At 39.2% G+C, this 57,671-nt stretch carries 52 protein-coding genes and 1 pseudogene (1 of these 53 running past the window's edge); 5 read left to right on the forward strand and 48 right to left on the reverse strand.

Features of this window, described 5'->3' with window-relative positions; translation table 11 throughout:
* The 10 genes and pseudogenes from HMPREF1040_RS07940 to HMPREF1040_RS06230 all read right to left on the reverse strand — a co-directional run.
* A pseudogene (locus HMPREF1040_RS07940) lies at positions 1-210 on the reverse strand (IS3 family transposase); the annotation flags it as partial.
* Between the two features lie 372 nt (positions 211-582).
* The gene (gene rlmD, locus HMPREF1040_RS06190; protein ID WP_007393085.1) at positions 583-2,058 is read right to left on the reverse strand and encodes a 23S rRNA (uracil(1939)-C(5))-methyltransferase RlmD; all 1,476 of its coding nucleotides are present in this window, start codon (positions 2,056-2,058) and stop codon (positions 583-585) included.
* On the reverse strand, positions 2,013-2,237 hold the full coding sequence (locus tag HMPREF1040_RS08325; protein ID WP_007393092.1) for a TRAM domain-containing protein: 225 nt from the start codon (positions 2,235-2,237) through the stop codon (positions 2,013-2,015). The genes rlmD and HMPREF1040_RS08325 overlap by 46 nt, the downstream gene beginning before the upstream one ends.
* A 36-nt stretch (positions 2,238-2,273) precedes the next feature.
* Positions 2,274-3,587, reverse strand: coding sequence for a thymidine phosphorylase (locus tag HMPREF1040_RS06200; protein ID WP_007393105.1), 1,314 nt, complete (start codon positions 3,585-3,587; stop codon positions 2,274-2,276).
* 9 nt (positions 3,588-3,596) lie between these two features.
* Complete coding sequence (locus tag HMPREF1040_RS06205; protein ID WP_007393110.1) at positions 3,597-4,778, reverse strand: phosphopentomutase; 1,182 nt, start codon at positions 4,776-4,778, stop codon at positions 3,597-3,599.
* 21 nt (positions 4,779-4,799) lie between these two features.
* Complete coding sequence (locus HMPREF1040_RS06210; protein ID WP_007393107.1) at positions 4,800-5,339, reverse strand: NUDIX hydrolase; 540 nt, start codon at positions 5,337-5,339, stop codon at positions 4,800-4,802.
* A 55-nt stretch (positions 5,340-5,394) separates the two neighbouring features.
* Complete coding sequence (dut, locus tag HMPREF1040_RS06215) at positions 5,395-5,841, reverse strand: dUTP diphosphatase (protein ID WP_007393106.1); 447 nt, start codon at positions 5,839-5,841, stop codon at positions 5,395-5,397.
* A gap of 2 nt (positions 5,842-5,843) precedes the next feature.
* Entirely contained in the window at positions 5,844-7,991 is a 2,148-nt protein-coding gene (locus HMPREF1040_RS06220) for a polyribonucleotide nucleotidyltransferase (RefSeq protein ID WP_007393123.1), read from the reverse strand.
* Between the two features lie 142 nt (positions 7,992-8,133).
* Positions 8,134-8,400, reverse strand: a complete 267-nt coding sequence (rpsO, locus tag HMPREF1040_RS06225; RefSeq protein ID WP_007393100.1) for a 30S ribosomal protein S15 — start codon at positions 8,398-8,400, stop codon at positions 8,134-8,136.
* A gap of 148 nt (positions 8,401-8,548) precedes the next feature.
* Positions 8,549-10,855, reverse strand: a complete 2,307-nt coding sequence (locus tag HMPREF1040_RS06230) for a TonB-dependent siderophore receptor (protein ID WP_007393102.1) — start codon at positions 10,853-10,855, stop codon at positions 8,549-8,551.
* Between the two features lie 235 nt (positions 10,856-11,090).
* Between HMPREF1040_RS06230 and HMPREF1040_RS06235 the strand changes: the two genes are divergently transcribed.
* A complete protein-coding gene (locus HMPREF1040_RS06235; protein WP_007393121.1) occupies positions 11,091-12,602 on the forward strand; it encodes an NAD(P)/FAD-dependent oxidoreductase in 1,512 nt (503 codons plus the stop codon).
* Positions 12,603-12,643: 41 nt separating this feature from the next.
* Here the strand turns inward: HMPREF1040_RS06235 and HMPREF1040_RS06240 are convergent, their stop codons facing one another.
* The 31 genes from HMPREF1040_RS06240 to hrcA all read right to left on the reverse strand — a co-directional run bounded on the left by HMPREF1040_RS06240 (position 12,644) and on the right by hrcA (position 48,849).
* Positions 12,644-13,453 (reverse strand): tetratricopeptide repeat protein, encoded by an 810-nt coding sequence (locus HMPREF1040_RS06240; protein ID WP_007393120.1) that lies wholly within the window; start codon positions 13,451-13,453, stop codon positions 12,644-12,646.
* A gap of 214 nt (positions 13,454-13,667) precedes the next feature.
* A complete protein-coding gene (gene queF, locus HMPREF1040_RS06245; RefSeq protein WP_007393129.1) occupies positions 13,668-14,162 on the reverse strand; it encodes a preQ(1) synthase in 495 nt (164 codons plus the stop codon).
* Entirely contained in the window at positions 14,159-14,656 is a 498-nt protein-coding gene (locus HMPREF1040_RS06250) for a QueT transporter family protein (protein ID WP_007393125.1), read from the reverse strand. Before HMPREF1040_RS06250 ends, queF begins: the two co-directional genes overlap by 4 nt.
* A gap of 124 nt (positions 14,657-14,780) precedes the next feature.
* Positions 14,781-15,341, reverse strand: coding sequence for a signal peptidase I (lepB, locus tag HMPREF1040_RS06255; RefSeq protein ID WP_007393082.1), 561 nt, complete (start codon positions 15,339-15,341; stop codon positions 14,781-14,783).
* Between the two features lie 62 nt (positions 15,342-15,403).
* Complete coding sequence (gene aspS, locus HMPREF1040_RS06260; RefSeq protein WP_007393111.1) at positions 15,404-17,197, reverse strand: aspartate--tRNA ligase; 1,794 nt, start codon at positions 17,195-17,197, stop codon at positions 15,404-15,406.
* The gene (hisS, locus tag HMPREF1040_RS06265) at positions 17,197-18,471 is read right to left on the reverse strand and encodes a histidine--tRNA ligase (RefSeq protein ID WP_007393097.1); all 1,275 of its coding nucleotides are present in this window, start codon (positions 18,469-18,471) and stop codon (positions 17,197-17,199) included. Before hisS ends, aspS begins: the two co-directional genes overlap by 1 nt.
* Before the next feature lie 3 nt (positions 18,472-18,474).
* Entirely contained in the window at positions 18,475-19,914 is a 1,440-nt protein-coding gene (gene hemZ, locus HMPREF1040_RS06270) for a coproporphyrinogen dehydrogenase HemZ (protein WP_007393087.1), read from the reverse strand.
* The gene (locus tag HMPREF1040_RS06275) at positions 19,911-20,423 is read right to left on the reverse strand and encodes a Fur family transcriptional regulator (RefSeq protein WP_007393089.1); all 513 of its coding nucleotides are present in this window, start codon (positions 20,421-20,423) and stop codon (positions 19,911-19,913) included. Before HMPREF1040_RS06275 ends, hemZ begins: the two co-directional genes overlap by 4 nt.
* The gene (locus HMPREF1040_RS06280) at positions 20,410-21,489 is read right to left on the reverse strand and encodes an AI-2E family transporter (protein ID WP_007393108.1); all 1,080 of its coding nucleotides are present in this window, start codon (positions 21,487-21,489) and stop codon (positions 20,410-20,412) included. Before HMPREF1040_RS06280 ends, HMPREF1040_RS06275 begins: the two co-directional genes overlap by 14 nt.
* 3 nt (positions 21,490-21,492) lie before the next feature.
* On the reverse strand, positions 21,493-22,122 hold the full coding sequence (locus tag HMPREF1040_RS06285; RefSeq protein WP_235808639.1) for an MBL fold metallo-hydrolase: 630 nt from the start codon (positions 22,120-22,122) through the stop codon (positions 21,493-21,495).
* 31 nt (positions 22,123-22,153) lie between these two features.
* A complete protein-coding gene (dtd, locus tag HMPREF1040_RS06290) occupies positions 22,154-22,603 on the reverse strand; it encodes a D-aminoacyl-tRNA deacylase (RefSeq protein WP_007393101.1) in 450 nt (149 codons plus the stop codon).
* Positions 22,600-24,759, reverse strand: a complete 2,160-nt coding sequence (locus HMPREF1040_RS06295; RefSeq protein WP_235808643.1) for a bifunctional (p)ppGpp synthetase/guanosine-3',5'-bis(diphosphate) 3'-pyrophosphohydrolase — start codon at positions 24,757-24,759, stop codon at positions 22,600-22,602. The genes dtd and HMPREF1040_RS06295 overlap by 4 nt, the downstream gene beginning before the upstream one ends.
* Positions 24,760-24,814: 55 nt before the next feature.
* The gene (gene recJ, locus HMPREF1040_RS06300; RefSeq protein ID WP_007393135.1) at positions 24,815-26,833 is read right to left on the reverse strand and encodes a single-stranded-DNA-specific exonuclease RecJ; all 2,019 of its coding nucleotides are present in this window, start codon (positions 26,831-26,833) and stop codon (positions 24,815-24,817) included.
* Positions 26,834-26,968: 135 nt separating this feature from the next.
* On the reverse strand, positions 26,969-28,006 hold the full coding sequence (locus tag HMPREF1040_RS06305; RefSeq protein WP_007393118.1) for an alpha-hydroxy-acid oxidizing protein: 1,038 nt from the start codon (positions 28,004-28,006) through the stop codon (positions 26,969-26,971).
* Between the two features lie 154 nt (positions 28,007-28,160).
* Complete coding sequence (locus tag HMPREF1040_RS06310; RefSeq protein ID WP_007393083.1) at positions 28,161-28,322, reverse strand: rubredoxin; 162 nt, start codon at positions 28,320-28,322, stop codon at positions 28,161-28,163.
* Positions 28,323-28,652: 330 nt separating this feature from the next.
* On the reverse strand, positions 28,653-30,488 hold the full coding sequence (uvrC, locus tag HMPREF1040_RS06315) for an excinuclease ABC subunit UvrC (RefSeq protein WP_007393112.1): 1,836 nt from the start codon (positions 30,486-30,488) through the stop codon (positions 28,653-28,655).
* The gene (uvrA, locus tag HMPREF1040_RS06320; protein WP_007393090.1) at positions 30,478-33,339 is read right to left on the reverse strand and encodes an excinuclease ABC subunit UvrA; all 2,862 of its coding nucleotides are present in this window, start codon (positions 33,337-33,339) and stop codon (positions 30,478-30,480) included. The genes uvrC and uvrA overlap by 11 nt, the downstream gene beginning before the upstream one ends.
* A 28-nt stretch (positions 33,340-33,367) precedes the next feature.
* On the reverse strand, positions 33,368-35,482 hold the full coding sequence (uvrB, locus tag HMPREF1040_RS06325; protein ID WP_007393133.1) for an excinuclease ABC subunit UvrB: 2,115 nt from the start codon (positions 35,480-35,482) through the stop codon (positions 33,368-33,370).
* Positions 35,483-35,592: 110 nt separating this feature from the next.
* Positions 35,593-36,417, reverse strand: coding sequence for an Asp23/Gls24 family envelope stress response protein (locus tag HMPREF1040_RS06330; RefSeq protein ID WP_007393086.1), 825 nt, complete (start codon positions 36,415-36,417; stop codon positions 35,593-35,595).
* A 20-nt stretch (positions 36,418-36,437) separates the two neighbouring features.
* Complete coding sequence (locus HMPREF1040_RS06335) at positions 36,438-37,904, reverse strand: M17 family metallopeptidase (RefSeq protein WP_007393080.1); 1,467 nt, start codon at positions 37,902-37,904, stop codon at positions 36,438-36,440.
* A 241-nt stretch (positions 37,905-38,145) separates the two neighbouring features.
* Entirely contained in the window at positions 38,146-38,487 is a 342-nt protein-coding gene (rplS, locus tag HMPREF1040_RS06340; protein WP_007393115.1) for a 50S ribosomal protein L19, read from the reverse strand.
* 542 nt (positions 38,488-39,029) lie between these two features.
* Positions 39,030-39,821, reverse strand: coding sequence for a ribonuclease HII (locus HMPREF1040_RS06345; protein WP_007393119.1), 792 nt, complete (start codon positions 39,819-39,821; stop codon positions 39,030-39,032).
* A gap of 7 nt (positions 39,822-39,828) precedes the next feature.
* On the reverse strand, positions 39,829-40,680 hold the full coding sequence (gene ylqF / locus HMPREF1040_RS06350) for a ribosome biogenesis GTPase YlqF (protein ID WP_007393098.1): 852 nt from the start codon (positions 40,678-40,680) through the stop codon (positions 39,829-39,831).
* A 111-nt stretch (positions 40,681-40,791) separates the two neighbouring features.
* On the reverse strand, positions 40,792-41,136 hold the full coding sequence (locus HMPREF1040_RS06355; RefSeq protein ID WP_007393137.1) for a histidine triad nucleotide-binding protein: 345 nt from the start codon (positions 41,134-41,136) through the stop codon (positions 40,792-40,794).
* Between the two features lies 1 nt (position 41,137).
* Positions 41,138-42,460, reverse strand: coding sequence for a tRNA (N(6)-L-threonylcarbamoyladenosine(37)-C(2))-methylthiotransferase MtaB (gene mtaB / locus HMPREF1040_RS06360; protein ID WP_007393132.1), 1,323 nt, complete (start codon positions 42,458-42,460; stop codon positions 41,138-41,140).
* Between the two features lies 1 nt (position 42,461).
* Positions 42,462-43,187 carry a 16S rRNA (uracil(1498)-N(3))-methyltransferase gene (locus tag HMPREF1040_RS06365; protein WP_007393116.1) on the reverse strand — a complete coding sequence of 242 codons (726 nt, stop codon included), beginning with the start codon at positions 43,185-43,187 and terminating at the stop codon, positions 42,462-42,464.
* A complete protein-coding gene (locus HMPREF1040_RS06370; protein WP_007393078.1) occupies positions 43,188-44,069 on the reverse strand; it encodes a 50S ribosomal protein L11 methyltransferase in 882 nt (293 codons plus the stop codon). It abuts the gene before it with no gap.
* A 38-nt stretch (positions 44,070-44,107) separates the two neighbouring features.
* Positions 44,108-45,301, reverse strand: a complete 1,194-nt coding sequence (dnaJ, locus tag HMPREF1040_RS06375; RefSeq protein WP_007393136.1) for a molecular chaperone DnaJ — start codon at positions 45,299-45,301, stop codon at positions 44,108-44,110.
* A 26-nt stretch (positions 45,302-45,327) separates the two neighbouring features.
* Positions 45,328-47,172 carry a molecular chaperone DnaK gene (gene dnaK / locus HMPREF1040_RS06380; RefSeq protein WP_007393084.1) on the reverse strand — a complete coding sequence of 615 codons (1,845 nt, stop codon included), beginning with the start codon at positions 47,170-47,172 and terminating at the stop codon, positions 45,328-45,330.
* A 27-nt stretch (positions 47,173-47,199) separates the two neighbouring features.
* Positions 47,200-47,796 (reverse strand): nucleotide exchange factor GrpE, encoded by a 597-nt coding sequence (gene grpE, locus HMPREF1040_RS06385; RefSeq protein WP_007393079.1) that lies wholly within the window; start codon positions 47,794-47,796, stop codon positions 47,200-47,202.
* Positions 47,797-47,811: 15 nt separating this feature from the next.
* Positions 47,812-48,849, reverse strand: coding sequence for a heat-inducible transcriptional repressor HrcA (gene hrcA / locus HMPREF1040_RS06390; RefSeq protein WP_007393134.1), 1,038 nt, complete (start codon positions 48,847-48,849; stop codon positions 47,812-47,814).
* Positions 48,850-49,088: 239 nt separating this feature from the next.
* On the opposite strand from hrcA, the gene HMPREF1040_RS06395 reads away from it, so the two are divergent.
* The 3 genes from HMPREF1040_RS06395 (at position 49,089) to HMPREF1040_RS06405 (ending at position 51,566) form a co-directional block, all read left to right on the forward strand.
* Positions 49,089-50,366: a M18 family aminopeptidase gene (locus HMPREF1040_RS06395; RefSeq protein WP_007393076.1), complete on the forward strand. Its 1,278-nt coding sequence runs from the start codon at positions 49,089-49,091 to the stop codon at positions 50,364-50,366.
* A gap of 171 nt (positions 50,367-50,537) precedes the next feature.
* Positions 50,538-50,909: a helix-turn-helix transcriptional regulator gene (locus tag HMPREF1040_RS06400; RefSeq protein ID WP_007393099.1), complete on the forward strand. Its 372-nt coding sequence runs from the start codon at positions 50,538-50,540 to the stop codon at positions 50,907-50,909.
* Positions 50,910-50,918: 9 nt separating this feature from the next.
* Positions 50,919-51,566: a YigZ family protein gene (locus HMPREF1040_RS06405; protein ID WP_007393104.1), complete on the forward strand. Its 648-nt coding sequence runs from the start codon at positions 50,919-50,921 to the stop codon at positions 51,564-51,566.
* Positions 51,567-51,638: 72 nt separating this feature from the next.
* On the opposite strand, the gene HMPREF1040_RS08330 is transcribed toward HMPREF1040_RS06405, so the two are convergent.
* From HMPREF1040_RS08330 to HMPREF1040_RS06415, 3 genes are all read right to left on the reverse strand, one after another.
* Positions 51,639-51,827 (reverse strand): hypothetical protein, encoded by a 189-nt coding sequence (locus tag HMPREF1040_RS08330; RefSeq protein WP_007393117.1) that lies wholly within the window; start codon positions 51,825-51,827, stop codon positions 51,639-51,641.
* Complete coding sequence (locus HMPREF1040_RS06410; protein WP_007393124.1) at positions 51,787-53,220, reverse strand: CoA-transferase; 1,434 nt, start codon at positions 53,218-53,220, stop codon at positions 51,787-51,789. The genes HMPREF1040_RS08330 and HMPREF1040_RS06410 overlap by 41 nt, the downstream gene beginning before the upstream one ends.
* A gap of 218 nt (positions 53,221-53,438) precedes the next feature.
* Positions 53,439-53,855: an Rrf2 family transcriptional regulator gene (locus HMPREF1040_RS06415; RefSeq protein WP_007393109.1), complete on the reverse strand. Its 417-nt coding sequence runs from the start codon at positions 53,853-53,855 to the stop codon at positions 53,439-53,441.
* 209 nt (positions 53,856-54,064) lie between these two features.
* Here HMPREF1040_RS06415 and HMPREF1040_RS06420 point away from each other — a divergent pair, with 209 nt between their 5' ends.
* Positions 54,065-55,660 (forward strand): peptide chain release factor 3, encoded by a 1,596-nt coding sequence (locus HMPREF1040_RS06420; protein WP_007393093.1) that lies wholly within the window; start codon positions 54,065-54,067, stop codon positions 55,658-55,660.
* A gap of 161 nt (positions 55,661-55,821) precedes the next feature.
* Here HMPREF1040_RS06420 and HMPREF1040_RS06425 read toward each other — a convergent pair whose 3' ends face one another.
* From HMPREF1040_RS06425 to atpD, 4 genes are all read right to left on the reverse strand, one after another.
* Positions 55,822-56,100 carry a hypothetical protein gene (locus tag HMPREF1040_RS06425; protein WP_007393088.1) on the reverse strand — a complete coding sequence of 93 codons (279 nt, stop codon included), beginning with the start codon at positions 56,098-56,100 and terminating at the stop codon, positions 55,822-55,824.
* Between the two features lie 78 nt (positions 56,101-56,178).
* A complete protein-coding gene (locus HMPREF1040_RS06430; RefSeq protein ID WP_007393094.1) occupies positions 56,179-56,484 on the reverse strand; it encodes a hypothetical protein in 306 nt (101 codons plus the stop codon).
* A gap of 307 nt (positions 56,485-56,791) precedes the next feature.
* Positions 56,792-57,217, reverse strand: coding sequence for a F0F1 ATP synthase subunit epsilon (locus HMPREF1040_RS06435; RefSeq protein WP_007393114.1), 426 nt, complete (start codon positions 57,215-57,217; stop codon positions 56,792-56,794).
* Positions 57,218-57,220: 3 nt separating this feature from the next.
* A protein-coding gene (gene atpD, locus HMPREF1040_RS06440) for a F0F1 ATP synthase subunit beta (RefSeq protein ID WP_007393130.1) crosses the window boundary here: on the reverse strand, positions 57,221-57,671 show its end. 968 nt of this gene lie beyond the right edge of the window; the window shows 451 of its 1,419 coding nt (coding positions 969-1,419); its start codon lies off the right edge, out of view — the gene reads right to left on this strand; it ends in the stop codon at positions 57,221-57,223.

A 57,671-nucleotide genomic window follows, 5' to 3' on the forward strand; every position in this document is an offset into this window, starting at 1 on the left:
GATTCACTTCTTTTTCTTTGTTCAAATGATAATAGACTAAACTTCTTGTGACCCCAAGTAGTCTACACATTGCACTAATGCTATATTTATCTCGGTTCGAGATAATGAGGTCTATTTTTTGCCTAACAGTAGTGCAGCTTGCTTTAAAATATCATTCTCCATTTCAACCTGTTTCAATTTTTTACGAAGTCTGATTATCTCTTTTTGTTTCGCATCCACATTATCAAAATGGTTACTCTAAGCAGCACACCAACTATTTATTTTTTGAGTTTTAAACTTTGGTAGAAGTCTTGAACTCTTTATATTTACATAACTATTTGCCTCTATCACTATTATGACACGAAACCCTGCACAATGATCTAAAATTTTCAATTCTAACAAGTCTTTTTCAGTATTTTTAACTTCATAAAAACCTCTTTGGCAATAATGCCTAATTCTTCTTTAGTTGTTAAAATTTTTTATTTTACCATCATCGTTCCCCTGATTTTCAATTAATCTTCTTAGGTTATATAAGAAGTACATATCTTTTTAATCTTAAAGTTTTTAAGTCTTAATTTTAAAATTTTCAATCTTAGATATTATTTAAATCATTCCAAAATGCTCTAAAGCATCTTCGATTGCTTTTTCTTTTTCTTCTGGGCAATTTGGCACTCTTTGATTTTCTTTCTTACTAAAATTATAATTTTCTCTCTCTATTAGACCATGTTTCCTTTTTATTTGTGCAATATATAGGCTTGAAACTTTTAGTCCGTATTTATCTAACACATACTTTTTAATTTCTCCATAAGTTGCGTCTTTTGAAAAGTCAATTTCAGATAATTCATCTTCCCCTATTTCTATATCTAAATGATGTTCTGTATTTAGTTTGGACAACAGAGCTACTGTCTCGACGTGATGCGTACGACTGAACATATCTACCGGTTGCACGCGTTCGGTTTTATAACCGTAGGTTTGTAAACAGGCCAAATCTCGTGCTAAGGTTGCGGGATTACAAGAAACGTACACGACCCGTTCCGGTTGACTGCGACCAATCGCGCGTAATACCGGTTCGCCGCACCCTGCACGCGGCGGGTCTAAAACAATAACTTGCGGTCGCACGCCGTTTTTAATAAGTTCCGGCAATTTGTATACGGCATCGCCTAAAATAAATTCCGCATTTTTAACATGGTTATCCCGTGCATTCCGGATAGCATCTTTTATGGCGGAAGGAACAATTTCAATACCATACACTTGTTTTGCTTTTTGTGCTAAAAATAAGGTTATCGTCCCCGTGCCGCAATAAACATCGGCGACAATTTCATTTCCTTTTAAATCGGCAAATTCCAGCGCCTTTTCGTACAGCCGTTGTGCTTGTTCGCTGTTAACTTGAAAAAACGATTGTGCCGAAATATGAAACCGCAAATTTCCTATGGCATCGTGTATCGTATCCTGTCCATATAGTGTTCGCGTTTTTCTTCCTAAAATGACATTAGTATGTCCGGTGTTAATATTTTGTATGACGCTGGTTAGACTGGGAATCTCCTGTCGCAAGCGGCGAATCAACTCTTTTATATGAGGGATACACTCGCAAGCGGTCACAATACAGACCATAATTTCGCCGGTTTTCACCCCCACCCGTCCCATAATATGACGAATCATACCGGTACATTTATCTTCATCATAGGCGGGAATTTTAAAATCCTTCATCCATTGCCGTACAACACGCACAATTTGGTTATTTTCTTCTTTTTGAATGGCACAATTTTCCACATTGATGACATTATGTGTAGCCGCCGCAAAACAACCGATAGACAGTGTATTTTTTTTATCTTCGCCTACGGGAAATTGCATTTTATTGCGATAGTTCCACGGGGTTGCCGCACCTAACGTAGGCAGTACGGGTACATTCGTTATGTGTCCGATACGCGTTAACGCATCTTGTACTTGTCGTTGTTTTTCTTGTAATTCACCGTCATATGAAAAATGTTGCAATTGACAGGCCCCGCACCGATAATATACTGCACAGGTAGGGGCTACTCGTGCCGGCGAAGCACATAATACTTGCCGCAGTTTTCCCACAGCATATTTTTTTTTACCGTCGTAATGACGGCCACAATCCGCTCTCCCGGCAGTGCATAGGGGATAAACACGGTAAAATCCTGATATTTTCCCACGCCTTCCCCGTTCGTTCCCAGTCGTATAATCTCTATTTCATATGTCTTTCCCTTGGTTACAGGAATCGTACGTTGTTCTTTCATGTATGGTTTCTGTTCCTTCCTTATGTATCGCTTATTTTATATGGTTGCTTCTATACTGCCGCCTATAACGGAGGCGGGGTTATTCGGTAATTGTGCGTCAACGGTAATGGCCGCCGCCACTTGTAACGCCAGTTGCGGCAGGTTATCTTCCGTCATGCTGTACAACGTGAATAACGGTTCCCCCGGTCGTACGGAATCATATAGTTCTTTAAACAAACGAATCCCCACCATCGGTTGTACGGCATCTTCTTTTTTAGCTCGACCGGCACCCATACGCATGGCAATTTCTCCCAATGTTTTAGCTTTAATAGCAGTAATATAACCGCCTTCCGTGGAAACCGCCGTATACACAAAAGGGGCTTGCGTTAAGGCGTGTTTTCCTATCCAGTCGGTTTCGCCCCCTTGTGCGCGAATAAGTTCTTTAAATTTTTTTAACCCTGCACCGCTTTTCCAAACGGCTTGCAATTTTTCTCTTCCGGCCGCCACAGTATCCGTACAATGTGCCATGTACAACATGCGACTGCCAATTTCTTCCACCACTGCCGCCAATCGTGAATTCCCTTTTCCCGCCAACGTTTCCACGGCTTCATCAATTTCCAAGCTGTTCCCGATAGCCGTTCCCAACGGAGCCTCCATGGACGTAAGCACGGCACAAGTAGGCAAGCCAGCCAGCGTGCCGATATCCACCATTTGTTGTGCTAATTGCCGGGCCTGTGCCGGCGTTTTCATAAACGCACCGTCACCGTACTTCACGTCCAATACTACCGCATCCGCGCCGGCGGCAATTTTTTTACTCATAATCGAAGCGGCAATCAACGGCAAACTTTCTACTGTTCCGGTAGCATCCCGCAATGCATATAATAGTTTATCGGCAGGTGCCAAGTCGGTTGTCTGTCCCATAACAGCCGCACCATGTTGTCGAATCTGTTGTAAAAATCGGTTCGGTGTCAATTGCGTGGAAAAACCGGGAATAGCTTCCAATTTATCTAAGGTGCCCCCAGTAAAGCCAAGGCCACGCCCGCTCATTTTAGCAACCGGTACACCGGCCGCCGCTACTAAAGGCACTACAATAAGCGTCGTCGTATCGGCAATGCCCCCGGTACTGTGTTTATCTACTTTTATTCCCGGCACGGTTGATAAATCGGCAATTCGGCCGGAATATGCCATGGCCAATGCCAAGTCTGTCGTTTCCCTAGCCGTCATGCCTTGTAAATATACCGCCATAAGCCAGGCAGCCGCTTGATAATCCGGAATGTTGCCGCTCGTATAGTCGGTAATAAAGCGATAAATTTCCTTGCGGGACAGTTCCCCTCCATCTCGTTTATGTATAATGCAATCTTGAGGCCACATTTTTTTCTCCTATTTCAATTGCGTAAGGAAACTTGTTCCCTTTTCCAAGCCTGTAAGACCGAAGTTCTCCATAACCGTTTGCCCTAAGTCAGCATATGTTTCACGGACACCCAAATGAACAGCTTGCCGTAAGCCTGGACTATATACTAGCAATGGCACTTGTTCACGCGTATGATCACTTCCAGGCCAAGTAGGATCGTTGCCATGATCCGCCGTAATCATAAGTAATTCATCTTCTTGCAATTGTGCCATAAAAGGACCCAAATCTCCATCAAAATCTTCCAACGCCTTAGCATACCCAATCGTATTTCTGCGATGACCAAATTGACTGTCAAAATCGACAAAGTTGGCCATGAGCAGTCCTTTTTCTTGTCGATGCTTATGCAATTGCTCGGTTAATACGATCATATCTTCTGTATTGTTAGCGGTGTGATGCGATTCAGTGAGATCAACATGCGCATAAATATCACCAATTTTCCCTACACCAATAACCATATATCCCGCCTCTTTTAAATAAGAAAAAACCATCTTTCGTTTTGGTAGACGACTATAATCACGTCGATCACCCGTACGAATAAAATTTCCTTGCGTGCCAATAAACGGTCGTGCAATAATGCGTCCTACTTCATAAGGTCCTACACATACTTCATGGCGTGTAATTTCGCAGATACGATATAATTCTTGGAGCGGAATCACGTCATTATGTGCAGCAATTTGAAATACGCTATCGGCAGAAGTGTAAATAATCGGCTTACCTGTCTGGAAATGTTCACGGCCTAAACGCTCAATAATCTCCGTTCCTGAAGCAATTTCATTACCGAGATATCCATATCCTGTTTTTTCTTGAAAAGTCTTAACTAAATCTGGAGGAAAAGCATGTGCAAAGGTAGGAAAAGGCTGGGCTAAGGGATTTCCCATAAATTCCCAATGCCCACTAGTCGTATCTTTTCCTGCTGCTTTTTCTTGCATTTTTCCGTACGAACCAACTACTTCAATAGAAGTATCAGGGTGAATATTCGCAATCTCGCCCATCCCCATTCTTCTCATGTGAGGTATATTTAATCCACCTGGTACAGTTGCATCAATATGCCCCAACGTATCGGCACCGGCATCCCCAAAAGCCGCCGCATCTCGTGAGTCCCCTGCACCAACGCTATCCATAACAATAATAATAATACGATTAAAGTTCATGCCTTTTCCCTCCTTTTATACTTATAAATAAGCTTTCGCTTTCATAAAAATAGCAATCGTTTTTGCATCAACAATCTCATTTGTAGCAATCAAATTTTCTACTTCTTCCCGTGTATATTCTTCAAGTTGTACAAATTCATCCGCATCTAAATGTTGCTTCCCCTGTTTTAGCTTCCTTCCTAAGAACATATACAACCGCTCATTACAAAATCCCGGTGATGTATAAATAAATCCCAAATCAATCAATTCACCTGCTTCTACACCACCTTCTTCAGACAATTCCCGTGCAGCACATGCTCGAGGGCTTTCCGTTTCGCCTTCCAATTTACCTGCCGGAACTTCTAATAGCTCGCAGCCTGGGGCATACCGATATTGGCGAACTAAAAGAATTTTTCCGTCATCCGTAATCGGCAATACACATGCCGCCCCTCTATGCCAAACCACTTCACGTATTGCCGGTTCCGCTAACCCATCAATACGCACCGTATCAAGGGTTACTCGAATCACCTTGCCCTTCATAATTTCTTTGCTATCCAAACAAGTTTCCATACCAACGTCCATTTCTATTCCTCCCCAAAAAAGGGCGTTCAGACATACCTGTCCGACGCCCTTTTTACTATACTTTCCCCGTACTACCAATACCTCCCGTACGAACAGCCGTAACGGTATCACCATCGACGGTAAAGTACTTCATAAAGATACCTTGCCCAATACGTTCACCTTTTTGTATTGTATAAGGCTCTTCAGCCGTATTATAATATGCAATCATGATATGTCCCTCATTATCACTATTATTATAATAATCACTGTCAATAATTCCCGTGCCATTAGCTAACATCAAGCCGTATTTAAAAGATAAACTAGAACGGATAAAAATAGACAGATATTCATCTTCCTGCATATACGCTTTAACTCCCGTAGGTACGATAGTAATCGCATGTGGCAACAAAGTTACTGTTTCTGCTGCCGCTAAATCATACCCTGCACTCCCCGTTGTCTTGCGCACGGGTAAGGTAATATCTTGATCTGCATATTTTTTTACAATTTTAAATCCTCGTGTCATTGTCATTTCCTCATTCCATTGGGACGATGCCCTGAACGGCGTTTCTGATGAGACCGTCCATCGGATGTATCGCCCGTTAACAAGACTTTTCTTGATAAATTAACACGCCCCTGGTCGTCGATTTCGATACATTTAACGACAATTTCATCTCCCACCTGAACGACATCTTCCACCTTTTCAACTCGTTCCGGTGCAAGCTGAGAAATATGTACCATCCCTTCTTTTCCAGGCAATATTTCTACAAAAGCACCGAAGTTCATAATACGCGTTACCTTTCCTTCATAAACTTCGCCTACTTCAACGTCTTTTGTCAGATTTTCAATCCATGTTTTTGCCTTATTGCCACCAGCTGCATCAACAGAAGCAATATAAATTAATCCGGAGTCGTCAATATCTATTTTAGCTCCCGTTTCTTCCGTTATCTGTTTGATCATCTTGCCCCCCGGTCCAATGACATCACGAATTTTATCCGGATGAATATGTAGCGTAATAATTCGCGGTGCATAAGGCGACAATTCTTCTCGCGGCTGCTGAATAGCTGCCAGCATTTTTTCCATAATATGGATACGTCCTTCATGTGCTTGCTGTAAAGCTTGTTCCAAAATTTCCCTGCGAAGACCTTTGATTTTTATATCCATCTGAATAGCTGTTACCCCTTTCATCGTACCAGCTACCTTGAAATCCATATCGCCAAGGGCATCTTCCATACCTTGAATATCCGTTAAAATCGTAAAATCGTCGCCTTTCGTAACGAGTCCCATCGCTACACCTGATACGGGTGCTTGTAACGGCACACCTGCATCCATTAAGGCCAATGTACTACCGCACACACTACCCATAGAACTGGAACCATTCGATTCTAATACTTCCGATACAACCCGAATAGCATAAGGAAATTCTTCTTCCGTCGGCAATACTTGCGTTAATGCTCGTTCTGCCAGTTTACCATGACCAATTTCCCTGCGTCCCGGTCCACGGGATGACTTCGTTTCACCTACACTAAAAGAAGGAAAATTATAATGATGCATATAACGACGATCTGTTTCCATCCCCACGCCATCAATATGCTGTGATTCAGAAAGCGGAGCTAACGTCGCAAAACTCAAAATTTGTGTTTGTCCACGCGTGAATAACCCCGTACCATGTGTACGTGCAAATAAGCCCACTTCACAACTTACAGGACGCACTTCATTGACCTTACGCCCATCCGGACGAATTTTATCAACAGCAATCATATGGCGAACAATTTCTTTGATCATCTTTTGTGTAATTACTCCAACCGTAGACATATCTTCCGGATAGATGTCTGCAAAATGATCATAAATATCCGTTTCTACGGCATTCATCTTTTCTTCCCGTGCCATTTTATCCGATGTAAATACGGCTTCTTTCATGGCGGTTTCGCCATACGCATGAATTGCTTCTACCATATCAATGGGCGGTTCTACTTCTACAAATTCCTGTTTGGGCACACTAATTTCATCTAAGAAACTTTCTTGAAAAGCAATTACCTTTTTAATTTCTTCATGAGCAGCCATGATAGCATCTAACATATCTGCTTCGGGAACTTGTTTAGCACCCCCTTCAACCATTAAAATAGCATCCTTCGTACCGGCAACCACAATATCCATATCGCTCTTTTCACTTTGTGCTACCGTTGGATTAATAACAAAAGTACCATCAACTCGTCCTACCCGCACCCCTGCAATAGGTCCGGCAAAAGGAATATGGGACATACTCAAAGCTACAGATGCACCAATCATAGCAGCAATTTCCGGAGCATTGTCATGGTCTACACAAAAATCGTATGCAACGACATGTACATCATGGCGATAGGTTTTGGGAAATAATGGACGAATGGGACGATCGATTAACCGTGCAAATAAGGTCGCTGATTCAGGCGGTTTTCCTTCCCTTTTAATAAATCCGCCGGGAATCTTACCTACGGAATACATTTTTTCTTCATAATCTACTGTAAGCGGGAAAAAATCTGCATCTTCTCGAGCATCCTTAGATCCCGTTGCGGTCACAAATACAGCTGTATCACCGTACCGAACCAATGCGGCACCACTCGCCTGTTTAGCTAATTTGCCGACTTCTACCGTAAGCGGTCTACCGGCAAACTCCATATGAAACTTCTTTTCTTCCATACTCATCCTCCTATACATTTTCTGCACAGGTGTCAGGCACTATGATAAGTACGTGTATTACGTCATCATCATACTACCTGCCACCCTGTACCCCTTTTAAAAAAGAGGCTGATGCATCCACATCAGCCTCCCAGTGTGCAAATTATTTACGTAAGTTCAATTTTTCAAGAATTGCACGATACCGTTCCAAGTTATGTTTTTGTAAATAGCTAAGCAAGTTACGACGTTGCCCAACTAATTTTAATAAACCCCGACGAGATGCGTGATCCTTTTTGTGACTCCGTAAATGTTCTGTTAAATACAAAATACGGCTCGTAAGTAACGCGATTTGTACTTCCGGAGATCCCGTATCTGCTTCATTCTTACCAAATTTAGCAATAATATCTTTTTTTGCTTCAACACTTAACATATAGCATTCCTCCTAATATATCGTCATTCGCAAAGCACTAAGTATGCGCTGGAGAAAGCGTAACACCGAGTACCCGTACGACACTAGATATTATACTATATTCGTCTATATCTGTAAAGAAACTTTTCCTTTCTTTCGCCCGAACGCATTAAAATTGCAAACTCCCGCCGATGCGGAATATGCGACCGCGAATATTTAAACTGGTCGATTGATAATGGAAGAGATTATTAACACCGAAGTAATAAGAAAGTGACGGTGTCACCTGTCGTTCTATCAAAAGGTTGGCAATACCGTAATTCTTTTCATACCCTTCTTCAATACGTTCAAACTTGATGTGTTTGCGGTCAAAAATATCGATATAATTTGTATTATATTCTCCCCATAATGTTCCATGCCATGCCTTATTTTTGTAATTCAGCGAATAAATATATTTCCATAACGGTTTCATCGTCAGACGTTTTCCCATACTATCATCGACTGCATGTAAATACGTTGCCGACGCAGTAAGGCTCCAATGCTTATTAAACCGATGCGTATATTCCGCTTCCACACCGGCCAACGTCACCCGTTTGAGATTGCTATAACTGTAAATCCGCGTATCATTTAATTTCGTGTCGGGATCATCCGGATCTGTTTCTAATTTTTTTAAGGTGTAATACAAATTAAGATAATCGGTAATATGATTATAAAATGCCGTAAGTCGTCCTTGTCCATGGGTATATTCTTTTTCCAGAGATATATCAAATCCCAAGGCTTTTTCCGGTATTAAGTTCGGATTTCCTTGAAAATACCAGCCGGGATAAAAATATATTCTTTGTAAGTTACCCTTTGTATCCTTAGCGTCCACATAACAATCCGTTACCACCCCATCTTCTGTAATAGGAGTAAACGGTTTCATCATAAAGTGATGATACATTTCCATCATGCCGGGCGTAGAAAACCCTGTACCGACATTTGCCTTTATCTTCGTCCGGTCATCATTTTTATAAATAATACCTAAGCCGACGGTCGGTCTATGCCCTGTCGTATGATGCGTATATCGCAAAGTGGGCACAACGGTTATTTTATTATTAGGTGTATACGTGTCGGTAATAGCCGCGTTCCATTCCTCCATATCCGCCCGATAAAGCTGTTTTTCTTCTGTCGTTTCCCAAATACCGTCACCGTAACCCCAAGCATTATATTCCCAATAGTGATACTTAAAGCTTCCCGCTTTATTAGTGGTACGCAGACGGGTACCTATGCCGTACGATTTTTTCCGTTGCGCAGTTACGGTAATCGAATGTTTGGGATTCCCATACCAGTTTAATTCCATATCATAAGAGCGATCGCCGCTTTCCAGCCAATCGGACGACTTATTTTTCAGAAAAGTAGTATTTAAATACGTATTCGTTAATTTACCATAGTGCGAATCTTTCACCCGTAATTTTATATCGCCCGTATTCCAACCGTACGAAATATATCCTTGGTTAGTATCCCGTTGAATATGATTAGCTATATCCATATACTCCGTAAAAAAGAAACCCTTATTTTTTTCTGTTAATGCTTCGGGCCAATCCCCTCTAAGCCACCATTCAAAAGAAAAATGTCCTAAAAATTCCGCCGTCCTCGTATCGTCATTCAGGCGATGAAACCCATACATGACTTCCGTACGCGATGTCGGTTGAAAAAATAACCGTCCTTCTAAATGGCGACGCGAACCGCTGAAATTATCTTGAATAAACGTATGATTCTTCGGCCAATGAGCCGTATCCATGGTTTTAACATCAGGGAAATTTTTATCTGTCATATAGGGTAAATTATAATCCGCATACTGCCAATTATAATAAGGAGCCGTAGTATTATCGGCCACCGATACTTGTGCCTGCATTCGTTTTCCTACCATATCCATGCCCAAGCGATAGGTATATTCATCGTTTTTATCGTGAGCCACTACCCGATATTCATAATCAAAATAAGCATTTGTTTTGACCGGTCGTTTCGTAATAATCCGAATGGCACCGCCTACCGCATCGGAACCGTATCGGGCTCCCGATACGCCGCGCACCACTTCAACCCGGGCCATATTATGGGTCGAAAACCGTTCCATTTCATTGGCGGCACCCATAAGCTTACTGTATTCGCCCGCTTCTTTAAGACCATCAACAAAAATCGGGCAATGCCGACTGGCGGCACCGCGAATAGAATAATCGGAGCGATTCATGCCATCGACAGAAAAAGAAACGCCCGGAACCACTTCCAAAACATTCCGCAAATCTTGCATTTTTTTCTCTTTCATATCCTGCTTCGTAATAATAGTTACCGTTTCGGGACGCTTTTTCGCCCTCGCACGTGCATTTTCCGCTCGTACCACCACATTGTCCGTCAAATAAGTACTTTCCGCCTGTACATATATACTTGATACAGTGGTACTGAATATAGCAGCCATAACGGCTGCCCATATATGTTTTCTCATATACTCCCCTCCGTTTATGATATTAATTCTTATTTTTGTATTTAATATACCCCCCCCGAGTACTTTTTCTACTCCATTCGGACATAAAATAATCCAATCCGACATTTTTTTTTATGTTTTGGATACAAATTTATCAACTATAATACATTAACTGAAAAAATAAGGCTTCTTGTAAAAAAAGCCAAACCAACGTATACTAAAAACACGAACAATACATCAATGGAGGATATATACAATGAAACAATATGATGTCATTATTATTGGCACTGGTGCTGCCAATATCATCGCCGATGCAGCTATTGCCGGCGGGAAAAGTGTCGCTATCATTGAACGAGGTCGCTTTGGTGGAACCTGTTTAAATCGTGGCTGTATCCCTACTAAAATACTCGTTACCGCAGCTAATCGCATCCGTGAGATGGCTGAATCCGCACGACTTGGCATTTATACAGAAAAAATAACTGTTGACTGGGACTTACTCAGCAAGCGGCTTTGGCACAAAATACAAGAAAGTGATGAAATTCGCACCTACTATGACGCCTTTCCTCATGTCACCACCTATCAAGGAACAGCTTCTTTTACAGACGATAAAACCATCACTATCACCTATGCAAACGAAACCACCGAACGTATAACGGGTACATCTATCTTTATTGCCACCGGCGGTCGCACAAATATTCCTGCCGTGGAAGGTCTAAACGATGTTGGTTATCTTACATCGGAAACCTTTTTTGGCGATGCCTATCCCCAAAAACCATACAAAAGTTTAATCATTCTCGGTGGCGGGCCTATTGGCTGTGAATTTGCTCATGTATTTAATGCATTAGGGACAAAAGTAACAGTCGTACAACATAATGTACGCTTACTCCCCAAAGAAGATGAAGCCGTATCCGCACATATGCTAACACAATTTCAACAGTACGGAATCGACGTTCGTCTAAACCAAGATACCTTATCGGTAGAAATGGAAAATGGCGAAAAGGTAGTAACTTGTTCGGATCGTACGAGTGGTGAAATAACGACAGTACGGGCCGAAGAAATTCTTGTAGCACCTGGTATTAAACCAATGACAGAATTACTTCATCTCGAAAATACACATGTACAACTAGATAAACGCGGTTATATTCGTACGAATGAATTCTTAGAAACAACGGCACCTGGTATTTGGGCATTAGGTGATATTAATGGTAAAGCACCATTTCGCCATAAAGCCAATTATGAAGCCGAAACACTCGCACATAATTTATTTTCTAATAAAGCACCTGAAGAATGGCGTTGGGTACGCTATGATGCCATACCGGCCGTAACATACACCTACCCTGAAGCAGCACATATCGGCATGAATGAAAAAGCCGCTCGCAATGCAGGTTACGAAGTAGAAATAGCTATCAATCATTATTCTTCTACCGCCAAAGGATATGCCTTAGGCTTTATGCCAAATGCCAGTGATGATGGTTTTGTAAAACTCGTCATTGATAGCAAACAGAAAAAAATCCTCGGTGTACATATTGTAGGCGTTGAAGCGTCTATCTTAATTCAACCTTTCTGCAATTTATTCTATTGCGGTCGTCAGCATCTACAGATATCCGAACCGGATATTTGTTCCGATATTACAAAAAAGCTACGTGCCTTACCTCTAACAAGGCATTTACCGCCACGTTCAGTCTATACACTTAGCGAAACGATGACACCTCATCCAGCATTGTCCGAATTAACCATGTGGACGCGTTACTACTATGAAAAGAAATAAAAGAAAAAACGATGTAACCGTAGTTACATCGTTTTTTTCTTTTATTTCCATCGATTCATAATTAATTTTTCTCGCCAAAACGCAGCTTCCACCATATCCTTTTCAATGCCTTCACCATGTTCTAACGCCCGAACATAATTACGAATTCCCTCGTCATAATCAGAAAGTGCCGATTGGGCAAACCAGTAAGCGGCTTCCCTTAAGTTCTTTTCTACACCACCACCACGGCGATACAATTTACCCAAATTATTTTGAGCCATTCCATCTCCACCGATGGCAGCTTTCGTATATAAATTAGCCGCTTTTATTTCATCTATCTCTACGCCCAACCCATGTTCATATAAAAAGCCCAAATTATTCGTAGCTCGCAAGTGTTCTTGTTGTACGGCTTTGCTATACCAATAACTAGCTCTTTTATAATCAACATATCCTAATTCACCAAATTGAAGCATAATTCCATAATTGCATTGCCCATTTGAATCGCCATGTTGAGCAGCACGATGATACCAATACCCGGCAATACATACATTAGTCGGAATACTTCCAGGATAATGATAAAAATCACCAATTCCATTTTCAGCAGCCCCATATCCCTGTTCAGCTGCACAGCGATACCAATAAAAGGCTTTTTGTTTATCCACAGGCACACCCATGCCATGTTCATATTGATAAGCTAAATTATACTGGCCTGCCGCATCACCTTGTTTTGCCGCATGACTATACCAATATAAAGCCCACTTCAAATTGTCTTCACGATTACTAAAAAAATAATAATCCCCTACTTCACATTGTTTTCGGGCATCACCTGAAAAAGCTTGCTCTTTGAGCAAAGCTAACTTCATTTCTGTCATTTTCTCACCTACCTTATTTATATACTAAGTATACCATTAATTATATAATACGCCTATAATATAGATAAACAATATCATTTTGTATTTACTTATTTTTCTCACCAGGCAAAAAAACGCATAAACAAGAAAAAACGGTGTATCTTCACAAGATACACCGTTTATATATATCCTACCGAAAAAGCAAACCCAATTATTTCTTATAACAACTAAACCCCTATCTATTATTAACTATCTCTGGATACATATCATGCTCAGATAAGCGTTTCCATGCAACTTGTTCCCACGGAGTACCTTTTTTCCCATAATTACAAAAAGGATCAATACTAATGCCCCCCCGCGGTAAAAATTTACCCCATACTTCAATATATTTGGGATCCATTAACGAAATAAGATCGTTCATAATGATATTTACACAATCTTCATGAAAATCCCCATGGTTCCGAAAGCTAAACAAATATAATTTTAATGATTTACTTTCCACCATGCGTTCACAAGGAACGTAAGATATATAAAGCGTAGCATAATCGGGTTGTCCTGTTTTAGGGCATAAACTAGTAAATTCAGGACAATTAAATTTCACAAAATAATCATGCTCAGGATGTTTATTCACAAATGTTTCCAACCGGGTCGGATCATAGGTTGTGCTATACTGAGTTTGTTGTTTTCCCAAGGTCGTAATGCCTTGTAATTCTTGTTTTGTTCGACTCATATGTTCTCCTTTATAAGAATATATTTATACCGTATAAATGTATGAATAAAAAATACGCCTATTCCCGCCGGAATAATTTGCCCAATAGCGATGCTACTCACCACAGCAGTATAAGGTATATGCAATAAGGGTGCTAACCATAAACCCACACCCAAAGCCGGCACAAGTACAATCGGAAAAAAAGCAAGCCAAATCGGCAAGGTACGTATTTTAATTTGCACCAGTAAAAAAGTTACGATCATTCCGACCAAACTTCCCCCTATCATATCAATTATACCTAACCCACCAAATAATAAGTTGGCAAAAAAATTAGCAATTCCCATCGGAATAACTAGGAAGGGAAAACAATACGCTAATGCATACAATGCTGTGGCAATCCGAATTTGATATGCACCAAAAGAAATACCTGCTGTAAAAAATATGATAGCCAAATAAGCAGCTATTACCATCGCTGATATAGTTAATCGTCGCGAACTAGACCAAAATGAATACATAAGCGTCACCTCCTAAAAAAAATGATGGATGAAAATAGCTTTTCATCCATCAACAATGCGTATCGTTTACGATGCTCCTAGTTTTATTTAACGACAGGATGGATTGCGAACTGTCTACGTAAAATTACCAAATAACTCGTCCCAGGACATGATCCAAAGGAACGGGTCCAATATAGCGTGAATCACTGCTATGATTTCGATTATCACCCATGCAAAATACATAACCTTCCGGTATCCGTATTTCTTTGGAACTGGTGTATTCCATAGGCTCATTAATATATGTTTCCGTCAGCGGTTTGCCATTGCGCCAAACTTTTCCCTCACGAAAAGCCAAGGTGTCACCAGGTAAACCAATCACTCGCTTTACCCAGACATGGTGCGTTTGTAAATTCGCATTAAAGAAAGCAAAATAATTATGCATCGGTTCCGCCGCATCATCTTTCCATGTACGTTGATAAGCCACACGACTATCAATAATCACAATTTGTCCATATTGTGGCATCTGTTTAAAAATATGTGGCCATTTAGCTACCAGCAAATACTCTCCATTATGTAACGTGGGTACCATTGATTCACCGGAAACACGTGTTGGTTGGACAAAAAAGATATGAATTACCAAGGCAATGGCTAAGGCAATAACAATGGAATACAACCACTCATATACTTCATGTAAAAAAGTACGCACCAAATCCCTCCTTCTTCATCCCTATTTATACTACATAGGAAATACTCAAAATGGATCATCTATTACTTAGAAACAAGATCTTCTTCTACTTGAATGTGCAATTCATGCAATTGCTTCCGTGTTACTTCAGAAGGAGCTTCACTCATCGGGTCAATTGCATTCTGCGTCTTCGGGAAAGCAATGACATCACGAATTGATTTACGTTTTAACATTAACATAATCATACGATCTAAACCAAAAGCCAAACCACCATGGGGAGGTGCCCCATATTCAAATGCACGAATTAAGAAGCCAAATTTTTGTTCTGCTTCTTCTGGAGTTAAGCCAATTGCCTTAAATACACGCTGTTGAATATCCGGTTGATAAATACGCAAAGAGCCTCCCCCTAATTCAATACCATTCAATACCAAATCATATGCTTTCGCATATACATGTGCAGGATCGCTTTCTAATTTATCTAAATCATCATCACGCATAGCCGTAAACGGATGATGCATTGCGGTGTAACGTTTTTCTTCTTCATTATATTCAAACATGGGGAAATCAACAACCCACGTAAAGGCAAACGCATTTTCATCAATTAAATTCATGCGACGGGCCATTTCTTTACGCAATTCCCCCAAAGCAGCGGCTACAACGGCCGGTTTATCCGCAATCATGAGGACTAAGTCGCCTTTTTCAGCGCCACATTTTTGCCCAATAGCACGTAACATATCTTCGCTAAAGAATTTCTTAATTTGTGATTTTAACGTGCCGTCTTCTAAAAAGCCAATCCAAGCCAGTCCTTTCGCACCATAACGCCCTACATATTCTACCAGACCATCAAGTTCACGCCGTGGGATATCGGCATCCCCTTTTACGTTAATTGCCTTTACTTGTCCACCGTTATCAATAACGCTACGAAATACTTTAAATTCCGTATCTTTAACTAATTCTGTAACATCTGTAAATTTCATATCAAAACGCAAATCAGGTTTATCAGAACCATAATTTTCCATGGCGTAATCCCACGTCATACGAGGAATAGGTAAAGAAATTTCATACCCTAACGTTTCTTTAAAAATATACTGCATCATTTCTTCGGTCAACGATAATATCTCTTCTTGATCCATAAAAGACATTTCCATATCTAATTGGGTAAATTCAGGTTGTCGATCCGCACGCAAATCTTCGTCACGGAAACACCGAGCAATTTGGTAATACCGATCCATGCCTGATATCATTAGTAATTGTTTAAAAATCTGAGGTGATTGAGGTAACGCATAAAACTTGCCTTCATTTACACGACTGGGAACTAAGTAATCTCTTGCACCTTCGGGTGTACTCTTACACAATTCTGGCGTTTCAATGTCAATAAAACCATGTGCATCTAAGAAAGACCGCATCGCATGTTTAACGCGATGACGCATAACCAAGTTATGCTGCATTTCAGGACGGCGTAAATCTAAGTACCTATATTTCAAGCGAATTTTTTCATCCACATCAATATTATCTTCGATATAAAACGGTGGCGTTTTGGACTGATTCAATATCCGTAATTCTTCACACCGTACTTCAATTGTACCAGTTTTCATTTTCGGATTAATCGTTTCCTTATCACGCATACGTACCTTGCCGCGAACAGCCAAAACATATTCATTACGAACTTGTTCCGCTTTGCTAAATGCATCTTTTTCGTAATCTGGAGAAGCAACGACTTGTACAACCCCCGTGCGATCCCGTAAATCAATAAAAATTAATCCTCCATGATCACGCCGGCGTTCTACCCAACCAAATAATATGACTTCTTTCCCTTGATCTGCTTCACTGACTTCTGCACAATATTGTGACCGGTGCAATCCTACTGTCGTTTCCATTACGCTTTCATTCCTTTCTCTTGTTCTTCTATATAAGTAATAATGTCATCTAAGGCAACACTAACTTGTTCTTTGGTTTGCATATTTCGTACCGAAACTTCTCCCTGTGCTAATTCATCATCACCCATAATAACCGTATATATAGCACGAGACTTATTGGCTGCTTTCATCTGCCCTTTCATGCTACGCCCCATGAGATCAATCTCTACATAAATTCCACGATCACGCAGTTGTTGTTGTACAACAAACGCTTGCTCGCGAGCCTTATCCCCTAAAGCAACGATGTATACGGGAATAGGCGTTTCTACATTTTTCATCAGTCCTTGTTCCTGCAATGTTAGTAACAATCGTTCCATGCCTATGGCAAAGCCAATACCAGGAGTATCTGGGCCTCCTACTTCTGAAATCAAGCCATCGTATCTACCACCACCACAAATAGTACTTTGTGCACCCAAAGGTGTATACATAATTTCAAAAGCCGTATTCGTATAATAATCTAAACCTCGTACTAAGCACGGATCTAACACAAAAGGAATATGAATACTCGTTAAATATGTCTGGACCTGTTCAAAGTGATCATGACACATATCACAAAGTGAATCTGTAATTAACGGCACTCCCATTTGCATCATTTTTTCTCCATCTAGTTTACAATCTAAGACACGCAAGGGATTTTTTTCTAACCGCGTGCGACAATCTTCGCATAATTCCTCTTTTTTATTTTCCAAAAATGTTAGTAATTTTTCTCTATATCGCGGTCGACAACAAGAACATCCTACCGAATTCAAATGCAACGTAAGATCTTCTAAGCCCAACTCATGAAATAATTGAAATGCCATTGCAATAATTTCTGCATCCACAGCAGGACTTTTAGAACCAATCGCTTCTACGCCAAATTGATTGAATTGACGGTACCGCCCAGCTTGCGGTCGATCATGACGAAACATGGGACCCATATAATATAATTTATGTACTTTTGCCTCACTGTACAGTTTATGTTCTAAAAAAGATCGTACGACCGATGCCGTGTTTTCCGGACGCAACGTCATGCTACGTCCACCTCGATCTAAAAAGGTGTACATTTCTTTTGTAACTACATCGGTTGTTTCTCCGATTCCACGTAAAAACAACTCCGTCTGTTCAAATATAGGTGTTCTAATTTCACCAAATCCATATAGCGCACATATATTGCGAATCTTAGACTCCAACATTTGCCACGCTACCGTTTGTTCTGGTAAAAAATCTTGCGTACCTCGCGGTGCGGTAATTGACATGACTTATCCTCTCCTCCATATATCGGCACACAAACGGTGTCTCTCCTTTATCGTTTCTGGTAATTCTTGTATATACCGATCTATATCTTTAGGCTGATACATTTTAGCTAATGTATACTTTCCCGTAATGAGCTTGGTTGCACCTCCAGGACCAACGGCAAATATGTTTTGACGTTCTTCCATCATTTCTATATTATAAGCACTAACCGTGCCGGGTTGAGCATACCCAATATTGGCAAAGCCCGTAGCCATGTATTTTTGTCGATAAAGATAATAGGGAATATAACCCGCATCTTTTAACGTATGGTGACAACATGCCAGCATATCCGTTACAATGGCTTCCGACGGAATCTCTTGTCGTAAGGGATGTGAAAATAAAGGAGCTTGTTTTTTTAACGCTAACGTATGAATTGTAACATTTTCCGGTAAGAGTTGGCAAACAATTTTCATATTCTCTTGCATATCTGCTACGGTTTGTCTAGGTAACCCAGCAATAAAATCCATGTTAATAATCGAAAAATGTAATGCACGACACTGTTCATACATGCGATAAACATCCTCTATCACATGTTTTCTCCCCATACAGTCAAGCAACGATTGTTGCATCGTCTGTGGATTTACACTAATTCGATGGACACCACATTCGGCCAACAGCGTTAATTTATCAAGTGATGCCGTATCCGGTCGTCCTGCTTCTACGGTCCATTCTTGAACATTAGGAAACGCTTCTTTAATAGCACATAAAATATTCTGTAATGCTTGTACAGGCAAACAAGTAGGAGTTCCTCCGCCGACATAAATAGAATGTACGTGCAACCCATATTGACGACATATGCTTCCCCAATCATCAATATCCTGTACTAACGCATCAATAAAACTCGGTATACCCACATTCTGTTGCACCAAACGAGACGGGAATGAGCAATATAAGCAATGACTAGAACAATAAGGAATCCCTACATATATAGATACTTGATTGGCTGGTACCTTAATATAGGGTTGTTGTAATACCGCCATACGTACTAATTGACTAGCTAATTCTGCATCCACTTCATATGTATGTACCAATTCATACTGCACTTGCTTTTCATCTAATCCCTTATCAAGTAAATGGTGTACCAATTTTGTTGGGCGAACACCAATTAAGATTCCCCACCTGCCTCGTTCTACACCTTGCCACGTATCATACCAATGCAATAAATATCGTTTTATCTCTTGCCCGATAAGACTTGTTTTTAATTCTCCCACAAAAGATCGTGCCATTTCATCATGACCATATAAACAATGCAAGAAGAAACGGTGGTTTTCTTCTTTTATCAAAACCACCGCTTCCACCAGACCAGGTAATCTCCCGCCAGTAAAACCCAAATATGCCATCACTTGCCCTACCATGGCATGATATTCTGTTGGTCCTCGATAAATGTACTTTTGCGTGCTACTCATGCCTGCTCTATGGATGAGTCGGTTTCTTCGCCTTCTTTTTGGCGTTTTGCATCACATTCTTCACAGTAACCATACACTTTTAATTGATGATCGACTGTGCGGAAATGATATTGTTTTTGTAAATTAGCTTCTAATGTTTCTAATAAATCATCCTTACATTCTCGCACTTTATTACATCCTAAGCAAATTAAATGGTGGTGAAAATGTTCTTCATTTTCCCGATCATTTAATTCATAACGACTGCACCCATCATCGAAGTCCAGTTTTTTCAATAAATCCATTTCCGTAAATAAATCCAACGTACGATAAATAGTTGCCAACCCAATATCGGGAGACGTTTTCTTCACCAATTCAAATACTTCTTCTGCACTCATATGACGAATCGTACTTTCAACAAAAGCACGTAAAATGACTTGCCGTTGGGTCGTCATTTTATAACGATTATCCTTAATTTTCTCTTTCATACGTTTCATCATAACTTCCATCAATTCAACCTTATCTTTTTCCATAATTCTCCATCTCCCTGTCTGTACACGTTTCATAAAACCATAAATGCGTACCAATAATTTGTAATACTGCCGTAATTGGAACCGTTAAGATCATTCCTGTAATCCCCATCAGTGTCCCGCCAATAAGCAAAGCAATAATAATCACTACAGGATGTAATCTAATAACCGCCCCCATTACTTGAGGCATAATAACGTGACTGTCAATTTGTTGTACAATCACATAAAAAACGAACACTTTAAGTGCAAGAGAACCACTAATTGTCGCTCCCAATAAAATGGCAGGAACAGCTCCGACAATAGGTCCAACAATAGGAATCCATTCAGTAATTGCCGCTAATAAACCAATGACCAAGGGATAAGGTACCCCCATAATCCACATTCCCAAAAAGATGACCCCCGCCATAATGCAACTCAATATAATTTGACCTCGAATATATCGACTCAATACGCGGTGTATTTCACTGACCACCATATTTAACCGTCCGCGATAAGCACTAGGAAATATCGATATAAAGGATGTCACTAAATTACTACCATCTTTCATAAAATAAAACGTAATAAAAGGCACTACACAAAATTCTACTAGCGTGCCGGCAATGACCACTAAAGATCGAACCACATCGGTAATACTATCGACCCCGTAATTTCCAATTCGTAGTAATGTATCATTGATCAGTTGCTTGACCTGTTCAGGTATATATATATGCGTTTGATCGTTTTCCAAATGTGCTATAAGTGCTGCCATTTGTGCTACGATCGAATTAAAATTCGCAGCTAATAAATTCAATTGATACAATAAGGGTCGTAAAATAACGTTCATCATGCAAGTCAAAATCACAATCAATACAAAAAATGAAATGACAATTCCCACACTACTTGGCAACGTACGATGCGTCATGTACCGAACAAGTCGAATGATCAAATCACGAATAGGCATTAAAATGAAAGTAAAAATTAATGAAATAACAATGGGCCAATAAACAGCATGGATAGAAATGCAAAACACCATTGCCAGCAATCCCAAAACAATCCTCATCCAAAATTGTACGCCTCTATCCCGGAACATCCATTACCAGCCTCCATCCAAATAGGGATTGCCTGTTTTTTCTTCCCCTATCGTGGTCGCCGGTCCGTGTCCTGGTAATACCACCGTATCGGGTGGTAAGATCATTAATTTTTCGTTGATACTCTGAATCAATGTATCCCAAGCACCCCCATATAAATCAGTTCTACCCACGGAATAACGGAATAACGTATCACCAGAAAACAGTGTATTCTGTCCATAAAGGCAAATTCCTCCGGGCGTATGTCCCGGTGTCGTAATAACGCGAAATGATAATTTTCCTAAGTGTAATACATCCCCATCTGCCAAAATATACTCTGGTAAATCGCATACAATTTCTCGCCCCACAAACATAGACATATTATTGCGTGAATTAGAAATTAGTGCTTTATCTCCTGCACCTATGTATACGGGGACATGTTCTTTTTGTCGCAATTCTTGCAAGGCCCCAATGTGATCAGCATGCCCATGGGTCAGGACAATATATTGCAAGGATACACCCAATGCCTGTAAGCGTGCATGAATAACATCATAATCCCAAGACGGATCGATGACCATACCTTCTTTAGTATCCGTATCATATACAATATAACAATTCGTCATAACTGGACCTAATACATTTACTTCATATTTCATACTCATTATTATCGTTATTATCCACCTTTCATTAAAATATTTTTTTACTATCTAATAATATGGTAACAGGACCATCATTTTCCAATGTCACGAGCATCTCTGTTTGAAACTTGCCTGTTTCAACCGTAAGTCCCGTTGCTCGCAATGCGTCAATCAAACGTTGATACCATTTAGCGGCTACCTCTGGAGCCGCTGCGCCCGTAAAACCGGGGCGTCGGCCATGACGTAAATCACCATATAAGGTAAACTGAGATATCACGAGAATAGACCCTTGAATATCCTGAACGGATATGTTCATTTTTCCCTGTTCATCCTCAAATATTCGCATATGAACAAGCTTATCTACCATATAAGCGACATCACGTTCATCATCATCAGGTGCCACGCCCAATAAAACAGTTAGCCCTCGCTTAATAGCACCTGTTACAACGCCTTCCGAAGTAACCTGTGAAGATAACGTTCGCTGTACTACTGCCCTCATAATTGACCTCCTGTATATCGTGCCACTGAATACACATCTTTTAACCGGCGAATTTTAGTAGTGACAAATTCAAATTGAGCTAAATCTTTAATACTGATGCCCATATAAATCATAGCTGTTTTGGTATCATTCACCTTGGCATTCATACTTAATATAGAAATTTTCAATTCCGCTAATACTGCCATAATCTCTGCCATAATCCCTGTTCGATCATAAGCGACAATTTCAATATGCACTTCAAACCATTCCTTACCACTACATTCCCATTCAACATCAATCAAGCGCTCGACATCACTACGGACGTGATTAATATTAGGACAATCAGCTCGATGGACGGAAATACCCCGACCTTTCGTAATAAAACCAATAATCGGATCACCTGGTACAGGACTACAACATTTTGCTATACGAATAAGTAGTCCTGCCTCCCCTTTTACTAAAATACCCGAACCGGTAGTTTGTACATTTTTCACCGATTTTACCGTTTCCATAACTTGTATCGGCTCTAAGCCTTCTTTATCTTGATCCGCTTGTTTATACATTTTAATCAATTTAATTAAAATGGTATTGACGGCAAAACCTCCATACCCAATAGCTGCTACTAGATCCTCTTCCGTCCCTGCGTTCATCTGCTTAGCAATATGTGCCAAACGACTAGTCGTATAAACGGCTTTCCATTCATAGCCCAAACGTTTACACTCTTTTTCTAAGGCTTCCATCCCTTTTTCAATATTCTCTTCACGATTTTCTCGTTTAAACCATGTACGAATTTTAGAACGACTTTCCGAACTACCTACAATTTTCAACCAATCCATACTAGGTTTTCCCGTCTTCGTCGTAATGATTTCAACGATATCACCATTTTTTAAAGAATAATCCAAGGGGACAATTTTACCATTAATTTTCGCCCCTACGCAATGATGTCCCACATCCGTATGAATCCGATAGGCAAAGTCAATCGGAATCGCACCTTGCGGCAAATCAATAACATCGCCCTGTGGCGTAAATACAAACACCTCATCCGAAAAGGCATCTAATTTTAACGCATTCATAAACTCACGGGGATTACTCGTATCTTGCCATTCCAACAAATTTCGTAACCACCCCATTTTTTCATCAAATTCATTAGCTCCTGCATTGGCATGTCCTTCTTTATAACGCCAATGAGCGGCTACACCATATTCTGCAACATGATGCATTTCCCACGTACGAATTTGAATTTCAACGGGCTGTCCCTGCGAACCGATAACCGTCGTATGAAGTGATTGATAATTATTGGGTTTCGGCATAGCAATATAGTCTTTAAATCGATACGGCAAAGGTTTCCATAAGCTATGTACAATACCTAACACACCATAACAATCTTGCACCGTATCAACGATAATACGAATGGCATATAAATCGTAGACCTGACTCAAATCTCGATTATCTTTTTTCATTTTTTTATAAATACTATATAAATGTTTCGGTCTGCCATTAATTTCAAAAGAAATATGTGAGTCTGCTAACGCCTTCTGTAAAACCGTAATCGCATCATTAACAATTTCTTCACGGGCGTGCCGTTTTTGCTTCATCTGATCGACTAAATCATAATATTTATCTGGTTCTAAATAACGAAATGATAAATCTTCCAGTTCCCATTTAATATTAAAAATACCTAATCGATGGGCTAAAGGAGCAAATATTTCCAGTGTTTCTTGCGATATACGTTTTTGTTTATCACTACGCATATAACGCAACGTCCGCATATTATGTAGCCTATCCGCCAGTTTAATTACCACTACCCGAATATCTTTTGCCATCGCCAAAAACATTTTTCGCAAACTATTAAGTTGCTGATCTTCTTTTGTCCGATAATCTAACCGATTTAATTTCGTAACCCCATCTACTAAAAAAGCAACTTCTTTACCAAATCGTTCTTCAATTTCCTCTAATGTATATTTCGTATCCTCCACTACATCATGTAACAAAGAGGCGGTAATCGTCGTCGCATCAATTTTCATATCTGCCAAAATTTGAGCAACTGCCAACGGATGGACAATGTAAAGTTCTCCACTTACACGGCGTTGCGTTTTATGTGCATCAGCAGCTAAGATAAAAGCTTTAGTCAATATATCTTCCGATAGATCTGGTTGATACTTCCGTATTGTAGCCAGTAAATATTGAAATTTTTCTTCTACTGTTCCTTCTGGAATATGTTCTGTCTCCACATTATCCCTCCTCTCGTGCATAATATTTTCTATATGTTGCAGAATCTAAAAGCTGCAATTTATGTGCAATAAGTGGTAATACATAAACGGGTCCATGAGAGCTTAACCGCAGTTGTAATATTCCCAATTCCATCAACACCCGCACTACCGCATAAACAACAGCGCCACCATATTGCCGTTGCCGTTCTTGTAACAAGTATTGTTGTAATCTACCTTGTTCTATCTCCGGAACAGAATTAGACGAACCATAAAAAGCAAATCGTTTTGCGTAACTATGAATCAATTGATATATATCGACCATAACAGCACGATTTAAATGAATATCTTCTTTTTTAGCTCGAATATCTTTTAAAACCAATTGAGGCGTTATTTCTCCCCTAAATTCATTCAGGTCTAATTGAAAGGCTATATCTGCTGTATCAAGCCAATAATTACTATACATCTCTCCCATAGACCAACCAATAGCAGTCAATACGTTTGGTGTAGTCGATCGAATTTTCATCTGTAAGTGGCTTTTATCAGTACCTACCATTTTCACATCGTTGATATTCGCTTCTTTTATTGCAAATATAGGACGAGCATTTTTCATTCCATACGGTTCTAATTGTTCCATTTCCTGTACTAACGCCAACGTAATATCGCTCGCCAATAATTCCCCCTCAATAACAATCTTAGGCACATAATCTTCCGCTTTCATTTCCTTGGCTGCATATTCACATAACCGTTGTCGTAATGCTTCGATATTCTCAACAGCAACAGAAAATCCCGCCGCCATTTGGTGTCCCCCGAATTGTATCAATAAATCGGCTGCGTACTGCAAAGCCTGATACATATGGAAACCATCAATACTCCGACAAGATCCTTTCCCTATACCATTATGTACACTAATCACTAAAGCTGGTCGATAATATTTTTCTACCACGCGAGAAGCGGCAATACCAATCACACCAGGATGCCACTCTTCACCATAGGCAATCAATACCCCATCCTGTTCATGTCCACCGGCCTTAATTTGTTGAACCGCTTGTTGCGATATCTGCTTTTCAATCGCCTGTCGTTCCTTATTTAAAGCACTCAACTCTTCGGCTATCAATGTAATCTGCGGATCTGTTTCCTCCGCTAAGAGTAATTGCACCCCCCGTTTGGCATGGCTTAATCGCCCTGACGCATTTAACCGTGGTGCAATCAGATAGGCAATCGTGCCGGCTTGCACACGCTGACGAGGAATGTTCGCTATGGAAAACAACTTATTTAACCCTGGGTTCGCCCCCTCTCTCATTCGTTGCAATCCGGCTTTAACCAATGCCCGATTTTCGCCTGTTAACGGAACTAAATCAGCAATCGTTCCCAGGGCCGCGATTTCCGCATACTTCGTTAATGTCGTATGTCGCATTTGTTTCCACAACGTACGTCCCAACAGATATGCGACACCTGCACCAGCAAGCTCCTTATAAGGATAAGTACAATCAGGTTGTTTCGCATCTAACACAGCATATGCAGGTGGCACCTGTGGTGGCGGTTCATGGTGATCCGTAATAATAATATCCATCGCCGAATTAAACGCTGATACCAATGCTGCCGAGGCAATACCACAATCAACGGTAACCAACAGATCGGTTTGTGCCTGCACTAACTGCTCTAAGGCCTCTTGATGTAAACCATAACCTTCACTTTGTCGTTCAGGAATATAATAATCAACACAGGCCCCTAAATCCCGTAAAATAGAATATAAAATGACCGTCGCTGTAATACCGTCTACATCATAATCACCATAGACAACAATTTTTTCTTTCTTTTCAATAGCACTCTGCAAGCGTTCAACAGCCTTATCTAAGCCTTTCATTAAGTGCGGATCAGCCGCATCCGCTACGGTATCATGCAAAAAATGGACACCTTCTTCAACTGTCGTAATTCCTCTCCCCAATAATATTTCTGCTAAAAAAGTAGAAATATGAAGAGATTGTGCCATTTCGCTTGCTAAAAAAGGCTCATGTTTCCGCCATTGCCATTGTTTTTTCATATATTGCCTCTATTATCATAAATAATCACTATCAAAAATACACCTATATTTTATCACCTTTAATTCTCAAAATCAAAGAAAATATAAAAAAAATATAAACCTAGCAATTTTTATCTACTGTTTAACAGACTTTCCTTAATATGATGATAAGGTTCGAATAATATTTGAAGATATATCATCTACACTCGGTGTACCTGTAATAATTAACGCTTCAGAAAACTCTTGATATAATTGTTCTAAATATATACGTACGCCCTCACGACCACCACCGATAGCCGCAATAGCTACGGGCCGACCGATAAGTACGGCATCTGCACCTAACGCCAACATTTTCAATATATCTTCACCATGACGAATGCCCCCATCGACAAAAATCGTAAGTTTTCCTTTGACGGCAGCCGCAATTTCAGGTAACACATCAGCCGTACCCGCTAAGCCATCCAATGCCCTACCGCCATGATTGCTCACAACAATGCCAGAAACACCCGCTTCAGCACAAATCAATGCTTCTTTTGCTGACATAATCCCCTTTACGATAAAAGGAAGGGAAGAGATGCCGGCCAACGTACGAATACTCGCTGGTGATTTCGGTTCAACTGGTTGTCCTAACAACCGCATATTCACTAAAGTAGCTGCATCTATATCACAGGCTACAGCTAAGGCATTCGCTGCTTCTGCACGATGAATACGGTCAATAATTTCTTCATCCACCCGCGGTTTAATCGTAGGAATAACGGTCTTAGCAAATTTTTGTGCCATATCCATCCCAGCTTGATATACAAAAGGAATCCCTCCGTCACCAGTCCAAGCCGCCACACCGGCATCCGCAGCGCCACCACAAATGGCTTCAACATATTCATATTCACGAGCTTCTGTTTCTTCTTGCCAACCACAATTTAAGGCAATCGCCCCAATAGGTGCGATCATCACAGGAAAACGCAACGTCTTTCCAAAAAAAGATACATCCGTTTTAGGACAGACCGTACCACTCATACTATTCATAACTAGTCCATATGCTGCTAACGCTTCTATATTGCGCTGAAACGAACGCCCCGTTCGCAATCCGCCAAATCCCGGAATTTTTCCTCTACAACCATGCCCATCACAATAAGAACAGACAATGCATGCCTTTTGACGTTCTTTGGCTTTCTTTCGAATGGTTTGTATATCCATATATATACCTCCTTATTGAGATAACGTTTTCTTTTTATTGTAACAAAGAGCATTTATATCGTCTATACAAATTACTTGTTGATAAGTAACTTTTTCTTTTTATAAAAAAAGGGGTTACGGTTTTACACCATAACCCCTTTATGTTTTATATCCATTAATCAACCTTAACGAACGAACCTTTATCAGCCCCACACATTGGACACATCCAATCAGGAGCTAAATCAGCAAATTTAGTGCCTGCACTAATGCCGTTATCAGCATCTCCTTCTGCTTCATCATAAATATATCCACAAACTGTGCATTCGTATTTATCCATTGTTATTGCCTCCCTAAAAATTGTAACTAACAAATATTAATTATCTTTTATCTGTATTTATAATACCACATCGTAAAATATTTAGCAACCTATTTTTGTATATTTTTTTATATTTTTTCTTTATTTCTTTATTTACATTGATTATCATTAGCATTTTATTGTTATTTATGTATATATATTCACTTCTTTTTCTTTTCAATATATGCTTCACAATAAATTATATATATCTCTCAAAGCATTTATTATTTTACGATAATGATTATTAAGTACTGTTTATACTAAAATAGTCGCTACATATTCTTTGAATATAGCGACTATCCCTATATTTATTTAACTTTTACTTATCCCTACGCGTTTTTTCCTTTCATCTAATCCGAGTCTAAAAAAATTATAAATATTTTCAGCAACTTTTTTATTCATCCCCGGCACTGCCGTAAGTGCTTCCACATTAGCTTGTTTAATTTCTTCCATATTTTTAAAATGTAACCACAACGCTTTGCGTCGCTTAGGTCCTACGCCTTCAATATGATCCAAAAGAGAAACTAATCCCCTTTTACCTCGCAATGTCCGATGATACGTAATCGCAAAGCGATGTGATTCATCCCGAATCGCTTGCAAGAGTTGTAATTCCGGCGTGTGATGACTTAATATAATCGATTGATTTCTTCCCTCAACAAACACTTCTTCAATACGCTTCGCCAAACTAATAACGGGGGCCATACAGCCCGCTTTTCTAATAATAGGAAGGGCTGCGTGTAATTGACCTAATCCTCCATCAATAATAATCAAATCGGGTATAGGCCACTCTTTTTCACCATATCGGCGCTGCATAATTTCTGCCATTGATTTAAAATCATCTGGTTTTCCCTGCACCGTTCGTAATTTAAACCGCCGATACTCACGCTTCGCGGGACGACCATTTTCAAAAACAACCATAGATGCCACTGTTTCTATTCCCTGGGTATGGGAAATATCAAAGCATTCCATCCGTAAAGGCAACCGTGGTAAGTCAAATATCTCTGCCAAAGCTTCTACGGCACCCATCGTTTTATCTTGATTGTACTGCCACTGTAAACGCCGCTGCTGTAAAATAATTTTTCCATTTGTTTCCGCCATGGTGAGTAATTTTTTTTTCAAGCCACGTTGGGGAATAGTTATCGATACGGGATGACCATAACGACATCTTAATTGCTCTTCGTATTCATTCTTGTTTAGCAAAGCCGGAACGATTATTTCCTGAGGAATATCAACGTATTTATCATAATATTGATCTAATACAACTTCTGTCAAAATATCCACTGTTTCAGCATTACTATTTTCTAAATAAAATATTTCTCGCCCCAGCAATTTTCCTGAACGTATTTGGTAAATCTGTACACACGTTTGTCCTGCTTCTGTTACTAACGAAATGACATCTAGATCTCCTCCACCCACATGAATAACATGTTGTTGTTCTTGAATACTTTCAATTGCTTTTATTTGATCTCTATATAAAGCGGCTTTTTCAAAATCCATCTTCTCTGCTGCCTCCGCCATAAAGCGTGTTAAGATAGCAATAATTTCTTTATCTTTGCCTTCTAATATTGCCACAACTTGCATCACTAAAGCACGGTATGTTTCCTCTGGAATCAACTTTGCACAAGGTGCCTTACAATAATCTAAATGATATTGTAAACAAGGACGATCGGTTCTCATCGTTCGACATGTTCGTAAATGAAATCGGCGTTGTATTAAATCTAATATGCGATGAACTGCCCCCACATCGGTAAAAGGGCCAAAATACCGAGCGCCATCATGACGAATTTGACGTGTAAGAAAAACACGAGGATATACTTCTTGCACCGTAACTTTAATATACGGATAGGTCTTATCATCTCGCAATAAAATATTATATCGCGGTTGATATTTTTTAATGTATGTGTTTTCTAATAACAATGCTTCCATTTCAGTAGATACCATAATCGTTTCTAAATCCACGGCATGTTTCATCATTGCCGCAACCTTAAGTGATCGATTGGCATCTTTACGAATATAACTGAGTACACGATTACGCAATTGAACGGCTTTTCCCACATAAATAATACGACCTTGAGCATTTTTCCATAAATATACCCCTGGACTCAACGGTAGTTGGTGAATTTTTTCTACTACGGCTTCACTCAACATATTTACCTTCTCCTTGCATACGTTTCTTAGTCTTTTCTAAGACAGGTTTCAAAAATTGTCCTGTATAAGAAGCCGAAACATTACAAATTTCTTCAGGCGTACCAATAGCGACAATCGTTCCACCACCATCTCCACCTTCTGGTCCTAAATCTATAATATGATCGGCTACTTTTATAACATCCAAATTATGTTCAATAACCACTACCGTATTACCACTATCAACTAATAATTGTAATACTTCTAGTAACTTATGTATGTCTGCTGTATGTAAACCCGTTGTTGGTTCATCTAATATATACAACGTTTTTCCTGTGCTTCGTTTAGATAATTCTGAAGCTAATTTGATCCGTTGTGCTTCCCCACCTGACAACGTTGTTGCGGATTGTCCCAACTGAATATAGCCTAAACCTACGTCTTGTAATGTTTTTAATTTATTAACAATCCGCGGTATCGCTGAAAAAAATTCGCACGCTTCGGCAACAGTCATATGTAATACATCAGAAATTGTTTTCCCTTTATATTTTACTTCTAACGTTTCTCGATTATATCTAGCACCATGACATACTTCGCAAGGCACATATACATCAGGTAAAAAATTCATTTCAATCCGAATGATGCCATCACCCCGACAAGCTTCGCACCGTCCACCTTTAACATTAAAACTAAAGCGTCCTGCCGCATATCCTCTAACCTTAGCCTCCGCGGTTTGACTGAATAACTGACGAATAGAATCAAATACACCCGTATACGTTACCGGATTAGACCGCGGCGTTCTCCCAATAGGGGACTGATCTATATTAATTATTTTATCAATATATTCAGCTCCATCCAATGCTAAAAATTTTCCTGCTCGATGTAGCGTACCATATATTGCTTCTGCCATTCCCTTATATAATATTTCATTCACCAACGTTGATTTTCCCGATCCAGACACACCCGTAACAACAGTTAGCACACCCAAAGGAAATGCTACATCAATATTTTTTAAATTATGTTCAGCCGCACCGTGCACAACAATCTCATGTCCCTTGCCCTTACGTCGTTTTAAGGGCAAGGGAATATATTTCTTGCCACTCAAATATTGACCCGTATATGACTCGTTACATTCCATAATATTCGCAATCGGTCCTTGAGCAACCACCATCCCTCCTTGGTTACCTGCAGCTGGACCAATATCTACCAACCAATCAGCTGTGTACATCGTATCTTCATCATGTTCTACTACAATGAGGGTATTCCCGATATCGCGCAAATGACACAACGCTTCTAATAATTTGCTATTATCTCGTTGATGTAACCCAATCGAAGGTTCATCTAATATATATAAAACACCCACCAAAGCAGAACCGATTTGTGTTGCCAAACGAATCCGCTGCGATTCTCCCCCCGATAAGGTTCCGGCTCTGCGTGCTAAGGTTAGATATTCTAAGCCAACCGTTTGCAAAAAATATAACCGTGATGCTATTTCTTTCAAAATTTGCTTACCAATTATTTTTTGGCGAGAAGTTAACGTAAGCTTTTGAAAAAACAAAATCATTTCAGCGATAGATAATTTAGTCATTTCATATATGTTTAATCCCCCAATGCGAATCGCTAAAGCCTCCGGTCTTAATCTGGCACCATTGCATGTACCGCATGGTTTAATCCGCATAAACTCGGCAAACTGTTCGCGCATCATATCCGTTGACGCTTCTTGATATCGTCTCCGTACCATAGGAATAACACCTTCAAAAGGAACCGCAAAAGTTTTTGATTCCCCCCGCATGTTTTCATATTCAAATTCACATGTTTCTTCCGTCCCCCACCATAACTTGGCTTGTACTTCTGGCGTCAAATCTGCTAATGACTGATTTATATCTGCTCCTTGTGCAGTTAAAAAACCCCCTAACTGACGCATAAACCATGAGTTCGGATTACTACTTAACGCCGCTACGGCACCTTCTGAAAAAGGCACATGCGTGTCTGGAATAATTAATTTTTCATCCGCTTCCATCGTGCTACCTATACCCGAACAAGCTGGACATGCCCCAAAAGGACTATTAAAAGAAAATAAATGGGGTTCAATTTCAGGTAAACTAATATGACAAGTAGGGCATGCAAAATATTGACTATACACTTGTACCTGCTGCGTAGCCATGTCCAACACACGCACTAAACCATTACTCAATTTTGCCGCCGTTTCCAGTGAATCGGTTAAACGTGATAAAATGGTATCCTTCATTACTAACCTATCGATAATGACTTCAATCGTATGCTTCTTATTTTTCTCTAAAGGAATATCCTCAGATAGCATATATACTTCTCCATCTACCCGAACTCGCACATACCCTTCCTTAATAAGATGAGTAAATGTCTTTTGATGCATTCCTTTACGCCCCTCAACAACAGGAGCCATAATCATGATTTTACTCCCTGCAGGCATCTTCATTATGTTATCAGCCATCTGTTGAATGGTCTGTTGGGTAATCGGTTTATGACATTTGGGACAAAACGCTTCTCCTATACGAGCATATAACAACCGTAAATAATCATATATTTCCGTTACAGTACCCACGGTCGAACGAGGATTGCGACTGGTTGTCTTTTGATCAATAGCAATTGCTGGTGATAATCCTTCAATATAATCTACATCAGGCTTATCCATTTGTCCTAAAAATTGACGTGCATACGCCGAAAGAGATTCGACATATCGTCGCTGACCTTCTGCATAAATCGTATCAAACGCTAACGACGACTTTCCCGAACCAGACAATCCTGTAAATACAATAAGTTTATCTCTAGGAATACGAATATCTATGTTTTTTAAATTATGCTGTCGGGCACCTTTAATCGTAATATATTCTTCTGCCATTATTATGTTACTCCTTTTTTAGCCCATCTCATCGCCGCTTGTGCTGATCAGGACGACTAACTTTTCGCCGATACCGCCGTTTGGGCATATCCTTACCTGCCAATGCAGAAGGTAACGTATCGTCATAAATCTGAAGTGTAGACTGTTTTTGCAAGACCGAAATACGATCTCGTAAAGCTGCGGCTTGTTCAAATTCCATCCGCTTAGCAGCCTCTTGCATTTGTTTCTCTAACGTATGAATAAGATTTTTCATGTCACTAGGCGACAGGCTCGTCTTATCATCATACGACGGTGTTGTTTCTGCTACCTTAGTTGATTCAATTAAAGACACCACTTCTTTAGATACCGTTTTCGGTATAATGTGATGCTTTTTATTATACGCTTCTTGGATTGTTCTTCTTCGCTTAGTTTCATCTATCGCCCGTTTCATAGAATCAGTAATCCGATCGGCATACATAATAACCGTTCCCTCCGCATTACGTGCCGCTCTACCTATTGTTTGAATAAAAGCCGTATCCGAACGCAAAAAGCCTTCTTTATCCGCATCTAAAATAGCCACTAACGATACTTCCGGCAAATCCAATCCTTCACGCAATAAATTAATCCCTACAAGCACATCAAATTCTCCAGCCCGTAAATCTTTAATAATTTCAGCTCGTTCAAAGGTAGCAATATCCGAATGTAAATAACGAATACGAACCTGCATATCTTCTAAATATTGCGTTAAATCTTCAGCCATTTTTTTAGTAAGTGTCGTAATCAAAACACGTTCATTTTTTTGTACACGTATACGAATTTCCCCCAATAAGTCATCCAATTGTCCCATAATAGGTCGAACTTCCACCAGGGGATCCAATAACCCGGTAGGCCTGATAATTTGTTGAACCGTATTCGTCGATACTTCCATTTCATATGAACCAGGCGTTGCACTAACATATACAATTTGATTAATACGATCAACAAATTCATCAAAGCGTAATGGTCTATTATCTAAAGCTGATGGTAAACGAAACCCATATTCAATTAAATTTTCTTTCCGTGAGCGATCGCCTGCATACATCGCACGAAGCTGAGGTAAGGTAACATGCGATTCATCCACCATAATTAAAAAATCTTTAGGAAAATAATCCAATAATGTATATGGTGTTTGCCCTGCTTTACGCCCAGCTAGATGCCTAGAATAATTTTCAATCCCCGAGCAATAGCCCATCTCCATCATCATTTCCATATCATATTTAGTTCGTTGTTCTAATCGCTGTGCTTCTAATAATCGCCCTGCCTCTTTTAATTCCGTTAAACGTTCCGTCAATTCCGTTTGAATCGTTCCTAACGCTCGTTCCATTTTTGCTTGCGTTGTCACATAGTGACTAGCTGGATAAATAGCTATGTGATTTCGCTCTGCTATAATTTTACCTGTCAACGCATCTACTTCCACTAAGCGCTCAATTTCATCGCCAAACATTTCAATACGGATAACCGTATTATCAAAAGAAACGGGATATACTTCAATCGTATCCCCACGCACGCGAAAGGTTCCACGTTGCAACACCAAATCATTGCGTGTATATTGAATAGATACCAATTTATGTAAAATATCCGTTTGTGTTTTTTCTTGCCCAGGCCGTAAGGAAACCACTAATTCACTGTAATCTTCCGGATCGCCTAACCCGTAAATACATGATACAGAAGCAACAATAATAACATCACGTCGCTCAAATAAACTCATCGTAGCAGAGTGACGCATTTTATCAATTTCATCATTAATAGATGAATCTTTTTCTATATAGGTATCCGTTGTCGCAATATATGCTTCCGGTTGATAATAATCATAATAACTAACGAAATAGGCTACTTCATTATTCGGAAAAAAAGACTTAAATTCGCTACAAAGTTGTGCTGCCAAAGTCTTATTATGTGCAATCACCAAGGTCGGTTTTTGAACCGCCTCAATTACCTTAGCCATCGTAAACGTCTTTCCCGTTCCTGTCGCCCCTAATAATACTTGTGCCCATTGCCCCGATTGAATCCCCTTAACCAAGGAGGCAATCGCTTCAGGCTGATCTCCCGTTGGTTTATAAGGAGCATGAACTTGAAATGGATGCGAACAATCATACGTATCGCTTAAATGGTCGCGTATATCCATATTTCCCTCCTAATAAAGAATAATCATTATTGATTATTCTAGTATACCATTTACCACTTCAGATGTACAGTAAAACAAAACGACACACCTAACGAGATGTGTCGCCCTTATTATACACGTTCAATCTGACATTGTATAACGATTTCCAATGCCGATAGAACCATCCCTGTCATGTATTCAATTTCCTGTTGAATCGTTCGCTTAATCTGAGCCATAAGTTTTTTTATCACCACATCACAATATATCGTAATTTTTAATTGAACACGAACGCCTTTATACTTATTTTTTCGCCATTTTTCTACATATATGCGATGAACTTTAGCAATGCCATCTATTGGTGCTATCCCATGTTGCACAAGCGTAGATAATACGTTATTAGCAAAAATTAATTTACCATAATAACTAAAAACAGGCCTAACCACAGATCGATCCATCGCTTCTTTGCCATTTCGTCCATACCACCAAGAACGTAACGGATTAAAAATATACCCACTAAAATGAGGACGAAGTTCAAACACTGGCACGGGAATAATATGTGTACCTTCTTCCATTCTATTTTTTTGAGCCATTTTTATTTCCTCTGCACTCGCCACGTCTGTAATCGATATGAACGAATTCGCCATCGGCAAAGACAAATTTTGACAAATCCGTTCTATCATATGAACCGATGTCCCTAAAATAAGAATACCCGCTGGATTAATTCGTTTTAATGCCAAACGGACATCCTTTTGTTGTTGCAGATCCATAAAAATAGCTTTCCTCACAGCTTGCATATGATTATTCGCCGATTTCGCCGTAGAACCCGCTACAATTCGATTCTGATACACTAAAATGCCGTCATCAATTAAACAATCTAGTTGATGTTCATACGCAATAGCTAACGCTCGATAACTTTTTCCCGTACCGCTAGGCCCAATAAAACCTACAATATTCATACTTTCACCCACTATACATGCTATTGATTGTTCTTTTCTATACTCCCACTTCGCAATAATTCCAAAATAGATTTAATACCAACACCCGTTGCTCCATAAAATCCCGTCTTATCAGCCTGTTCACAAAAAGCCGTTCCAGCAATATCCACATGCAACCAGGGAATATCCGCACGCACAAAATGATTCAAAAACATCCCTGCCGTAATCGCTCCCGCATCACGTCCTCCAATATTTTTTAAATCCGCCACCTGACTTTTAAGACTCTCTCCATATTCCGCATCAAAGGGAAATTGCCAAACTTTTTCATGATTTTGTTCTGCCACACAGAAAAATTGATTCATCCATTCTTGATTATTACCTACCATCCCTGAACGAATCGTCCCTAAAGCGGTAACACATGCCCCCGTAAGTGTAGCTAAATCAATTAAACGAGTAGCACCCTTTTCTTGTGCATACGATAGTGCATCCGCTAAAATCAACCGTCCTTCAGCATCCGTATTTTTAATTTCTACAGTGGTTCCATCATACATAGTAATAATATCATCTACATGATATGACATACTTGAAGGAATATTTTCAACCAAAGGAATAACCCCCATAACATTAACGGGATATTTTAAATATTGCAACGCTTTAATAATCCCCACTACGGTTGCTGCTCCTGCCATATCATCTTTCATAAATTCTTGATTGGCTGCACTTTTTAAAGATAATCCTCCACTGTCATACGTAACGCCTTTACCGATTAACCCCAACTTATCCGGATTATCTGGATCCCCCAAATACTGTATTACCACTAATTGAGGCGGGTTCATACTTCCCTTACCAACAGCACTAATACCGCCCATTTTCATTTTTTCTAACGACCATTTGTTAAAATATTCTACTTTACCCCCGCCACCTTGTAATATCGTTGCCATGAGATCAACAAATTTTCTCGGTGTCAATTCATTCGGTGGCATATTCACTAAATCTCTTGCCTTATAAATCCCTTCATACATAGACATGTATTTATAACACAATGAATTTATTTCTTTTACTTGTAACGATGAGGTGATAACATTAATTTTTTCAACTACACACTTCTCTTTATTTTTCATATACTGTATAAATTCATAATTTCTATCTAATAATCCGTCAATCAATGTTTCCATCCGCATCGATAAAGTATCTACATATACAGCAAGGGACTGACAATGTTCTTTCATCGCTAACGCCATAACTTGTCGGGCCGCCGTATAATCACTGAAATCTCGTGTTTTGCTCATGCCATTTTCTTGACCAATTAAAAAATATACTTTTACCCGATCTTCACAAACACAATGAAATACTTGAACAGATGCAAATGCCAAGTTGGATGACCTTGTTTCCAAATATTTATAGATAAGTGTCGCATCTTCTTTGGGTATATGTTGCATCAATTGCTTTGTTTTATCAATTCCAACAACAATTGCATCCGCTTGAATATTTCCATTGCATGTAATCATCCCTATATCTCCTTCATAACCATAATTACTTATTATTTTATCTGTATACTACCAATTATTATATACTCCACTTGACATATAAACTAATAAAATATCGCTAGCTAAAACTGCATAAAAAGCCTACATGATTATATTTTTCTATCTTAGTATATCATAATTTTATCTCTTCATGAGTAAATTAATGTACATAAAAAAAGAAAAAAAACAGGGACCAGCATAACTGATCCCTGTTACATGCCATTTACCGGCGTTCCCGAATACGTGCAGCCTTACCTGTTAAGCCACGCAGATAATGTAGCTTAGCACGACGGACAATACCGCGACGAACAACTTCGATTTTAGCTAAGCGCGGAGAATGTACTAAAAATGTACGTTCTACACCGACACCATAAGAAATACGACGAACCGTAAAAGTTTCACGTACTCCTCCATTTTGTCTGCCAATAACAACCCCTTCAAATACCTGTACACGTTCCCGATTTCCTTCGACAACTTTAACATGCACTTTCACTGTATCTCCAGGACGAAAGGCAGGGATGTCTTGACGTAATTGTTCTTGTTCTAATACGCTGATAATGTTCATCTTTCTATTCCTCCTATAAGACAATCTTACCCTCCGCTATTCATTATTACATAGTCGTCTTACTGGCAGCGGATTGCCTAAAATAAAAGAGAGTACAAACGATATGCGTTCTACTCTACATACGTTTGTTAGTATATCATGTATATTACGGTCTGTCAATTAGCGTATACATACTCATGTATCTAGCATCTTAGTTATCAACACATATGTTACACGTTGAGAAGTATTCCGACACAACTTGGTCAGGATTTTTGAAATTAAGACCAGTCTTCGCAGTTTTATTATATCTAGCTTCATGTTTTGCTACTTGTTTTATCAATTCTTGTTCGCTTGTAAAAACTTGCCTTTCATAAAGAATTTTTCCATCTTCCCTATGACTTTTCTCACCTTTACCATCCCACCATATATTGTATCAAAAGTCCTCTCTTTTTTCTTTATTTACCGAACAAAATTTCCCGACATATTACCGTATAGAAACGTCTTCGCCATTTAAAATTTTCTTCATCGTCCGTGCCAGGCACATTTCTATGTCCCTTCCTACATTACAATGAATCGTCTTTTACCATCGACTTTATTGGTTCAAAACTACGTCTATGCAAAGGACATGGGCCAAATTTCATAATCGCATCCCGATGAGCTTGCGTTAAATAACCTTTGTGTATCGCAAAACCATATTGAGGGTAAACGACATCCCATTTTTGCATGCACCTATCTCGTGTCACTTTAGCCACAATCGATGCGGCTGCGATCGAAGCACTAAGGGCATCTCCATGAACGGGAGATTGATGTAACATCGTCAACTTAGGTAAGGGCATAGCATCAATTAATACAGCTTGTGGCGAAACAGATAACGCTGCAATAGCATCATACATCCCTTGTTGTGTTGCCTGATAAATATTCAACCGATCAATTTCTTCGCGTTCTTTCATAATACACGAAACAGCAATAGCCTCTTTTAAAATTTTATCGTATAACACATCTCTTTTCTGAGCAGAAATTTTTTTACTATCGTTTAACCCTTGACATACCCAATAAGGCGGTAAAATAACGGCGGCAATGGCTACCGGCCCAGCGACTGGACCTCTTCCGGCTTCATCAACACCAGCAACTTCATACAATCCTTGTGCATAATATGCCTGCTCTAATTGATATAGGTGAAGTATACGCTCTTGTTCCTTTGCCTCTTTTTGGGCTTTTTTCAACGCCTGGGCATATAATTTTTGTACGGCTTTTCGCGGATCGGTTCGCATAGCATCAAGCAATTCCATAAGTCCTTGCTTCGCTTGCAAACGGTCTTCGATTTCGCGTATCGACAACGCTTCAATATTTATCATAGTTTCCTTATCCTCTATCTATGTGATCTAATGAAATAAGACCCCATTTTCCTTCTCGAAATTCTTTCAAAATAACTTTATATGTTTTTTCCCAATCCAGTTCATTTCCTTTTTTCAAGCAGCCTCGTTTTCTTCCAATCGTGCTAATGATATCTTCCCGTGATGTCGATAAATCCGTTAATGAAAACCGTGCTTGTAATGCTTGAGGATAATGCAACCGCACCTCTTCAATTAAAGAAAATACAACCGTTTCCATATCAAAAACAGTATCTGAAATAGCACCTGTTGCTGCCAAACGATAAGCACTCACTTGATCTTCTAACTTCGGCCATAATACGCCTGGGGTATCTAATAGATCTAACTGATCGCCTAAGTGAACCCACTGCTTCCCCTTCGTTTCGCCAGGTTTATCCGCTGTTTTTGCTGCATTTCTTCCAGCTAAACGGTTCATTAAAGTTGATTTTCCTACATTAGGTATACCTAAAATCATGGTTCGAACCGACCGATTTTTCAAGCCTCTGCTACGCCAATGTGCTAGCTTGGGTTCTGCTAACGAACGTATTTCTTGAATAAGACGCTTTATACTTTTACTCTCTTTGCTATTTAAAGGAATCGCAATTCTTCCTTCGCTACGATAATATTGTAGCCACTGCTTTACTTCTTCCGGATCCGCTAAATCAGCCTTATTCAAGACAATAATCGCTGGTTTTTGACCAATTAAGTTGCCAATCATAGGATTTGTACTACTTTTAGGAATACGGGCATCTACTAATTCAATAACTACATCAATCATTTTCATGTTTTCTTGAATTAATTTTTTTGCTTTAGCCATATGTCCAGGATACCAATTAATAATCATCTATATGTCCTCACTTATATCAATATAACAAATATTCTTTCCTCGTCTATACCTATATTATACATGGTTTATATAAAGAAAAAAGAGATGCCTAAGGCACCTCCTTTTTTTTTATACGCCAGGCCAAGACATCTCTTTTCCGCCTAAAATATGAGCATGTAAATGATGTACCGTTTGACCTGCTTTTTTACCTGTATTGTATACTACACGATAACCATCTTCTGCTAATCCCAAGGTTGCCGCAACCTTTTGGATAGTAAAAAGCATATTACGGGCAATCTCTTCATCATTTTCCGTAAGAGTGGCTAAACTAGCAACATGCTTTTTCGGGACTACTAACACATGGATTGGGGCTACTGGTTCGATATCTTTAAACGCATAAAAATAGGTATCTTCATATACCTTAGTACTAGGAATCTTACCAGCTACAATATCACAAAAAATACAACCTTCCATACTATACATCCTCCTTTATAATACCATACAACGCATTATCTGTTGCTTGTATAATATTCACCATTACCATATCACCCTGCTTAAGCGTCGACACAGGACTAATATATACGCGCTCATAATTTTCACAAAAACCTTCCGCCCTAGTCTGATCTACCCGTTCAATCAACACGCATACCGTTTTATGTAAGAACCCTTGCAAAAGCGATTTTTTCTGCCTTGCAGAAAAAGCATTAACTATTTCTACCCGTCGTTTTCGTTCTGCCATATCTATCTGCCCCATCATCTTAGCCGCTGGGGTGCCTGGCCGTGCCGAATAGGGAAATGCATGAATATGTGAATACGGAATGCCTCGCAATGTTTCCATTGTTTCAGAAAATAATTCTTCTGTTTCACCGGGAAAACCTAAAATTAGATCAGTAGAAAAGGTGACATTATTTATTTTCTCTTTTAATACTTGAATTAATTCTACATACTCTTCTTTTGTATACTGACGATTCATTGCTTTTAAAATAGCGTTTGATCCCGCTTGTATCGGTATATGTAAATGTGGACATATCCTCTTATTAAACGCATTAAACACCTCTATCAACGCTTCATCAACCTCTAACGAATCAATAGATCCCAAACGCAGTCTAGCAACATCAGTTTCTTGTACCAATCGCTTAAGAATATGTGCTAGCGTTGGTTTATCGGGCAATTCTTTGCCATATGCTCCTAAATGAATTCCCGTCAAAACTAATTCCTTAAAACCTGCTTTTACAAGTCGTTTTGCTTCTTCTACAATGGCATCAGGCTGACGTGACTTTAAAGCACCGCGTGTATACGGAATAATACAATAAGTGCAAAAATTATTACACCCTTCTTGAATTTTTAAATCCGCACGAGTATGTTCTACTGCCGAAGGATATAAAGGTATTTCTTCAAAAGTATCGCCACTGTGCCGTATATCATGAATCGCTGTTACTGGTTCAAATGCCTCCGTATGCAATAATTGTTGCACAATAGAAACAATATTTTTTTTCTCATTAGTACCAATAACTGCATCAACACCTTGTATGCTCGCAATCTCTTCTGGTGATAGTTGAGCATAACACCCCGTAACTACAACTATCCCTTGAGGGTTATATTTTTTTGCACGGCGAATTAGTTGTCGTGATTTTTTTTCCCCCATTTGCGTAACTGAACAAGTGTTAATCACATAAACATCCGCCGGGGAATTAAATGATGCATCCACAAATCCCTGTGCGATAAATAACCCGCGCATACTATCCGTATCATATTGATTTACACGACATCCTAACGTCGCAAAAGCAATAGTAGGCATGCTACAATCCTCTTTCATACATAATAATCGCTAACGTTGCTAAAGCCGCAGTTTCTGCCCGCAAAATCCGTGTGCCCAATGAAACACTATAAGTTGCTCCTACCATCGACTTAACAACATCAATCTCAGATAAACTAAAGCCACCTTCTGGGCCTATACAAACCACTATGTTTCCCTGACGAAACGCCGGTATAACATCTCGTAAAGGTCGCGTTTCTCGTTCATAAGGTACAAGAAAGTGATAATCCTTATAATCTATACACAATTTATCCCATGTAGCTATTTCATCAACAATAGGAATATCATCACGACCACATTGCTTAGCTGCTTCTATAGCAATTCTTCGCCATCTATTCAATTTATTCGATTGACGATTATCATTTAATTTTACTACACAATGTTCCATTTGTATAGGAACGATAACATCTACACCCAGTTCCGTTCCCTTTTGTATAACCCAATCAAATTTATCATTTTTTAAAAGTCCTACCGCTAATACAACTACCCCTGATGATGCTTTTTTACTTGATATATGCTTAAGTGGCTGTAACCGAGCAACTACACCATCACTTTCAACAATCTCACATGCATATGTATTTCCTGTGCAATCGGTCACCATAACCGTATCTCCTACATCATACCGTAATACACGTAATACATGTTTAGCATCGATTCCCTGTAAGATAAATTCATCTGTAATAGGAAAGTCTGTAAAAATTTTTCGCATTTAGCCCTCCCGCTTTAAACAAAGAGCATACCATCCTTCTTGTAGGTGTTCTTCCAATATAATAAATCCATACTTACTAGCAGCAGAACGAATCTCCTGAATTCTTTCATCAATAATTCCACTAATAATAAGTTTCCCCTGCATGTCCATATAATGTCCAATTTCCGTAAATAATGCCAAAATAGCATCCGTTACCAAATTAGCAACAACTAAATCAGCACGATAAGATACCCCTGCTAACGCTGCTACCAAATCACTTTGTTGTACTTTCACCCGTGAAGATACCTCATTACATAACACATTCTTTTTAGCCTGTATAACCGCTTGTTCATCTAAATCAACAGCTATGACCTCTTGTGCACCACATTTAGCTGCCATAATAGCTAAAATACCCGTGCCAGTTCCAATATCAAGGACATGCCCTTGCGTGCCACATTTCTCTATCAATTGCATACACATCGACGTGGTCACATGTAACCCGCTACCAAATGATACCCCTGGATCAATAATAATATCTTTCTCTTGCAAAGACATCCCACTTACTTCCTTATAAGGAATCACGCGACAAGTATCAGTAATAGGCGTAACGTGAAAATAATCTTGCCATGTATATAACCAAGAGGTATCATCAACGTCTTTTGTTGTTACATGCCATGGGCCATTAATAAGGCCGGCGTCTTCCCATTCTTTCATTTTTTCCACAACAAGTGCCTTTCCCTGACTACCGCCAAGAGGAAAATAGCCTGTCACCCGAACCAGCGTAGTATCATCTATCTTTGTATCTTCAACAATTGCTCCGTTAGATCCACATTCATATAAAAGAAGAGCCACCATTTCGGTGGCCCCCGGAGAAATAATTACATGAACTTCTTGCCATTGCATAAATCATTCTCCTTTATATTCATAATTTATCTTTTAGTTTACTCCAAAATCCCTTTTTTTTTAGAAGTATCCTCTTTCTTTTTTGTATCAACTGCATCTGTTTTATTTCCCTGTGCCCACGCTTCACCGCACGCACAAGCAAATTCTTTTAATTTTTCTTTTTGTTCTTCCGTAAGTTTTTTAGGTACGGCTACACGTATCCGTACATGATGATCTCCTCTACGATTACGTGACCCTAAAACAGGGACACCCTTATTGGGAATACGCAAAATCATACCATTTTGTGTACCTACTGGAATCGTAAGATCAACCCAGCCTTCCAACGTACGTACACGCGTGGTTGCACCCAACGCCGCTTGTGCAAATGAAATCGTTTCTTCCGAAATAATATTATTTCCATCACGTATAAAATCAGCATCCTTACGCACTAAAATATATACGTATAAATCACCATGTCCGCCACCACGAATACCCGGTTCGCCTTCACCCGCAACACGCAGACGTGCTCCCGAATCAACACCAGCAGGTATGGTAATTTTCAATTTCTTCCTCACACGCATAATGCCCGTTCCATGGCAAGTAGCACATTTCTTTTTGATTATTTTTCCTGTACCATCGCAATGTTTACACGTTCTGACATTTACCATCTGTCCAAAGGGTGTATTTTGTACAACCCGTTCCTGTCCTGTGCCTCGACAATGCGAACACGTTTCGACAGTCGATCCGGGTGCTGCACCAGTACCTTTACATGTACTACATGTATCTTCCTTCGGAACTTGAATATCCAACTCTGTACCAAAAACAGCCTGCTTAAACGAAATCGTTACATCAAACCGCAAATCTGATCCGCGTTGGGGACCATTTTGCTGAGCTCTACCTTGACCACCAAAAAAGTTATCAAAAATATCTTCAAAGCCAAAGCCACCCTGACTAAAGCCCCCAAAGCCGCCTTGTCCAAAACCACCAAAGCCGCCAAAGCCGCCTGCACCAGACGCATTTCCATTTTGAAATGCGTCTGGTCCAAAGCGATCATATTGTTCTCGTTTATTGGGATCAGACAATACACTATACGCTTCATTGATTTCTTTAAATTTTTCTTCTGCTGCTTTAGGATTATCCCGATTTTTATCAGGGTGATATTTAATAGCCAATTTACGGAATGCTTTTTTTATATCGGCTTCACTAGCCGATTTAGATATCCCTAATACTTCATAATAATCTTTTTTACTCATCGTGGGAAACCCCTTTTATATTGCAATTATTTTTTATCATCATCAACAACAGTGTAATCTGCATCAACTACATTTTCATCATTTTCATGTGATTGTGCTTGTGCACCATCTTGTTGTGCCTGTGCTTGCTGTTGTTCAGCTGCTTCTTTATACATTTCACTTGACAATTCATATAACGGCTTCGTCAATTCTTCCGATGCACTCTTAATTTTATCTACATCATCCGTATTGATCGCTTCTTTTAAGCTTGCAATTTTTTCTTTAATCGCATCAACCTTCGTTTGATCTGCTTTATCGCCTAATTCTTTAATCGTCTTTTCAGCCTGATAAATTAACGAATCAGCATTATTTTTTACTTCAATTGCTTCCTTCCGTTTTTTATCTTCCGCTTCATGAGCAGCTGCTTCTTTAACCATGCGATCAATTTCACTTTGATCTAAGTTGGTCTTTGATGTAATCGTAATTTTTTGTTCTTTTCCTGTACCCAAATCTTTTGCCGTTACATTAACAATACCATTGGCATCAATATTAAATGTAACTTCAATCTTAGGTACTCCACGCGGTGCCGCTGGAATACCCGAAAGTTCAAAACGGCCTAACGATTTATTATCTGCTGCCATTTCACGTTCACCTTGCAATACATGAATATCTACGGAAGGTTGATTATCGGCAGCCGTAGAGAATACCTGACTTCCCGATGTAGGAATCGTCGTATTGCGGTCAATAATCTTAGTAAATACGCCGCCTAACGTTTCAATCCCTAGTGACAACGGAGTTACATCCAACAATAATACGTCTTTTACATCACCAACTAAAACACCCGCCTGAATCGCTGCACCAATAGCTACACATTCATCCGGATTAACGCCTTTACTTGGTTCTTTACCCAAAATTGATTTAATAGCATCTTGAACTGCGGGGATACGACTCGAACCACCTACCAAAATGATTTTATCAATTTCATCAATAGATAAACCTGAATCTTGAATAGCCTTACGAGTCGGTTCCATCGTTGCATGTACCAACGATTCAGTCAATTCATTAAACTTAGCACGCGTTAAATTCAAATCCATGTGCTTCGGTCCCGTTGCATCGGCTGTAACGAAAGGAAGATTAATATTCGTGGTCATAACGGTTGATAATTCAATCTTAGCTTTTTCAGCTGCTTCTTTTAACCGTTGTTCAGCCATTTTATCTTGAGATAAATCAATTCCAGTTTGACCTTTAAATTCTTGAATCATCCAATTCATAACTGCGTTATCAAAATCATCCCCACCAAGATGGGTATTACCATTCGTAGCTTTAACTTCAAATACGCCGTCACCTAATTCCAAAATAGAAACATCAAACGTGCCACCGCCTAAGTCAAATACCAAAATTTTGCCATCGCCGCCTTTATCCAAACCATATGCTAATGCGGCTGCCGTTGGTTCGTTAACAATACGCAATACATCTAAACCAGCAATCTTACCAGCGTCTTTCGTTGCTTGACGTTGACTATCCGAGAAATATGCAGGAACTGTAATAACCGCTTGTGTAACTTTTTCGCCTAAATAGCTTTCTGCATCCTCTTTCAACTTTTGCAAAACCATAGCGGAAATTTCCTGTGGTGTATATTGTTTATCATTTATATTTACTTTATAATCTTCACCCATGTGACGTTTAATAGATGCGATTGTATTTTCCGGATTAGACACAGCCTGACGCTTAGCTAATTGCCCTACTAATCGTTCCCCTGTTTTAGAAAAACCCACAACGGATGGAGTTAAACGAGATCCTTCAGCGTTCGTAATAACGGTAGGTTCTCCCCCTTCCATAACTGCTACTACCGAATTTGTTGTACCTAAATCAATACCAATTACCTTGCTCATAATAGTTCCTCCTCTATATTCACTAAATTATCCATTATATACTACTTTTACCATTGCCGGACGCAACGTTTTATCGCCCAACAAATATCCTTCTTGTAACACTTCCGCAATCGTATCATTTTCCTTTTCTGCCACCGCTACACGACTAACGGCTTGATGATATTGCGGATCAAAAGGTTGTCCAACTGGCTGCATTTTCGTAACGCCCGCTTTTTCTAAAATACCAATCAACTGTTTATAAATCATATCATATCCATCAATAAACGATTTTACTTCTTCACCAATCTGTTCTGACGGATGTTGCAATGCTCGTTCAAAATTATCCACTACAGGTAAAATAGAAAGTAATATTTCTGCCTTGATTAATTCGGAGAGTTGTTGTTTCTCCCCAACGGTTCTTTTTTTATAATTAGCAAAATCAGCTTGCAACCGCATATACCGTTGTTTTTCTTCTTCTAATGCATGAGCAGTGGCTTCCAGTTTAGATAAATCGTTTTCATCATGCTTTTCGGTTACCTGTTCTTCTGATGCTTCTTGCGGCATATCTTGCTGGCTATCCATATTGTGTTCTTCTGTCGCAGCATGATTATCTTCTTCTATTCTATCTTTTTCTTCTTCGCTCATCCTGTCTGTAACCTCCTATTTTTCTTGCTCATATTGTATTAAAATTTGTTTCATATGCTCTTTCATAAAATTCAATAGGCCAATAATCCGAGCATATTCCATACGGGTTGGTCCCAAGACGGCAATTTTGCCAATAACATCATTCCCCGCTGTAAAGGTAGCCTCAATAACACTACACTCCTGTATAGGCGGCAATTTTACTTCCTCGCCAATACGCACGGTTACCATTCCACTATCTTCTGACTTCCCTACAAATAAATGATTTACTACATCCTGTTCCTCTAATGAAACCAGTAAATTTTTAGCTTTATGCACATCTCTAAATTCAGGCTTATCAAAAAGTTCCAAGGTACCTTCTTTATAAACACGATGATTCTTTTTCAAAGCTTGTTCTAACGATGCGAAAGCATTACGATATAATGCAGGATCGTCAATCACGACATCACGAATATTCTCCAACGTGGGCAAATCAATTTCACTCATCGTCTTTCCTGCCAAATACCGTGTCAAATGTACGGCCAAACGATTTAAATCGTCTAGAGAAACCTTTTCAGGTTTAGCATACAAGCAATTTTCAACATGTCCAGAATCTGTAACAACAAGCATAATAGCTCTTCGTTCATCTAATGGCAAAAACCGAATATACTTTAACCGCGCCTGCTCCTGTTGTGACGCCATAACAAAAATTGCATTATGTGTAATTTCAGCTAACACCTTAGCTGTCGAGCTAAAGATTTGATCCATCCCATTCATTCGACTGCGAATCCAATCTTCTACCATTTTTTGTTCTTCTGGTAAAATCGTTTTCGGTTCTAATAAGCAATCTACATAAAACCGATAACCTTTAACCGATGGAATTCTTCCTGCCGAAGCATGCGGCTGTTTCAAATAACCTTGAATCTCTAAATCAAACATTTCATTTCGTATGGTCGCGGCCCCTACCCCCAAATCGTACTTTCTCGCAATGGTTCGAGAACCCACAGGCTCGGCTGATGTGATATAGTCTTGAACAATCGCCTGTAAAATACGACGTTTTCGTTCATCTAAAGCCATATCCACCACCTCAGCTTTAATAGTTTGTATTAGCACTCTTCGAATAAGAGTGCTAATAACTACATATATAAGATATCATTTACATTTTTATTTGTCAATAGATTTTAAGCCAAAGAAGCCTCTTTTAGTCAAAAAGTCAAATTTTTTTTTATATTTCCCCTTTTCCCACATACTGATTTAACTACCAATTACCTATGGTATAATAAATGCATCACGTAATAAAGAAAGGAATGATTTTAATGAATAAAATTGCTACAGGCTTACTCTCCTTTATTCATACTTCTACTTCACCTTTTCATACTGTAAATACGGGAACCGCCATGCTGGCAGCGGCAGGTTTTACCGAACTGTCACCGCATATGCCTTGGACTATAACCACAGGCGGCACCTACTATATTCGCCTATATGATTCGACTTTACTTGCCTTTACCATTGGTAAATCGCCTTTACATAATCTTCGCATAGCCGCTGCACACACAGACTCCCCGTGCTTGCGTATAAAACCGCTTTCGCATATGATTACGGAAGACTATCTAAAATTGAATGTAGAAGTTTACGGCGGTCTTATTCGCGAATCTTGGCTAGATAGACCCCTTTCATTTGCTGGAAAAATAGTAGTCAAAGGAAAAAATATATTTCAGCCGACGGTTCAATTTATCGACTATAAAACCCCCTTTTGCATTATCCCCCGTTTAGCCATTCACTTAAATCGTCAAACCAATGACGGCGTAATACAAAATCCGCAGCTTCATCTGCTCCCCTTATATGGTTTAAAAATAACAGAAACCGAATCATTTCTATCCTTTTTAGCAGCGTATATAGATGTTCCCAAAGAAGAAATATTATCCTATGATCTTTCTTTATATCCAACAGAAGAAGGATGTTTATTGGGACTGCATAACGAATTACTCTCTGCCCCTCGGCTTGATAACCTAACATCTTCCTATGGCTGCTTAATGGGCTTAATCGAAAGTAAAGAGAGTGACGGTATCCACGTGGCAATCTTATTTGATAACGAAGAAGTCGGCAATCGCACAAAGCAAGGGGCCGCATCTACGGCAATACCACATCTGTTAAAACAAATTTATCACTATTTAGGCTATACCCATGAAAACTACTTGCATGCCTTACATTCCGGTTTTTTATTATCCGTTGATGTCGCTCATGCCGTTCATCCTAATCTACCGGAAAAACACGACCCAACACATCGTCCCCTCTTAGGCAAAGGGCCTGCCTTAAAAACAGCCTGCAGTCAAGCTTATGTAGGAGATGCAGAAGCATTGGCCATTATTCGTGGCTTATGTCAAAAATACCAAATACCTTATCAATACTTTGTCAATAGAAATGACATCCCCGGTGGCTCTACCCTCGGTTCCGCACTTTCTACGACATTATCCATACGAGGAATGGATATCGGTATTCCTATCTTGTCAATGCATTCAGCAAGAGAAGTAATGAGCTTAGAAGATCAGTGCTTATTGCAGCAATTATTAATCGCCTTTTTCTCTGAACCTTAGCATTACTTTCATCTATTAGAATATATTATTCACTATATTATTATCATTATTATAAATAAATTGTTATAATAACATGTAATCTCATCTTTATTTGACGTACATTTATATTCATATTATAATGTAATCGCATAATAACTATACTCTTACATTCATTTAGGAAGTGGTTACCTCATGACAATTGGGCAGCAAATAAAATTTTATCGAAAACAAAAAGGCTTAACACAGCAAGAATTAGGAGCTATGTTCGGAATGTCTAAACAAGCCGTATATGCATGGGAATCTGAATTGTACACCCCCGACATTTCCCTCCTATTAAAACTAGCTGATTTTTTTCAAATTCCTATTTGCAAGCTCTTAGGCAGACCTGGTATATATTGTCAAGAAAAACATACGGATTCGCAATATGATGATTGTACTTTTTTATCACCTCAAGATCACCGTATTTTACAGGCATTACACTATTTATCGCCAGAAGAGCAACATGCCGTTGAAATATTATTACATATATCCCCCGCTATGCCCAAACCAAAAAAATCATTATAGGAGGCCGCAGTGTTCCCCGTATATAAATCAATCTACGGCATAGCCAACGCAGAATATATTATAAAAAAATCACGTTTCATTGTTACACTTGCCCAAGTAGATACAGAAGAAAAAGGACAAGCACAGATCCAATCCTGTAAAAAGCAATACTACGATGCACGACACAACTGCTTTGCCTATTGTATTGGCAGCGATAGAAAATATCAACGCTCTTCCGATGATGGAGAGCCATCAGGAACGGCCGGAAAACCTATACTAGAAGTATTAAAACAACATCAGTTAACTAATACCGTTGCTATTGTTACACGCTATTTTGGTGGCATTAAATTAGGTGCCGCAGGACTTATTCGTGCCTATAGTCATACCGTATCCTTAGGGATCGAAAATGCTACTATTGCCACTTATGCACCTTTTGAAATAGCTAATATTACACTAACTTATCCTTATATCGGTATAGTTGAACAATATTGTATAGATAATAAGATAACCATTCGCGAGCGAATATTTACGGATAAAGTAACCTTTTCACTGCAAATTTCTATAAATCAAGTGAATATACTACGAAAAAATCTACAAAAGATAACGGCCGGTACCTTAACATATGATTGCCAGGAAATACAATATCTACCTACGTTGCAAGCACCACCATGCCGATAACAGGTTCATAAATAAAAAAACTACTTCATATAACACGAAGTAGTTTTTTCATTTTCGCTATAAAAATAGACTTTAACTCTCCTTATGCCTACCTAAAACAAATCCCATTTTTCCTTCGGCAAAAATACGTGCATCCATTTCCTTTAAATCCGGATTAATCGCAATAGGAAAATCAATAAAAGGCAAAATATGTTTCCGCACATCAATTCCGGGAGCAATCTCATCTAATCTCCAGCACATCAATTCCGGGAGCAATCTCATCTAATCTCCACCCGTTATCAGCAAGAGCAAACACAGCTCGTTCTGTAATGCATAATACTTTTTGCCGTCTGTCCCTTGCCCTTTTTCCTGAAAAAGTGACCTGTTCCACTTTTGTTTTAAATTTATTATATACACCTTCCTGCACAATAGATAATTTTCCATCGTGACACTGTATAGCCAAACCAGATGCCGTAAATGTGCCTAAAAAAATAAGATTTTTCGTCTGCATCGTCAGATCAATAAAGCCCCCCGGTCCTACCATACGACCATTAAAGCGAGACACATTGATATTACCATCGCGATCCGTTTCCGCTAACCCTAACACACAAACGTCTAACCCCCCACCATTACATAATGCCATCATATCCACCATAGGCATAACAGATTCAGGATGAATTGCACTCCCCATAGCAATTCCCGATTGCTGTGTCCCCCCAATAACACCTGAATCTGCTGCCAAGATGCACTGTTTCGTAAGTCCTTCTTCTTCCATAATACTTGCAAGACTTTCAGGCATACCAATTCCTAAATTAACAAATTGATTGCTCTTAATTTCCATGACCGCTCTTCTCGCACAAATTTTTCGTGCGGTCATCGGCATAACCGAAACTTTTTCCGCTGTCCGTTTTCTTTCCACACAGGCTTCATCAGCTGAATCTTTTACCACTGTAATGTAATCTACCAAATGACTAGGGATAGCTACTTGCCGGGCTTCTAGTGTCCCCTGTCTAACCACCTCTTCCACTTGCACCATAACCACGCCGCCACTTTGTTTTACGGCCATAGCAATTTCCAACTGTTCGCCAATCATCTGTTCATGTACTAATGAAACATTCCCCTTTTCATCGGCAATAGAGCCTCGAATAATACCTATTTGTATAGGAAAAGTCGCATAATATAAATATTCTTTTCCTGCAATGGATACAACAGAAGCAAGATTATTCCCCTGTTGTTCTGTTCGCTCATTACCACATCCACCTTCTTGACGCGGATCAACAGTTGTATTTAACCCTACGGTTGTCAAAAAACCTTTTTCACCTAACGTCTGCGAACGATATAAGCGAAGAATCGTGCCTGCTGGAAGCAAATACGCCAAACACTGATTTTTACTTATTGTTTCGGCTAATTTAGGTTCAAAGCCAATATGACTCGTAATGACTTTTTCCAATAATCCTGGTGCCGCTAATCTATTGCCACCCCGCATTTGTCCATCGCCCGCACTCGCCACTTTAACTAACGTCATTCGCTTAGGCTCATGCCTACACTCATATCGCTCTTGAATAGCTTGTAAAATAGCATCGGCTGTACCAAATTTACCATACCCACTCATGGCAACAACATCCCCGTCATGTAACAAACTCGCTGCTTGTTTTGCCGTAATAAACTGAACCATACCATACCCCCTCCTGTCTGTCTCCCCTTCATTATAATACAACTCTTACTAATAAGAAAAATATTTCTACGTTCTATCCCCCATAAACAGAAGAGAAAGAATATAACAAAATAGTTATACTCTTTCTCTTTTTAACCCTACATCTTCCTACATCTTATAATATATAAAATAGCTACTTTTATAAACTAACATGAAACAAAAAACAACTCCACATAACATTATTTATCACGAGAATGAACAAACACCAAATCATAAATCGTTAATGTTTTTAAATATGCTTCAATATGGTCTTGCACTTCACACAACGATTCATGCATCACACAATTATCATAAGTATCCCGATACATACAAACAAAGGAATCATTCAAACAGGAGGTAACCATATTTTCACGATCCATCACATGAATAACTTCCCATAACGTAATTTCATGCAAATCTTTTTTTAAACGGCAGCCCCCTTGGGCTCCTCGAATAACCTCAATCAACCCAGCAATTTCTAATTTTTTTGCTATTTTATAGGCAAATTGTTGTGGCATATATTCAGTTTCACATATTTCTCGAATACTTTTTAAATCTGACCTAGCCAGAGCACGTAAAATGCGAATTGCATAGTCCGTTTCTCTAGTAATAATCACAATATCCCTCCTCAAATAGACGTTATCGGTATAAATACCAATATACTGTATCTACTCTTTATCTATTATACACAATCACATACATTTTTCCACTTTTTTCTTTTTTAAGCTAAAATATATCCGATATAACCTTAATCTTGCATAAGCTAAAAAAAACTTATATAATTACCTATGTATATTTTGCTTTTATTCATAAATTGAGGTGTAATATGTCTTTTCTTGATGCAATAAATTCACGTCGTACCTTTGCTATTATTTCCCATCCCGATGCAGGGAAAACGACCTTAACAGAAAAACTACTTTTATATGGTGGTGCTATTCATTTAGCTGGTTCCGTAAAAGCACGCAAAACGACAAAACACGCCGTTTCAGACTGGATGGAAATCGAAAAACAACGTGGCATATCTGTTACCAGCTCGGTGCTTCAATTTGATTATAACGGTCATCATGTAAATATTTTAGATACCCCAGGACATCAAGACTTCAGTGAAGATACGTACCGTACACTCATGGCTGCAGATAGTGCGGTAATGCTCATTGATGTTGCAAAAGGGGTAGAAGCCCAAACAAAAAAACTATTCAAAGTATGCAAAGAACGACACATTCCTATTTTTACATTTATCAATAAGATAGATCACTTTGGACGAAATCCTTTTGATTTAATGGATGAAATTGAATCTATTTTAGGCATTCACGCCTATCCTATCAATTGGCCCATTGGGTTAAATGGTAATTACCAAGGAATTTACGATCGTGCTACCGCTTCAATCGAATTATTTGAAAAAGATACCACACATGGTCAACGTAAACTCGCTTCTACCAAAGGTTCTGCCGCCGATCCCATCTTCAAAGAATTACTTGACGAAGAGGTTCATCAAGGACTCATCGACGACATTGAATTATTAGACATGGCTGGTGATAGTTTTGATATGGAAAAAGTAAAAAAAGGCGAACTTACGCCACTATTTTTTGGCTCAGCAATGACCAATTTTGGCGTAAAACCCTTTTTGGAATCGTTTCTATCCATGGCACCTAAACCCCAACCTCGACATGCTTTAGAAGGGGATGTTATGCCTGAATCAGAAGAATTTACTTCTTTCGTTTTTAAAATTCAAGCCAATATGAATCCTCATCACCATGATCGGATTGTGTTTATGCGTATTTGCTCAGGCATGTTCCAAAAAAACATGACCGTCACCCATAGACAATCAGGTAAATCAATCCGTTTAACACAGCCCCAACAATTTTTAGCAACCGAACGAACCTTAGTAGAAAATGCCTATCCCGGGGATATTATCGGCGTATTCGATACGGGGACCTTAGGTGTCGGCGATACCTTGTATAGCGGAAAGAAAAAAGTAACATTCAAAGATTTCCCTACTTTCCCGCCCGAATTATTTTCCCGTATCCGTGCCAAAGACTCTATGAAAAAGAAACAATTTCTAAAAGGTATGACTCAACTCGCACAAGAAGGGGCTGTCCAAATTTATGAAAACCTTGCATCGATGGATAGTTATATTGTCGGTGCCGTAGGTCAATTACAATTTGAAGTGCTGTCCTATCGGCTAGAACATGAGTATGGCGTTATCCTAGAAATGAATCCCTTACCATATACAGTAGCTCGTTGGTTCACCTCTATCGATCACGATTATACAGAATTAAAAAATGTCGATAGTGCAATGTTAGTAAAAGATCATAAACAACGCCTAGTATTACTCATTACAAATGAATGGCAATCGAACTGGATTGCCGAGCGAAATCCTAATTTTATTTTTTGTGCATCACCCGATGAATTACCGGAATGATAATATTCACCCTTCATGTATGAAGGGTGAATATTGCCTAAAACGCTATTAATGTGTAATCCTTCTATTTTTCCCATCACATAAACTGTACAAAAAAATCTCTTACATCCCAAATTTACGGGGTAAGAGATTTTTTTATATCATTTACTAATTCAATACACTTATTCTTTCGTATAAATAGTTCCACTTATAATAAGGGCCTTATTCGCTTCTTTTATACTATCTTCATCTAATCGAACATGCCGAAGTGTCGTAAAATCCGGCTTCCCATCATCACCTGAACAGATTTCTAAGAAACGATCTTCTTCTCCATTTACACGAAACGTGTCTACTAAAATTTTCTTGTGCGGTGCTGTCGCTGTTATTTTTATCTGTTCGTAAATCGGTTGATCTTTATGCTGAATAGAAATAAATACATCATAATCTTTAATCGATTTCATAATACCCTCTCCTTATACATAACCCCTTTATTATGTTTCCTACCTAAATAACCAAGAACGGCTAAGCCGTTCTCCTAGTTAAATGGGATGTAATGTAGACTTAACAGATTCTTTAAATTTACCGGCTTCCCGTAATAAACGATTTAATTCGTCTACATCTTCTTGTTTTATCCGCACATGGCGAACTGTCTGAAAATCTACTTTTCCTTCATCATCCGTTTTTACTTCTAAAAAACGGATCTGCGGATGCTCTCCATGCACCACATAGGTATCCACCAGCATGGTCAAATTAGGTGAGGTAGCCGTCGCTTTTACCTGCTCTTCAATCGTCTTATCATCACGTAATATGGTAATTAAAATGTCATAATCACTAATAGATTTCATAATTTCCTCCTTCTTCATTTTTAATTAATTATATACTTTTTTGGTCTTCTTTTCAAACCCTAAATAAAGTTCCAAAAGACCAAACAAATCACGTGTATTACGTATTTTATCTTATCAATACTATTTTCAACACATAAACTCGCATCAATAAAGAATTAACAAAAAAGAAAATTATGATTTCTTATAAAAAAATTTCCCCACAAACTTTTAGCAAAAATAAAAGCGGTCTATTGACTAAACATGCACGCAATAAACCGCTTTACTTAACATTTTTTGATCACCAATTTTAGCATTCTATACTAAGACTTTATTGCCCTCGATAATGATTAACTACATGTATCCGACATAATGCCCGTTTCAAAGCAAGTTCTGCTCTAGCTACATCAATATCCGAATCTTTCTTATCCTGTAACCGGTGTTCTGCTCTGTCTTTAGCACTATTAGCTCTAGAAAGATCAATATCTGTCGGTCGTTCTGCGGCGGGAGTCAAAATAGTAACCACATCATCATGAACTTCCAAAAACCCCGCGGAAACAGCCAAAATATGTCTAGTCCCATCTTGATCATATGAAAATTCTTGAATATCCAGTGCACTTATCATCGCGGTATGTCCTGGTAAAATACCAATATCTCCATCTAAAGCCCTAGCAATAATAAAATCTACCTTTTCTTGTAGTACCACTGCATCTGGCGTAATCACTTCCAACTGCAATGTTTTCTTGGTTTCAGACATTGCCTATTCTCCTTTCAGAGTCTTGGCCTTTTCATATGCTTCCTCGATATTTCCGACCATATAAAAGGCTTGTTCTGGCATATCATCACAATCACCAGAAAGGATTTTCTTAAAGCCGGCAATTGTATCCTTTAATGGTACATAACGTCCTGGTTGTCCCGTAAACTGTTCAGCAACGGCAAACGGTTGACTCAAGAAACGTTGAATTTTTCTTGCTCTTGCAACCGTCAATTTATCGTCTTCTGACAATTCATCGATACCGAGAATAGCAATAATATCTTGTAAATCATTATATTTCTGCAAAATAGCTTGTACTTCACGAGCCGTATTATAATGGTCTTCTCCTATTACATTCGGATCCAAAATACGTGATGTTGAATCCAAAGGATCAACGGCCGGATAAATACCTAATTCAGCAATTTGCCGTGATAATACAGTAGTTGCATCCAAATGT

This window comes from Megasphaera sp. UPII 135-E (genome assembly GCF_000221545.1).
Lineage (GTDB): Bacteria > Bacillota > Negativicutes > Veillonellales > Megasphaeraceae > Megasphaera > Megasphaera hutchinsoni.

What these genes read in the sequence shown, in the direction of transcription:
- HMPREF1040_RS06250 (WP_007393125.1), bottom strand. Translation starts at nt 14,656, where the DNA reads ATGTATTCATTTTGGTCTAGTTCGCGACGATTAACTATATCAGCGATG.
- rplS (WP_007393115.1), bottom strand. Translation starts at nt 38,487, where the DNA reads ATGAACATTATCAGCGTATTAGAACAAGAACAATTACGTCAAGACATC.
- HMPREF1040_RS08330 (WP_007393117.1), bottom strand. Translation starts at nt 51,827, where the DNA reads ATGAGATTGCTCCCGGAATTGATGTGCTGGAGATTAGATGAGATTGCT.
- HMPREF1040_RS06280 (WP_007393108.1), bottom strand. Translation starts at nt 21,489, where the DNA reads ATGTTCCGGGATAGAGGCGTACAATTTTGGATGAGGATTGTTTTGGGA.
- HMPREF1040_RS06420 (WP_007393093.1), top strand. Translation starts at nt 54,065, where the DNA reads ATGTCTTTTCTTGATGCAATAAATTCACGTCGTACCTTTGCTATTATT.
- HMPREF1040_RS06425 (WP_007393088.1), bottom strand. Translation starts at nt 56,100, where the DNA reads ATGAAATCGATTAAAGATTATGATGTATTTATTTCTATTCAGCATAAA.
- HMPREF1040_RS06205 (WP_007393110.1), bottom strand. Translation starts at nt 4,778, where the DNA reads ATGAACTTTAATCGTATTATTATTATTGTTATGGATAGCGTTGGTGCA.
- dnaJ (WP_007393136.1), bottom strand. Translation starts at nt 45,301, where the DNA reads ATGAGTAAAAAAGATTATTATGAAGTATTAGGGATATCTAAATCGGCT.
- HMPREF1040_RS06330 (WP_007393086.1), bottom strand. Translation starts at nt 36,417, where the DNA reads ATGAATATTGTAGGTTTTATTGGGCCTAGCGGTACGGGAAAAAGTTAT.
- HMPREF1040_RS06310 (WP_007393083.1), bottom strand. Translation starts at nt 28,322, where the DNA reads ATGGATAAATACGAATGCACAGTTTGTGGATATATTTATGATGAAGCA.
- dtd (WP_007393101.1), bottom strand. Translation starts at nt 22,603, where the DNA reads ATGAGGGCAGTAGTACAGCGAACGTTATCTTCACAGGTTACTTCGGAA.
- dut (WP_007393106.1), bottom strand. Translation starts at nt 5,841, where the DNA reads ATGACACGAGGATTTAAAATTGTAAAAAAATATGCAGATCAAGATATT.
- HMPREF1040_RS06275 (WP_007393089.1), bottom strand. Translation starts at nt 20,423, where the DNA reads ATGGAAAAAGATAAGGTTGAATTGATGGAAGTTATGATGAAACGTATG.
- hrcA (WP_007393134.1), bottom strand. Translation starts at nt 48,849, where the DNA reads ATGGCTTTAGATGAACGAAAACGTCGTATTTTACAGGCGATTGTTCAA.
- HMPREF1040_RS06285 (WP_235808639.1), bottom strand. Translation starts at nt 22,122, where the DNA reads ATGAAATATGAAGTAAATGTATTAGGTCCAGTTATGACGAATTGTTAT.
- HMPREF1040_RS06435 (WP_007393114.1), bottom strand. Translation starts at nt 57,217, where the DNA reads ATGTCTGAAACCAAGAAAACATTGCAGTTGGAAGTGATTACGCCAGAT.
- HMPREF1040_RS06240 (WP_007393120.1), bottom strand. Translation starts at nt 13,453, where the DNA reads ATGACAGAAATGAAGTTAGCTTTGCTCAAAGAGCAAGCTTTTTCAGGT.
- queF (WP_007393129.1), bottom strand. Translation starts at nt 14,162, where the DNA reads ATGAGTCGAACAAAACAAGAATTACAAGGCATTACGACCTTGGGAAAA.
- HMPREF1040_RS06410 (WP_007393124.1), bottom strand. Translation starts at nt 53,220, where the DNA reads ATGGTTCAGTTTATTACGGCAAAACAAGCAGCGAGTTTGTTACATGAC.
- HMPREF1040_RS06365 (WP_007393116.1), bottom strand. Translation starts at nt 43,187, where the DNA reads ATGCGAAAAATTTTTACAGACTTTCCTATTACAGATGAATTTATCTTA.
- HMPREF1040_RS06345 (WP_007393119.1), bottom strand. Translation starts at nt 39,821, where the DNA reads ATGATAAATATTGAAGCGTTGTCGATACGCGAAATCGAAGACCGTTTG.
- uvrB (WP_007393133.1), bottom strand. Translation starts at nt 35,482, where the DNA reads ATGGATATACGCGACCATTTAAGCGATACGTATGATTGTTCGCATCCA.
- hemZ (WP_007393087.1), bottom strand. Translation starts at nt 19,914, where the DNA reads ATGAGTAGCACGCAAAAGTACATTTATCGAGGACCAACAGAATATCAT.
- aspS (WP_007393111.1), bottom strand. Translation starts at nt 17,197, where the DNA reads ATGGAAACGACAGTAGGATTGCACCGGTCACAATATTGTGCAGAAGTC.
- HMPREF1040_RS06305 (WP_007393118.1), bottom strand. Translation starts at nt 28,006, where the DNA reads ATGGATATACAAACCATTCGAAAGAAAGCCAAAGAACGTCAAAAGGCA.
- HMPREF1040_RS06210 (WP_007393107.1), bottom strand. Translation starts at nt 5,339, where the DNA reads ATGGACGTTGGTATGGAAACTTGTTTGGATAGCAAAGAAATTATGAAG.
- grpE (WP_007393079.1), bottom strand. Translation starts at nt 47,796, where the DNA reads ATGAGCGAAGAAGAAAAAGATAGAATAGAAGAAGATAATCATGCTGCG.
- HMPREF1040_RS06395 (WP_007393076.1), top strand. Translation starts at nt 49,089, where the DNA reads ATGAATAAAATTGCTACAGGCTTACTCTCCTTTATTCATACTTCTACT.
- HMPREF1040_RS06430 (WP_007393094.1), bottom strand. Translation starts at nt 56,484, where the DNA reads ATGAAATCTATTAGTGATTATGACATTTTAATTACCATATTACGTGAT.
- dnaK (WP_007393084.1), bottom strand. Translation starts at nt 47,172, where the DNA reads ATGAGCAAGGTAATTGGTATTGATTTAGGTACAACAAATTCGGTAGTA.
- HMPREF1040_RS06370 (WP_007393078.1), bottom strand. Translation starts at nt 44,069, where the DNA reads ATGCAATGGCAAGAAGTTCATGTAATTATTTCTCCGGGGGCCACCGAA.
- HMPREF1040_RS06235 (WP_007393121.1), top strand. Translation starts at nt 11,091, where the DNA reads ATGAAACAATATGATGTCATTATTATTGGCACTGGTGCTGCCAATATC.
- mtaB (WP_007393132.1), bottom strand. Translation starts at nt 42,460, where the DNA reads ATGCCTACTATTGCTTTTGCGACGTTAGGATGTCGTGTAAATCAATAT.
- uvrC (WP_007393112.1), bottom strand. Translation starts at nt 30,488, where the DNA reads ATGTTGAGTGAAGCCGTAGTAGAAAAAATTCACCAACTACCGTTGAGT.
- rpsO (WP_007393100.1), bottom strand. Translation starts at nt 8,400, where the DNA reads ATGTTAAGTGTTGAAGCAAAAAAAGATATTATTGCTAAATTTGGTAAG.
- HMPREF1040_RS06220 (WP_007393123.1), bottom strand. Translation starts at nt 7,991, where the DNA reads ATGGAAGAAAAGAAGTTTCATATGGAGTTTGCCGGTAGACCGCTTACG.
- HMPREF1040_RS06355 (WP_007393137.1), bottom strand. Translation starts at nt 41,136, where the DNA reads ATGGAAGGTTGTATTTTTTGTGATATTGTAGCTGGTAAGATTCCTAGT.
- recJ (WP_007393135.1), bottom strand. Translation starts at nt 26,833, where the DNA reads ATGAAAAAACAATGGCAATGGCGGAAACATGAGCCTTTTTTAGCAAGC.
- HMPREF1040_RS06400 (WP_007393099.1), top strand. Translation starts at nt 50,538, where the DNA reads ATGACAATTGGGCAGCAAATAAAATTTTATCGAAAACAAAAAGGCTTA.
- uvrA (WP_007393090.1), bottom strand. Translation starts at nt 33,339, where the DNA reads ATGGCAGAAGAATATATTACGATTAAAGGTGCCCGACAGCATAATTTA.
- hisS (WP_007393097.1), bottom strand. Translation starts at nt 18,471, where the DNA reads ATGTCAATTACCGCACCGCGAGGTACGCAAGATTTTTTACCAGAACAA.
- ylqF (WP_007393098.1), bottom strand. Translation starts at nt 40,680, where the DNA reads ATGATTATTAATTGGTATCCTGGACATATGGCTAAAGCAAAAAAATTA.
- HMPREF1040_RS06200 (WP_007393105.1), bottom strand. Translation starts at nt 3,587, where the DNA reads ATGTGGCCTCAAGATTGCATTATACATAAACGAGATGGAGGGGAACTG.
- HMPREF1040_RS06335 (WP_007393080.1), bottom strand. Translation starts at nt 37,904, where the DNA reads ATGATTACATGCAATGGAAATATTCAAGCGGATGCAATTGTTGTTGGA.
- HMPREF1040_RS08325 (WP_007393092.1), bottom strand. Translation starts at nt 2,237, where the DNA reads ATGAAAGAACAACGTACGATTCCTGTAACCAAGGGAAAGACATATGAA.
- HMPREF1040_RS06230 (WP_007393102.1), bottom strand. Translation starts at nt 10,855, where the DNA reads ATGAGAAAACATATATGGGCAGCCGTTATGGCTGCTATATTCAGTACC.